At 34.6% G+C, this 57,671-nt stretch carries 50 protein-coding genes and 1 pseudogene (1 of these 51 running past the window's edge); 8 read left to right on the forward strand and 43 right to left on the reverse strand.

The window, feature by feature from the left end:
• Positions 1-894 precede the first annotated feature (894 nt).
• The 21 genes from HNP25_RS14770 to HNP25_RS14870 form a co-directional block, all read right to left on the reverse strand.
• Positions 895-1,422, reverse strand: coding sequence for a MepB family protein (locus tag HNP25_RS14770; protein ID WP_184135321.1), 528 nt, complete (start codon positions 1,420-1,422; stop codon positions 895-897).
• A 173-nt stretch (positions 1,423-1,595) separates the two neighbouring features.
• A complete protein-coding gene (locus HNP25_RS14775) occupies positions 1,596-3,785 on the reverse strand; it encodes a PepSY domain-containing protein (protein ID WP_184135322.1) in 2,190 nt (729 codons plus the stop codon).
• A 14-nt stretch (positions 3,786-3,799) separates the two neighbouring features.
• Positions 3,800-4,285 (reverse strand): DUF2271 domain-containing protein, encoded by a 486-nt coding sequence (locus tag HNP25_RS14780; protein ID WP_184135324.1) that lies wholly within the window; start codon positions 4,283-4,285, stop codon positions 3,800-3,802.
• 144 nt (positions 4,286-4,429) lie between these two features.
• Positions 4,430-5,929 carry an ankyrin repeat domain-containing protein gene (locus HNP25_RS14785; protein WP_184135326.1) on the reverse strand — a complete coding sequence of 500 codons (1,500 nt, stop codon included), beginning with the start codon at positions 5,927-5,929 and terminating at the stop codon, positions 4,430-4,432.
• Between the two features lie 259 nt (positions 5,930-6,188).
• A complete protein-coding gene (locus tag HNP25_RS14790; RefSeq protein WP_184135327.1) occupies positions 6,189-7,481 on the reverse strand; it encodes a DUF4861 family protein in 1,293 nt (430 codons plus the stop codon).
• Positions 7,482-7,902: 421 nt separating this feature from the next.
• Positions 7,903-8,625: an imm11 family protein gene (locus HNP25_RS14795; protein WP_184135329.1), complete on the reverse strand. Its 723-nt coding sequence runs from the start codon at positions 8,623-8,625 to the stop codon at positions 7,903-7,905.
• 253 nt (positions 8,626-8,878) lie between these two features.
• Positions 8,879-11,389 (reverse strand): cation-translocating P-type ATPase, encoded by a 2,511-nt coding sequence (locus HNP25_RS14800; RefSeq protein WP_184135331.1) that lies wholly within the window; start codon positions 11,387-11,389, stop codon positions 8,879-8,881.
• A 17-nt stretch (positions 11,390-11,406) separates the two neighbouring features.
• Positions 11,407-12,498 (reverse strand): AI-2E family transporter, encoded by a 1,092-nt coding sequence (locus HNP25_RS14805; RefSeq protein WP_184135333.1) that lies wholly within the window; start codon positions 12,496-12,498, stop codon positions 11,407-11,409.
• Positions 12,499-12,750: 252 nt separating this feature from the next.
• Positions 12,751-13,392, reverse strand: a complete 642-nt coding sequence (locus HNP25_RS14810) for a porin family protein (protein ID WP_184135334.1) — start codon at positions 13,390-13,392, stop codon at positions 12,751-12,753.
• 31 nt (positions 13,393-13,423) lie between these two features.
• On the reverse strand, positions 13,424-13,864 hold the full coding sequence (locus tag HNP25_RS14815) for a sll1863 family stress response protein (RefSeq protein ID WP_184135336.1): 441 nt from the start codon (positions 13,862-13,864) through the stop codon (positions 13,424-13,426).
• Between the two features lie 67 nt (positions 13,865-13,931).
• Positions 13,932-14,405: a Dps family protein gene (locus HNP25_RS14820; RefSeq protein WP_184135337.1), complete on the reverse strand. Its 474-nt coding sequence runs from the start codon at positions 14,403-14,405 to the stop codon at positions 13,932-13,934.
• 76 nt (positions 14,406-14,481) lie between these two features.
• Positions 14,482-14,760 carry a YtxH domain-containing protein gene (locus HNP25_RS14825; protein WP_184135339.1) on the reverse strand — a complete coding sequence of 93 codons (279 nt, stop codon included), beginning with the start codon at positions 14,758-14,760 and terminating at the stop codon, positions 14,482-14,484.
• A 27-nt stretch (positions 14,761-14,787) separates the two neighbouring features.
• Positions 14,788-14,946, reverse strand: coding sequence for a lmo0937 family membrane protein (locus tag HNP25_RS14830; RefSeq protein WP_184135341.1), 159 nt, complete (start codon positions 14,944-14,946; stop codon positions 14,788-14,790).
• A 16-nt stretch (positions 14,947-14,962) separates the two neighbouring features.
• Entirely contained in the window at positions 14,963-15,406 is a 444-nt protein-coding gene (locus HNP25_RS14835) for a hypothetical protein (protein WP_184135342.1), read from the reverse strand.
• An 82-nt stretch (positions 15,407-15,488) separates the two neighbouring features.
• Positions 15,489-17,855, reverse strand: coding sequence for a glycosyltransferase (locus HNP25_RS14840; RefSeq protein ID WP_184135343.1), 2,367 nt, complete (start codon positions 17,853-17,855; stop codon positions 15,489-15,491).
• A complete protein-coding gene (locus HNP25_RS14845; protein ID WP_184135345.1) occupies positions 17,824-18,891 on the reverse strand; it encodes a glycoside hydrolase family 130 protein in 1,068 nt (355 codons plus the stop codon). Before HNP25_RS14845 ends, HNP25_RS14840 begins: the two co-directional genes overlap by 32 nt.
• Positions 18,892-19,090: 199 nt before the next feature.
• Entirely contained in the window at positions 19,091-19,474 is a 384-nt protein-coding gene (locus HNP25_RS14850) for a hypothetical protein (protein WP_184135346.1), read from the reverse strand.
• Between the two features lie 56 nt (positions 19,475-19,530).
• Positions 19,531-19,752: a hypothetical protein gene (locus HNP25_RS14855; protein WP_184135348.1), complete on the reverse strand. Its 222-nt coding sequence runs from the start codon at positions 19,750-19,752 to the stop codon at positions 19,531-19,533.
• Positions 19,753-19,757: 5 nt separating this feature from the next.
• A complete protein-coding gene (locus HNP25_RS14860; RefSeq protein WP_184135349.1) occupies positions 19,758-20,246 on the reverse strand; it encodes a response regulator in 489 nt (162 codons plus the stop codon).
• A gap of 14 nt (positions 20,247-20,260) precedes the next feature.
• Entirely contained in the window at positions 20,261-20,602 is a 342-nt protein-coding gene (locus HNP25_RS14865; protein ID WP_184135351.1) for a cupin domain-containing protein, read from the reverse strand.
• Between the two features lie 193 nt (positions 20,603-20,795).
• A complete protein-coding gene (locus tag HNP25_RS14870; RefSeq protein WP_229202877.1) occupies positions 20,796-21,701 on the reverse strand; it encodes a diacylglycerol/lipid kinase family protein in 906 nt (301 codons plus the stop codon).
• Positions 21,702-21,748: 47 nt separating this feature from the next.
• Between HNP25_RS14870 and HNP25_RS14875 the strand changes: the two genes are divergently transcribed.
• A complete protein-coding gene (locus HNP25_RS14875; protein ID WP_184135352.1) occupies positions 21,749-22,729 on the forward strand; it encodes an App1 family protein in 981 nt (326 codons plus the stop codon).
• A 16-nt stretch (positions 22,730-22,745) separates the two neighbouring features.
• On the opposite strand, the gene HNP25_RS14880 is transcribed toward HNP25_RS14875, so the two are convergent.
• From HNP25_RS14880 to HNP25_RS14890, 3 genes are read right to left on the reverse strand one after another with little or no spacing between them, the layout of a single operon-like run.
• Entirely contained in the window at positions 22,746-23,738 is a 993-nt protein-coding gene (locus HNP25_RS14880) for an MlaD family protein (RefSeq protein ID WP_184135354.1), read from the reverse strand.
• Positions 23,735-24,529, reverse strand: coding sequence for an ABC transporter ATP-binding protein (locus HNP25_RS14885; protein WP_184135355.1), 795 nt, complete (start codon positions 24,527-24,529; stop codon positions 23,735-23,737). The genes HNP25_RS14880 and HNP25_RS14885 overlap by 4 nt, the downstream gene beginning before the upstream one ends.
• Positions 24,516-25,325, reverse strand: a complete 810-nt coding sequence (locus HNP25_RS14890) for an MlaE family ABC transporter permease (protein WP_184135357.1) — start codon at positions 25,323-25,325, stop codon at positions 24,516-24,518. The genes HNP25_RS14885 and HNP25_RS14890 overlap by 14 nt, the downstream gene beginning before the upstream one ends.
• 214 nt (positions 25,326-25,539) lie before the next feature.
• Between HNP25_RS14890 and HNP25_RS14895 the strand changes: the two genes are divergently transcribed.
• Positions 25,540-26,145 (forward strand): 2,3-bisphosphoglycerate-dependent phosphoglycerate mutase, encoded by a 606-nt coding sequence (locus tag HNP25_RS14895; RefSeq protein WP_184135358.1) that lies wholly within the window; start codon positions 25,540-25,542, stop codon positions 26,143-26,145.
• Here HNP25_RS14895 and pfkA read toward each other — a convergent pair.
• The 10 genes and pseudogenes from pfkA to HNP25_RS22085 all read right to left on the reverse strand — a co-directional run bounded on the left by pfkA (position 26,142) and on the right by HNP25_RS22085 (position 34,310).
• A complete protein-coding gene (pfkA, locus tag HNP25_RS14900; protein WP_184135429.1) occupies positions 26,142-27,116 on the reverse strand; it encodes a 6-phosphofructokinase in 975 nt (324 codons plus the stop codon). The two genes, HNP25_RS14895 and pfkA, sit on opposite strands and share 4 nt — an antisense overlap.
• Positions 27,117-27,150: 34 nt before the next feature.
• The gene (locus HNP25_RS14905; protein WP_184135360.1) at positions 27,151-27,378 is read right to left on the reverse strand and encodes an SHOCT domain-containing protein; all 228 of its coding nucleotides are present in this window, start codon (positions 27,376-27,378) and stop codon (positions 27,151-27,153) included.
• A gap of 102 nt (positions 27,379-27,480) precedes the next feature.
• Complete coding sequence (locus HNP25_RS14910; protein ID WP_184135362.1) at positions 27,481-28,152, reverse strand: BON domain-containing protein; 672 nt, start codon at positions 28,150-28,152, stop codon at positions 27,481-27,483.
• 157 nt (positions 28,153-28,309) lie between these two features.
• Positions 28,310-31,006, reverse strand: a pseudogene (locus tag HNP25_RS14915) (cation-translocating P-type ATPase).
• A gap of 409 nt (positions 31,007-31,415) precedes the next feature.
• Entirely contained in the window at positions 31,416-31,643 is a 228-nt protein-coding gene (locus HNP25_RS14920) for a DUF2383 domain-containing protein (protein WP_184135364.1), read from the reverse strand.
• Between the two features lie 22 nt (positions 31,644-31,665).
• A complete protein-coding gene (locus HNP25_RS14925; protein ID WP_184135365.1) occupies positions 31,666-32,337 on the reverse strand; it encodes a ferredoxin reductase domain-containing protein in 672 nt (223 codons plus the stop codon).
• A gap of 47 nt (positions 32,338-32,384) precedes the next feature.
• Positions 32,385-32,696 (reverse strand): hypothetical protein, encoded by a 312-nt coding sequence (locus HNP25_RS14930; protein ID WP_184135367.1) that lies wholly within the window; start codon positions 32,694-32,696, stop codon positions 32,385-32,387.
• Between the two features lie 94 nt (positions 32,697-32,790).
• Positions 32,791-33,351 (reverse strand): helix-turn-helix domain-containing protein, encoded by a 561-nt coding sequence (locus tag HNP25_RS14935; RefSeq protein ID WP_184135368.1) that lies wholly within the window; start codon positions 33,349-33,351, stop codon positions 32,791-32,793.
• A gap of 147 nt (positions 33,352-33,498) precedes the next feature.
• On the reverse strand, positions 33,499-33,840 hold the full coding sequence (locus tag HNP25_RS14940; RefSeq protein WP_184135370.1) for a cupin domain-containing protein: 342 nt from the start codon (positions 33,838-33,840) through the stop codon (positions 33,499-33,501).
• A gap of 146 nt (positions 33,841-33,986) precedes the next feature.
• Positions 33,987-34,310, reverse strand: a complete 324-nt coding sequence (locus HNP25_RS22085; RefSeq protein WP_409012519.1) for an MFS transporter — start codon at positions 34,308-34,310, stop codon at positions 33,987-33,989.
• A 149-nt stretch (positions 34,311-34,459) separates the two neighbouring features.
• On the opposite strand from HNP25_RS22085, the gene HNP25_RS22090 reads away from it, so the two are divergent.
• The 6 genes from HNP25_RS22090 (at position 34,460) to HNP25_RS14970 (ending at position 39,775) form a co-directional block, all read left to right on the forward strand.
• Positions 34,460-34,690 (forward strand): hypothetical protein, encoded by a 231-nt coding sequence (locus tag HNP25_RS22090; RefSeq protein WP_409012520.1) that lies wholly within the window; start codon positions 34,460-34,462, stop codon positions 34,688-34,690.
• A gap of 105 nt (positions 34,691-34,795) precedes the next feature.
• A complete protein-coding gene (locus HNP25_RS14950; RefSeq protein WP_184135371.1) occupies positions 34,796-36,217 on the forward strand; it encodes an MBL fold metallo-hydrolase in 1,422 nt (473 codons plus the stop codon).
• A gap of 141 nt (positions 36,218-36,358) precedes the next feature.
• A complete protein-coding gene (locus HNP25_RS14955; protein WP_184135373.1) occupies positions 36,359-36,769 on the forward strand; it encodes a rhodanese-like domain-containing protein in 411 nt (136 codons plus the stop codon).
• 8 nt (positions 36,770-36,777) lie between these two features.
• Entirely contained in the window at positions 36,778-37,872 is a 1,095-nt protein-coding gene (locus tag HNP25_RS14960; RefSeq protein ID WP_184135375.1) for a c-type cytochrome, read from the forward strand.
• The gene (locus HNP25_RS14965) at positions 37,869-38,297 is read left to right on the forward strand and encodes a DsrE family protein (protein ID WP_229202880.1); all 429 of its coding nucleotides are present in this window, start codon (positions 37,869-37,871) and stop codon (positions 38,295-38,297) included. Before HNP25_RS14960 ends, HNP25_RS14965 begins: the two co-directional genes overlap by 4 nt.
• An 80-nt stretch (positions 38,298-38,377) precedes the next feature.
• On the forward strand, positions 38,378-39,775 hold the full coding sequence (locus HNP25_RS14970) for a hypothetical protein (RefSeq protein ID WP_184135376.1): 1,398 nt from the start codon (positions 38,378-38,380) through the stop codon (positions 39,773-39,775).
• Between the two features lie 40 nt (positions 39,776-39,815).
• On the opposite strand, the gene HNP25_RS14975 is transcribed toward HNP25_RS14970, so the two are convergent.
• From HNP25_RS14975 to HNP25_RS15015, 9 genes are all read right to left on the reverse strand, one after another.
• Complete coding sequence (locus HNP25_RS14975; RefSeq protein ID WP_184135378.1) at positions 39,816-41,381, reverse strand: M61 family metallopeptidase; 1,566 nt, start codon at positions 41,379-41,381, stop codon at positions 39,816-39,818.
• 127 nt (positions 41,382-41,508) lie between these two features.
• Positions 41,509-41,769: a hypothetical protein gene (locus HNP25_RS14980; RefSeq protein WP_221432478.1), complete on the reverse strand. Its 261-nt coding sequence runs from the start codon at positions 41,767-41,769 to the stop codon at positions 41,509-41,511.
• A 256-nt stretch (positions 41,770-42,025) separates the two neighbouring features.
• Positions 42,026-43,732, reverse strand: a complete 1,707-nt coding sequence (locus HNP25_RS14985; protein ID WP_184135381.1) for a RagB/SusD family nutrient uptake outer membrane protein — start codon at positions 43,730-43,732, stop codon at positions 42,026-42,028.
• A gap of 134 nt (positions 43,733-43,866) precedes the next feature.
• A complete protein-coding gene (locus HNP25_RS14990) occupies positions 43,867-47,007 on the reverse strand; it encodes a SusC/RagA family TonB-linked outer membrane protein (RefSeq protein ID WP_184135383.1) in 3,141 nt (1,046 codons plus the stop codon).
• Positions 47,008-47,031: 24 nt separating this feature from the next.
• Positions 47,032-47,943, reverse strand: coding sequence for a carbohydrate kinase family protein (locus HNP25_RS14995; protein WP_229202881.1), 912 nt, complete (start codon positions 47,941-47,943; stop codon positions 47,032-47,034).
• Between the two features lie 31 nt (positions 47,944-47,974).
• Entirely contained in the window at positions 47,975-49,303 is a 1,329-nt protein-coding gene (locus tag HNP25_RS15000) for a sugar porter family MFS transporter (protein ID WP_184135384.1), read from the reverse strand.
• A 184-nt stretch (positions 49,304-49,487) separates the two neighbouring features.
• Positions 49,488-52,184 (reverse strand): substrate-binding domain-containing protein, encoded by a 2,697-nt coding sequence (locus HNP25_RS15005; protein WP_184135386.1) that lies wholly within the window; start codon positions 52,182-52,184, stop codon positions 49,488-49,490.
• Between the two features lie 245 nt (positions 52,185-52,429).
• On the reverse strand, positions 52,430-54,013 hold the full coding sequence (locus tag HNP25_RS15010) for a glycoside hydrolase family 32 protein (protein ID WP_184135388.1): 1,584 nt from the start codon (positions 54,011-54,013) through the stop codon (positions 52,430-52,432).
• A gap of 266 nt (positions 54,014-54,279) precedes the next feature.
• A protein-coding gene (locus tag HNP25_RS15015; protein ID WP_184135389.1) for a sensor histidine kinase crosses the window boundary here: on the reverse strand, positions 54,280-57,671 show its 3' portion. It continues 445 nt past the right edge of the window; only the last 3,392 of its 3,837 coding nucleotides appear in the window; its start codon lies off the right edge, out of view — the gene reads right to left on this strand; it ends in the stop codon at positions 54,280-54,282.

Here is a 57,671-nt window from a genome sequence, read left to right on the forward strand (position 1 = left end):
AAAATCGGGAATGTCTTGAAAGAAAGTTTGCCAGTTCATCTGACAAAGTTCCTAATTTTATAAATAACTCGCATTTTTAAATGCGTTCAACCTGATCATTGTCCTAAGTGTAGAGTTAACTGTAAATAAGTCGAAAGCTCTCATTTTCACCTTTTCGTTAGATTTTTTCAGTTCTATAATACCTTTCGATAAGTGAAAGAAGGATGAAGAGTGAATAGCAAATTTATCAATTAGTAAGTTTGAGAATTCCTTTACGACATTAGTCTCATTTTTTCTCTTAGCCGAGTAAACTGCTGTTAAAGGTCCTAGTAATAAATATTCGTAAAAATCATTTAGATTATTTTCAAAAGGATGTTTCATTTTTTGTAGTTGAATCGTTAAGTTGAGGCGGTCGGTAATTGTAATACTTTTATACTGTCAAAATTGATAATCTTTCAAACCCTAAAGTATCAAATTAAAAACTAAAATTAACCTTTCACCCCAAGCTTTCTCCCAAAAATTTATCAAACGATATTTTTTACTCCTCTTGAAGATGCAACTCATGGCATGACTAGCAAAGAGTTGTTTATTTTCCAAATGAAGTGAAGTCATGCCATGAGTGATTAGGAGAGGCAAATCTATCTAAAAGAACCATCAATCCATCTCCGAGATGGAAGAACCTATCTTTTTGATAGGACGAGCTATCTAAAAGATAGGTTGCCGAGTCTTTCTTGCGGTTTTTTGCGTGAAAAAGATAGGATGTCCTATCTCGGAGATAGGTTTGTCTATCTTTTTCACGCAATTTTCCGTATATATACGAAGAAAACCGCAAATCGAAAATAGGAGGATCTCGTTACATGGGGCGATAATGGTAAGGGGAGTAACTCTTGTTAGTGTAAACATTCTTCCCAACTACTAAATATTAAAAATGTCTTTGAGTACTGAGTATTGGTTGTTTTCATTGATAGGCAAAAAATATTTTAATTGCCAACTTTGTGTTTTTACTGCTTGTTTATTCGTCGCAAGGTCCCAAGGGGGATAGACTCTAATGCCACGTTTTCCCTCTTTACCATCATTTGTTAGTATTCCATGCTCGGCTAAAACTGATTTTGGGAAAATAAATTGTCCAAAGTTGTCTCCGCTTTTTGAGGTAATTATGATAAAGTCAAGGTCGTCAGTAGTGTTATATGGTGCTGTTATACCGTCTTTGTTTCTTTTCCAAATAGCAACAAACTGCCCTGTTTTTGTCGGAGTAATTTTAGATACACGAAATTGTATTTCCTTGCCATTTAGTTTGAATGAACAAGCTCCGTATGCTGCACTTTCCGAATGCTGCTTCAAGTTGGTCAAATCCAAACCACATTTATCATACACTAATTCTTTCACAACTTTTAGCTCGCTATAAAATAGAGTAGGTAGTGTCAAAGTATTATCTGTTTCCATCTTGTTCAATCAGTTTCTTCAAAGACTAATTCAGTAGGTTACTCTTTTTACTCATGGCATGACTAACTGCATTTTGTTTATGCTCAAAACAACCCAATAGTCATGCCATGATTATTTATGAAGGATTTATGAAATCACTAATCCACAACTCACTAATTCACTCATTCACTCAATCAATAACAGTCCATCAAAATCTGTCCATGCGATTGGAAGTAACTTATACTTTTCCCCATTTTTTCCTGACAAATAGTATCCAGTACTTCAACCACATCTTTTTGCATGGCAAGCGAGCCACAAATCATAATTACGCCTTTGTTTTGTAAAACCTCTGCAAATTGTTCAGCATCTCGTTTTACTAAATCACCTACATATTGTTTCGTTCCTTCTCTTGATAAAGCAATATGCAGTTGTTGTAATTGCTGATTTTCTTGAAATGCTTTAAGCGATGCTTGGTAAATTTCTAAAGAAGTATTGTTACGGAAACCGCAATAAAGCTGTGAAGGAATCTGCTTTTTATTTTGGCTAATCATGCCTAGAAAAGGAGCAATACCTGTTCCGTTACAAATCATCATCACGAAACTCGCTTTTTTAGGAAAATGGAAAGCTTTATTTCTTACGATTTTGGCAGAAATCGTTTCTTCTACATTCAAATTATACAAGTAATTTGAGCCTAAACCATTGAGATGAAGTTTAACACTCAACTGAATTTCTTTATCAATCAATCCAATCGAATACAATCTTTCTCGGTGGTCCTTGGCTGGATAAATCGCCAATAAATCTCCAGAAGTAACTTTTACTTTTTCTTGCGGAACAAGACGAAGCATAAAAGTATCTTCCGAAAAAGCATCTTTTGTATGGTGAAGTACTTTTAAAGTACTCATTTCTTCTACTTTAGGACTTTCAATTTTCAAAGAAATCGCCAAGTTTGTTTGCTGTGACCAAGCCTCTGCCCATAAACCAAAGTCGGCTGGCGATTTATCGGCAACGGTATGAATGCCCACCAAAGGTTTTGCCCAATTTTGCTGATGCAATAATTGGTTTACTTCAAAAGCAAACTGACAAAAATCTGGATAAGCGTGCGAACCAAAGCCTAAAACTGAAAAATGAATTGGATTAGTTTGTGGATATTTTGTGAGTAATGAAGCAAATTTTTGGGCATTGGTCGGAGCGTCGCCCAAACCATAAGTGGCTGTCATTACCAATAAATGTTCGGCTTTGGGAAATACTCGGTACTGATTCATTTCAGCCAAAAATGATTTTTCACCGCTTTGAATCAATTGCTCATGAACCGACGAAGCGAACTGTAAAGTACTTCCGTTTTCAGAACCTACCAAAATGATAAATTTACTTTCTTCGGCACTGTACTTGTTTTTGATACCTTTTGCTTTTCGTTTAAAAGTAATCGCAAAGCCAGAATAAATAAAAAACAAAATGTTGCATGAAGCAATTGCCAGAATAATCGCCCACAGAAAACCCGTTCTGCCCGTATGCAAATCAAGACTAAGATTGGTCAATAACTGAGCCGTTGGATACTGTTTTTCTGCCAGAATTTCACCCGTAATTTGGTTGACTGCCAATTCTCTATCTTTTAATTTGAAAGTATAATAATCCTCTACATCTTCCGAAAAAGGAAATTCAATACTTTCTACTTCCGAAAGTTTGGTATTTTTAAAAATGGCAAAATCTTCGGGCTTTTGTGCTGGCGAAGATTTGATGGCATCAAAATCTACTTGTAAGGATACTTTTTCACTTTTGATAAGTTCAAATCTTACCAAAGAAAGATACGTTCCCGTCAGAGCAATCACTAATATCGGAATCAGCGACAAGCGTCCTAACACTACATGGTAATATTGAGCAAAATTCTCTTTGACGATTTTGGTGAAAAATCTTTTTACACCTCTCTGTCTTTGAATGATAAGTATCGTTCCCGAAATGCTAATCAGGAGTAATAAAAAAGCCGTTAAGCCAATCAAAAAACGACCCGTTTCGTGGATAAAAAGCGAACGGTGTAAATCAGTTGTCCACTGAAAAAACTCATTTTTGGGCGAAGGAATACCCAGTACTTTGCCATCGAGCGGATTTACATAAACTGCCTTATTGTTGCCGTCGATGTTACTGCCTTTAATGATGACCGATTGATGAGTATCCACACTTAACTCGCTAATATCAGGATATTTCTTTCTTAATTGTGGAAGCGTCTGTGATAAAGTAATGCTTTTAAAATCAGCTACTTGATGTGTATTTGCTGTATCGACGATAGGTTCAAAAGCAAGAATTACACCCGTTATTGAAGCCAAAGTAAGGAATAAAAAAGAAGATACAGCCAGTATTAAGTGGCTGTATCTCCAGATTGAAATTGTCATAGATTGATACCTGATTAGTTAGCACTAAAACGCACATAGCGGATATACCCTGTGCCTTCGCTTTTAGCAGAAAGTCCTGCTGTTGTCAATGGAATTTCAAGGTCTTTGACATAATACGGTTTGTCTTCCACCGCACTTTCAAAGCGTAATTTATAGTTTGAATTAAGTTTTGAATTTTCAATGTCAAGTTCTACCACACTTCTATCGCCACCAGCCGCCGAAGCTCCTGTGATAGCACTAATATTACTTGGTTTTTTAGCATAAGCTTTATGCCATTCTTTTAAACTTTTATACCATTTTTTATCAGCACCCAACACGAACAAAGTTTTGTCGTAGCCACCTTTTGCATCTACGATAGATACAACGATGTATGCACCTTCGCCCATATAATTGGTCATCTGAATCATACATTTGTACTTAGTAGTTTGAGCTGATGAAGTAAAAGATTGAACAAGGCTTAATAAGATAACAAATAAGCCAATTTTACAGAAATTACGCATGTTTTATTGAGTGATTGAGTTAGTTGTGAATTAGTGAGTTAGTGAATAACGAGTAAGTGATTAGTATTTTAAATATTTAATCGATAAATAATTACGATAAATCACTCATTCACAATTCACTAACTCACTCAATACCTCACTAACTTATTTTAAAAAGTTGATAGATATTTTATTTTTAGCTAAAGTTTCGTTTTCGCTGGCTAAGTCAAAAGCTGTTTCTTTAAAATTGGAAACAGACTCCTTCTGCGCACCAATTGATAAAAGGTATTTTAAAATAGCATCGTCTTTGGCAATCATTGCAGCTCTGTGCAAAGCGGTAAGTCCTTCGCTATTTTTAGCATTTATATCCACACCCATTGCCTGAATACGCTTTAACAAAGATAAATCACTTTTAGCAATCGCTAAATGAAACAAAGTATTGCCGTTTTTTTGTGGAGTCTTCACATTAAAACCTTTTTCTTGGAGCACTTTCAATTTTGTATCGAAGTCTTCTGATTTAGGTCCATTAAATGCTTGACGACCTTCGCCGCTACTGTACGACAGAACAAGATAAGCGGCAAGGTTATCGCCATTATTATCAGTTACATTTACCGAAGCACCTTTGTTTAGTAAATATTGTACAATTTCTGGTGAATTACTACGAACAGCCATCGCCAAAGCCGTTACCCCTTTTGAATTACCTTGATTGATATTTTTTACATGAGGAAGCAACAAGCTCAAAGTACTTGTATCACGACTTGACGAAGCAGCATTCATGAAAACGTTATTACCATCATTGTCAGCTTTGTTAACATCAACACCTTTTGCTAAAAAATAAGCGATAATATCATTTTGTTTAGGTTTACGCACGATAAAATGAAGTGCATTTTCTCCACTTTTGCTAATAGCCGTTGGTTTTAATTTTAAACTTTCAAGAAATTGATATACTTCTATGGTATTTGCACCTCTACGACTACCTTGTGCCGCCATAATAAACGCTTGGTCAGTAGCATTAACTCCTTTTTCTAATAAGGTTTTCATTGCAGCGATATTTCCACTTCTGGCTACATAAGCAAAAGCGTTGTTTCCTTCAGCATCAATACTTTTTAAATCAAGTCCTTTTGATACAAAATAGTTGGTCAACACAAGGTCTTTGTCATTTGCCACAGCCAATAAAAGTGCATTTGCTCCGTCATGGTTTAGGTCTTTTTTCAAATTAGCACCACTACGTAAGCAAATATCATAAACTTGAGTATTCGTTTGTCCGCCTGTAGCTGCAAAGTTTAAAGGCGTAAAACCGTGGCTATCTTCCACATTCGCTTTTGCACCTTTTGCTACTAAAAACTCCATAATTTCTACATTGCCTTTACTAGCAGCCCAGTGCAAGTAAGTACGACCATCGTGAGTTAATTTATCGGTTGTATTTCCAGCCTGAGATAATAAATATTTGATAGACTCATTAGGTGCTTGAGCGTTAATTGCCATCACTACTGGGTCAAAAGACATAGCATTTAGTTGCGACGGATTATTACCTTTCTCTACTTCAGCCTTAATCGCACTTACGCTAGGTTGGTTTTTCCAGAATGACTGATCTAACAGCACATTTTGTTGCGATTTTGCCGTGAATGAAACAACTGTAAATAATGCAATGATTAGTTTTTTCATGATAATATTTTGAAATACTTGTTTAATGATAATTAAAACGACTTAGACTACTCAACAATTAAATAGTAAAATCAAGGTCATTTATTTAGACTGATTATAAATTATCGTAAAAGTAGTGAGTTTCTTTTTATTAAAAAATTGAAATAGAAAAAGAATCGCATTAAAATGATTTAAGCCAAAGAAATGATAGCTATTTTAATCAAAGTCCGTACTCAAAAGAAAGAATAAATAACTTTTGTAATTTAGCTCAAACGATTATTTACTTAACCTTAATAGAAACTTCAGCATTCAATTGAGTCATTAGTTTTTTGAGATAATCTTCAAAACATTTTTCAGTTTTGAAACACTCATGGGCTAATTCCCAAGCACCTACGGCATAATAACGCAAACTACTATTATTTTTTAAGGCTAATTTCGCATAATAACTCAATGCAAAAGAGCCAGTTTTAGGTGATTCTCCATAGCCTTGATACGCTTCCGCAGGTACAATAATGGCTAATCCAATAATAAACTCTTTGTTATAACTTTGTGCATCATGCGTGTAAAGTGCTATAAATTTTCCTTGCTTAATTTCCGTTACGGGATGATTCGTCGCTACTTTCGACAGACCAATTACCAGCGTTTCATCTCCTTTCAATCCTGAAAATTTTACAGTATTCTGATACGCATACATGCCTGGCCAAATAGTTGGTTTTTCAGATAATTGGTAAGTTCTTTCAGTAGTAGGTTTCCAGTTATGATAATCCAAACGAATCTGTGACTTTACAGCACCTTCACTAATAATCTTAAAATCAGTTGCTTCTACATTGTGAACAGTATCGTTTGCTGTTACTCCAACTCTATAAAGTTGATTGTTGATTAATAAACCCACACCACCAAGACCAACCGAAAGTCCTTCGGTATTACCTGCTGGTAAAATATCACGCCCCCAATCTTTCAAAACATGATAATTATCCTGAACGGCACCCGTTTCAGAAATTCCAACATTTTCTGGAGAAATGGCAGAAATTCTTTTCCCGAATAAATCCTTCGCATTTCTACCATCAAAGTAATGACGGAAAGCTACTTTATCGTTTTCCCATGATGGCCCGTCGGTTTGATAAGGCTGATAACCGATAATTTTAGGTAATTGATTGGCATAAAAAGTATCGCTAGTTTTGGGTTCTACAGGTGTATTTTTCGAACTTCTTTTTCCAAAACGCACGCTTGTTTTGATAGGATAACTAGGCTGAATACTTGTCCATTTAAGCGTTAGTTGTATGCTAGATTTTTGAGGAATATCTGCTACAAAAAATAGCTCATCAAACTGTCCATTGCCATCTAAATCATTTAATTGTGAAGGTATTTCTTTTCCTTTTGTATCAAAAATCTGTGGAAAAAGATGCTTGTCAATTTTAGATTGAAATTTTTTTACTGATATACTTACAGGTTTTTCTACTAAATCTATTTTAGTTTGATTAGTTAAAGTAATGCTGTTTCCAGATTGACTTTTCTGAGCCAAAACATTCAAGCTAACGATAGAGGCAAGTGTTAGTGCAACAAATTTGTTCATATTGAATAATTTAATTTTAAGAGTTGAATTCGTAAAAATAAATCCATTCCTTCCATTTTCAATATAATTGCAGGAATAGTCTTTCAATTTGTTGCTGTGATGCAAACGGTGTTTTAAATTGTAATATATTACTTAACATAACTATAATTATAAAGCAAAAAATATCCTAAATTAAATTTGATTACTCCACTAAACATTTAGATGGATATATTAGTAACTATTTAATTTTCTGTTAATGACAGTAGGAACGCTTCGATTAATCAACGACCAGGGAGAGCTTTATAAAATGCTGTTGCATTTTGCCAATCTGAGATTGGCGAACACTACTATGTTGTAGAGCTTTTGTTCATTTAAAACTGAATCTATTTTAGGTACAAAGGACGTTTCGCTTACCACTTAAACCAACAGGGAATGAGGGAATCTATTCCGAAAACTCTATCTCAAATACAGGATATGATATATCAAACCCATTTAAATTATTTAATATTAATCTATCCCATAATCTTTTTGATATATAAATTTCATTAGTCAAGAACTGTGTTGCCCATAAATCTAATTCAGTATTAAAGTTTTTATTAAAAACTAATTTTGTAGTTTTTAGAGCCGCACCTGTTGAATAAAATATATCCATATATTCAGAATACGTCTTTATATTGGTATTTGAACTCAATTTATCCATTCTATGATGATATGTAAAATCATATTCACACTTAGAAAAATCTATAGTATGTTCTCCAGTTTCCATATCATAGCAAAACCACCAGTAATTGTTAATTTCTTTACCAGATTGATTAAAAGTAACTTCAAAAAATTGATGATTGGGCAAATTACATGATTCTAATACCTCTCTGAATGCTTGACTTACAAAAAAACCACGTCGTAGACCAGATGACAGATAATCTGTATGTTTAGATGTCTTTTCCATTTTAACATCTTTTAAGACCATACCATACTTATTCCAAGTAGTCCAATTCTCCCACCAATAATTATTCCAAGAGTCATTTTTATAGAAAATCATTTTATAGGTTTTATGATTTTTTAAAAATGTATCATCAAACCATGTTTGGTCGTTATCATTTCTAATTCCCGTAATTTTTGAATCAGAACTGCTAGTCAAGACTCTATAATCTAGTGTGTTTTTCATTTTACCTAAAAGCTTCGTTTAGTTTTGGACTTCCTAAGTTTTTCCAATCATTATAAGCATCTCAGTCTGTTCGTAGGTTAAGCGAAGCATTCCTACGACCCTAAAGAAATAGATCTTCACACTCAGCTTGGTACAAAAAGTCCATTTTGATAACAGGTATCGAATTTTACCTATCCAACGCTTTATAAAATGCTATTGCACTTTGCCAAGCATGAGAGAAAATTCGGGATGACTCATGTTTATTTTAATAATATTACACTGCTAATGTTTTCCTGCGTTTGTACCATTTTACGCCTTCAAACCAAATCACACTCGTAAAACCAATAAGGATGCTTATTATAAGTTGATTGAAACTAAGTGGTTCAAAATCAAAGAATTTTGTCAGAAATGGAATGAAAAGTAAAGCAGCCATTATCGTAATTGTGATGCTGATAATAATGAGTACTAAATTGTTTTTATAGCCTGAAGTTGTAATAATAGAGTAATAAAAAGAACGATTGATAAGGGTTAAAAAAATATTTGCTGTAATTAAAACCGTAAAAATCATGGTGCGAGTAACAGCTTCATCATAACCATTTTGAACTGCGTATTGATAAGTAAAAAGTGTTCCGACGGTAATAAAAAGTCCTTGAATAATACTTGTTGCTAGTTCTTTCCAGCTAAAAAAAGAAGTAGTCATCGGGCGAGGTTTTTGATTCATCAAATTTTTCTCTAAAGGCTCATTTTCATAAATGATTGAGCAGGTTGGCCCCATAATCAACTCCAAGAAAATAATATGTACTGGTGAAAAAATATTTGGATAAACCCAAGCCAAAGCCAAGGGAATGAAAACCGTCAGGATGATTGGAATATGAATAGAGATTATGTACTGAATCGCTTTTTTAAGGTTAGTATAAATTCGTCTGCCCATCGCCACCGCATCAACCATTTTTGATAAATCATCTTCTAATAGAATCAGCGAAGCAGCTTCTTTGGCAATTTCAGTTCCTTTTTTACCCATCGCAATACCAATATGGGCAGCTTTTAAGGCTGGCCCATCGTTTACTCCGTCGCCTGTCATCGCCACAATTTCATTTTGTGCTTTCAAAGCATTGATAATTTTCAGTTTTGCTTCTGGGAACATCCTACTAAATACTTGGTTCTCTATGACACTCTTTTCCAATTCTTCTTCGGATAACTGCATCAATTCATCTCCCGTAATACTCTTTTCATAACCTTTAAAACCGATTTGCTTCGCAATTGCGGCGGTGGTTGCGGCATTATCGCCTGTCACAATTTTTACGGCGATTCCTGCATCATAAAATTTCTCAAGTACTTGTTGGATATTCTTTTTGGGTGGGTCATAAAAGGCTACAATACCTTTTAATTCAAAATTAAAATCTTCTTGATGTTGAGGGTAATCCTCTCCTTCAAAGTTCGCTATGGCAACTGCCAATACTCTATAACCATCTTGAGTCATCGTTTTGATGGCTTCTTCAATGGCTATTTTTTGTTGAGGATTAACATCAGAAGCTCGCATAATGGCTTCGGCTGCACCTTTTGTGGCGATGATTCGTTTGCCTTCTTTGTTTTCGAAAACATGCGTCATCATTGGTGGTTTTCCAGCCAAAGGATACTCATGCACCAATTTAAAATTTACTCTTTCATCATGAGTAGTAAAGTTTTCATAGGCTTTGTGCAAAGCAATTTCCATAGGGTCGAATGGAATGGGTTCACTTGCCCACATGGCTTGTTGTATCAATTCTTTTTCTTCTTCCGAAAGTACTTCTTCTTTTAAATCAATTATTTTTTGTGTTGATAAAACAAAAAGTTTGGCGAGCGTCATTTTGTTTTCAGTAATCGTTCCAGTTTTATCGGTACAAATCACGGTTGCACTACCAAGTGTTTCTACCGTTTTCATTTGCTTTACAACGATGCCCATTTTCATCAAACGCCAAGCACCCAAAGCCATGAAGGTTGTAAAAGCAACAGGAATTTCTTCTGGAATGATACTCATTGCTAAAGTCAGTGCTTTGAGTAAACTATCTAAAATAGCTTTAGAATTCAAATAGTTAATCAACCAAACAATCAAGAAAACGATGGTGCCAATAATTACCATTTTCTTGACAAAATTGTTAATCTGTAATTCTAACGGTGTTTTTTCTTCTTGAATACTCTCAATACTTTTTCCGATTTTTCCTAATTTACTGGCATTGCCAATATGAGTAATCGTAGCTAATGCCAATCCACTTGCTACATGAGTACCTTTAAAAATCTGGTTATTCTCAGGGGCTACATCTTTTATCACTGCCAAAGATTCACCAGTAAGAATAGATTCATTTACCGAAAAATCATTTGAATGTACAATAAATCCATCAGCAGGAATGGCAGTGCCTTCTTCCACAATCAGGCTGTCGCCTACTACCAAATCTTCACTTTTGATTTCTATTTGTTCACCATCCCGAATTACTTTACAATTAGGCTCGCTGAATTCCTTGAGCTTTTCTAGGGCATTTCTACTTCTTGAATCTTGATATAGAGAAATTGCGGCTTCAAAAACAATGGCGAACGATAAGAAAAGTCCATCGCCAATACTTCCACTTATAAAATAAATGCTGGCTGCTACAGACAGTAAAATTATCATGGGTTCTTGCACTAAACTTTTTAACGCAAACCAAAAACCACTTTCTTTTTTATAGTCTAATAGATTTTTACCGAATTTTTCTCTGGCTTTTTCGACTTCAGTCGATGTTAAACCTTTTATTTCAAAATCATCTATTATCATGTTGAACGCTTCGTTTATTATTTCTTACGGAGTTTTAATATACTTTGATTTAGTTTTTTTAACAAAGTATTCTCTTTGTTTTCATATTCAATTTCGCCAATCAAAAAGCCATAAGGTTTCAACGTTTCGATATGGTCGCAAACAATTTTTAGAATGGCTGTTAACGGTATCGCCAAAATAATTCCTGGAATGCCCCAAATCAGTTCGCCAACGACTAAAGCAATGATGGTAAACAACGGATTGATTTTTACTTGTGGCCCTAAAATAAGTGGTTCTAACACCCAGCCTTGTATAAATTGAACAGTACCATAAACGGCTACAATACCGCCAAGCACCGAAATAGGTGCACCGTGCAAAGCCGTTACCAAAACCGTAAGCGTTGTACCCGTGATATTTCCGACGAAGGGTACAATTTCTAACAAACCACAAAGAATGGCGAAAAAGATGGCATTTTTTACGCCTAAAATACTAAAACCGATGCCGTACATTATCCATAAACAGACAATCATTTTTGATAAACCGAATAAGTATTGTTGTGAAACATGAGTGGCTTTACCAAGAATTTGGCTCATTTCTTCTTGTTGAGCAGGTTTTGCTAATTTTAGAAAAAAATGTTTGATATGATTTCGATAATATAAAAGGAAAAAAACGTAGGCAAGTAATAAAATGAGATTGGTAATTAATGAAGTAATCGAAGAAAATGTCACTTGCATAATACTGCTGAGTGAAGGTTGTTCTTGCTTCAATATTTTAGATTGTTGTTCAACCGAAATGCCAAGATGATTAAAGATGTACTCTTGGGCAATGATGCCAGAAGTAATCGCTTTTTGTTTAATCAGTTCAACGTCGTTGACTAATTCTGCTATTTTCCAAGCAAGTAAAGCCACTAATCCCGACATGATAAATATCAAAGTTAGCAAGCAAATAAAAGCGGCTAGTACTTTTGGGATACCATATTTTTCAAGAAAATTACTAAAAGGAATAAAAAGTGTAGCCAAAATACTGCCGATAAACAAAGGTATCAAAAAGGCTTTAGCAAAAATTAAACCTGCAATAACGAGGAAGATAAGTGCAATTTTTTTGATAATAGAAGTATTGGTAATGGTCATATTAAATTTTTGGTTAACAAATAGTCAGATGAATTACTTGGGTTTCATAAGAAAATTTCAGTAGCAGTAATTGCTTTGCAATTTTCAAAATATTTAGGGCTTATCATATTTATAATGGTCATTTTAAGATGTTTTTTGGATGATTTATCAGGAAAAAAATACTGAAAAAAGCAGATTGCGTTTTAATGCAAAAATAAAAGCCCTAAAAGTGAGGTTTGTGACCAACATCTTCTAGGGTTTTACTTGATTAAATCATAAGAATTGAAAGCCTACTGTAGCTTGAAACCACACATTTTTGTATTGTGGTGTGGATGTAGTGCCATCTCCATTATTGTTCAACACATCCCAGCCAACTCTGGCACTCAATACAAAACGATCATACTTTAAATCGGCACCGCCCGAATAGCATAAGGTGAATTTTCGAATGTTATCGTTGGTAAATTCTTTTTCTTGTTGAGCACTCGTTAACGTATTCGTGAATACATTTTTCTCTTTCAACAAATAAGAAAATTGCGGCCCTAAAAGAATGCTCAAATGGTTAAAAGGCTTAAAAGCAAAAAACAAAGGAATGTCTAAATAAGTAGTGGTACGAGTGAGGTCGTAAGAACTACCCAAAATTAAGCCTGTTGCTTGAAAACCTTTTTGGGAAAGTATAAACTCTGGCTGAATTCCTAAAAATGTTCCGAATGGAACAGCCACAAAAGCTCCCGAGGTAAAACCAAATTTAGCATTTGCCTTGAAATTCTCTCCTTGAATATCATACACGTTTGAATAATTTACTCCGGCTTTTAACCCAAATTGTAAGGATGCTCGCAAATCTGTATCGCCATTTTGTGCAAAGCTCTGTTGTGAGATAATAGCCAAAACTATCAAGCCAAAGAGTCTTTTTTTCATGATTTTTGATACGGAGAAATAAAAAGACTGTTTACTTCTTCACATTATTAACGGTTAAATCTTTGAAAGCTTCACCTAGTTCATCCATATCATGATTAAATTCTGCTTTGAATTTATCCCAATTTTCTTTGCCATCATCTTTGTAATCGTCCATTTTCTTTTTTAAGTCAGTATTTTTTTGCTCCAACTTTGTCAGTTTTTCCAAGTAATCTGCTTTGGCTTCTTTTTTCTCTTTATCAATTCTAACTTTGAATTCTGCGATACTTTTATCGTTTGCTGCAATTCTTTCAGCTGTTGTTACTTTATAGCTTTCTACGTCATCAAGATATGCTTGATTGGCATCTATTAAATCTTTGTTTGCTTCAACTACTTCTGTTTGAGCATTTTCTACTTTTTTTTCAGGACTGTTACAGCTTGTGAAAAATGCCGTCGTTAAAGTGAAAGCCGTTATTAATAAGATTGTTTTTTTCATTTGAATGAATTTTTGAATTGTTTATTTAATGTAAATTTTAATTTTTGATTAAGTGTTTCTTTATGGCTTATTTGAGGTATCGCCTCAAAACCCAAGCGGTTGTTTCATGTTGTTGAATCAATCCAGTGAGGAAATCAATCGTTCCAATATCGTTGTTTTCAGTCCCAAAAAGAGCAACATCTTTTCTTAATTCAATGATGATACTTTCGTGGTCGCTCAATAGATTTTTAAGCATCTCATTTTGCGAAGGAGAATCGCCCGTCGATTCTTTCAAGCGAGTAATAGCCAGAAACTCTTTCATGCTTCCTATCGTATTTCCGCCCAATTTACCGATGCGTTCTGCTACCAAATCAACGGTTTCTTCAAGTTCTGAATATTGGCTTTGAAACAGTTTATGAAGTTCCATAAAACTCTCTCCAGCCACATTCCAATGGAATTTTCTAGTTTTGATATACAGTGTCATTTCGTCTGATAAAATGACAGATAATATCTCAATACTTTTACTAAGATTGTCGGCTAAAACACCTATTTGCGGTTTCATATATTTTTTGATTTGTTTATTGGATACGTTTGAGATGCAGAGAAACACTTTATTAGTCACCCAAATCAATAATTTGTTAGGTAGTAACTTTTTTGATTTCCTTTACCACGTTATCGTATTTTCCTTTTCCATTTTCTACCAAAGCGTCAGCTTTATCCAAGGTAATATCGTAGCCCTCAGCAATGGATTCTGAAATACTATTCAATTTTTGTTTGAAAGCATCTGTTAACGCTTCTCCGCCTTGTAAAATCATTTTGCGAGTTTTTGCACCTTTTTTCGGAGCAAATAGCATCCCGATGATTACTCCCGAAGCAACACTTGCTAGGATTGTCAATAATATTTTTTTCGATTTCATCAAGATGTTTTTTAATTGTGTGAAGTATTATTTGGTTTCCTTATCTACTTGCATAATTCGTAAGATTATAAGAATAACTGCTACAACTGGCAAAATATGAATAATAATCCCTAGACTAAACAGCATAAAACCCAGTAACCAAAAAACGATTAGTATAGCAGCGATGAAATAGAGAATATTATTCATGGTTTTGATTTTTAAATTAATACTTAGTTGTCAATACAATTTGTGAACTTGGAAACTGTATATCGGCATTATCCTCAGAAGTAATAAAAACCTTTTCTGGTTTGAAGGAAGTAACGCTTTCAAAACTAGCCTTTAAATTTTTCGAGAAAAGTCCTTCCATTGAACTTTTTATTTGTCCGATATTTTTAATCAGTCCTTCATTAGTTTCTATCCAAACAACATAAGTATGATTAGGTGCTGGTAGGCGTTCTACCTCTGCCAAATCATAGATGTCGATTTTTATTACATAGTTTTTATTATGGTCTTTCGTAATATTTACAGTGCCTCTGGCTGCCGGTACTACCGACGAATTCAAGAAATTGATTTTGTTACTACAAGCCGTAAACATTGAAATTATAATGATACCAAAAAGCCCTAAGAGTATGTTTCTTGAAGGGAAATGAATGTTTGTTAATTTCATGATATTAATTTTTAAGAATAAAATGTTTTATAAAGTGAAAAGAAAAAGGCGTATAAATAATTAAAAACTTATCAAACAATTGCTAAGCAAGTGTCAATATTAATTGCCACTCTTTTGGTTGTTTAGTAGGCTTATTTTTTTGAAGTGCTTTTTCAATCGTTAGCCTAGCCATTAAATAACTCACTGTTGATTCTGCCCCTTGATTTAGGTTTACATAATTTTCTTCTAAGCCATCATAACATCCGCCTGTACAAGGATTATAAATAATTTGATGCAAATGATTATTGCCCAAAAACCAGTTGAAAGCAATTTTCATTTTATCCAAATATTCTTCTTCTTTGAAGACTTCATAGAATTTATTCAGGGCTAAAATAGTATAAGCAACATCAATTGGTTGTTCGCCCCCAATTACATTTTGTAAATGGTCATCTACTTTATTCAGCCAACATTTGTTAGAAATCACCTTAATACGGTATTGACTAAACGTTTTAGATAAAAGGAAATCAAAAGAAGCTTTAGCTACTTGCATATACACAGCTTCAGCAGTAGCTAAATAGGCACAAAGCATGGCTTCGGGCAAAATACTATTGCCATAAGTAAGGTAGCTTTCAAACCACTTCCACTGATGGTCGGCTTCATGTCTATACATTTGAAGTAATCTATCTGCTAGTTCTTTTATAAGCAAAACATTCTTCTTTGATTTATGATGGGTATTACGATAGTACAATCCTTTGATAACAAATGCCATTGCACGAGTAGAAAATATTTTTTGAACATTCTCTAATGCTTCTTGCAGGGTTTCATCAGCATCTTTTGCCAATTCTGCTGGAAGGATTGAACTTTTGGAAATCAAGAAACCCAAAGCCCAAATAGCCCTTCCATTAGAATCAGCTAGGTTTGTAGCGTAATTTTGTTCTGTAAATTTTTTATCTTCGTTGACATAATTTAAAAAAAAGCCTTCAGTTCGTAAACAGAATTTAATAAAATCGAAGTAGCGTTGGATGTACTCCAAATCGGCTCTATCATTTGTCAATTCATAATGTTGGCACATCGCTACCATCGCTCTAGCATTATCGTCTAAGGTATAACCCGAATCAATATCTGGCTGATTGATGATAGAAAACTGTATCATTCCAAAGTCAGTTGTTAGCTTTTTGATATGGTCGAGGTTAAGAACGGGCAAATTATATTGTAAAGTAATTTGTGCCAAACCGATTTCTTCAAACAAAATGGCATGAGCAATGGCTGCATTTTCCCAAGCGGTTGATGCCATTTTGTGCAAACCGTTTGAGCTTATTTTTTTTCTAAGGGCTTCATTGGCTAATAAACTTTTAACCGCATGAGCTAATTGATGAGAGTTTTCAAAATCAATAATTACGCCTGCATCATTTTTTAATACTTCACGAGCATGAGGAATGGGCGTTGAGATAATCGGACAACCGCAACTGATGGCATAAGAAAAAGTGCCACTTACTGCTTGGTTGGGGTCTTTTGAAGTAAAAAGATAAATATCTGTTAATTGTAAATATTCTAGTAATTCGGGCAAGGGTAAAAACTGATTGATAAATCTTACGTTTTCTTGCAAAGAAAGGGCATCAACTTTTGCTTCTAAATATTCTCTGTAACGTTCGCCCTCTCGTTTTAGCACCGATGGATGCGTTTTGCCAATGATTAGAAAAAGTACCTCTGGATTATCTTTCACGATGGCTGGCATGGCATCCAAAGTTGTTTCGATATTCTTTCCTGAACTTAACAAACCGAAAGTTGAAAGTACTTTTCTGCCTGTCAGGTTGTATTTATTTTTAAGCACTCCTTTATCTAAATGAGGCACCAAATGTGTGCCATGGGGAATCACTGTGATTTTCTCTTCCGTAACATCATAATCGCTCATCAGAATTTTTGCCGAAGTATTCGTCATCACGATAATTGAAGTAGCGATGGCTGAAATCTGTTGTACGTTTTCCTTTAAACTTGAATTCGGCGTTGGTAAAACTGTATGGAAAACAATCACAACAGGTTTAGTCAATGCTTTTAGAAAAGTATTGAAATTGATTTCGTTTTTTTCAAAAAATCCAAATTCATGCTGAATCATCACCATCTGGATGTCATCATTTTTATTAATCCTAAATGCTAATTTGGTAAAAGAGTTTTCACTTTCGGTTTCAAGAATATACTTGTGTTCTTCTGAATATGTATGCTTTTCGTTTTCAGATTCTAACGGACAAATACTGATGTTGAAAGAATGATTAAACTTATTATTTAGGGCTTTGATTAAGTCTTGCGAATATGTAGCAATACCGCATTCACGAGGGGGGAAAGAAGTAATAAAAAGTATTTCTGGCAAGGCTTTACCTTTGCTTTCTGGATGAAAAATTCCATCCTCCAGAAGATTATTAAATCCTAGCGGAGATTGAAATTTATGGTGATTGGAGCTTGGTTGGTTTGTCATTTTCTTGTGTGTTAATCATTAACTCTTTTAACAAGGCGGTTAAACTCACTGATGCACAGGCTATTTGTTCGTCGGCAGCACCGTAATAAATATAGAGGGTATCACCAAACAAGGCTGTGCCTGTCGGGAAACAAACATTATTTACTTCTCCGTTAAGCTCCCAAGCTTGGTCTGGCTTGAATAATGGATAAGGTAAACGAGCTATTTCTTTTTGTGGGTTTTGTAAGTCGAGCAATGCCACACAAGCCGAATATACATAACCCTTTATAGAATCTTGAACTCCGTGATATATCAATACCCAACCATGTTCTGTTTCTATTGGCGGACAGCCCGTTCCGATATAACTTACCTCATGGTCGAATTTTGGGGTAAGCACAATGTTTTCGTCCAGATGCAAAAAGTACTGTTGCCAAAATTCATCAGTAAGGTCTTCCAAATGATTGATAGCGACTACAATTTGAATATCTGGTTTGATACGATGTAAAAAACAAAGTTTATCCTCTATTCTTCTAGGAAAAAATATTAGGTTTTTATCCCATAGTAGCATTTCCTTACCATCTTTTTCAACAATTCCAAGGTGTTGATTATATCTTGGATATTTTTCGTCTAATGCGTTTTTTGCTTCTGAAAGTTGCCTAAATTCATCATAAGTGATTTGTGGAACAACGATTCCCTTTTTTTCAAAATGTATTAAATCTGTAGAAGTAGCCAAAGCCCCTAAAGCATTTACGCCATCGTAAGCTGTGTAAGTCAGATAATATAAATCATCTATTTTTACAATCCGTGGGTCTTCAACACCGTGCGACTCATACTCGAATTGTGGGAAAAGTATTGGTGATTCTGAACGAGACTCCACAACCAAAGGCCCTTTTAATTTGCAATATCCAATACTTGAAAAATTACCTTTACTAACGGCTCTGTAAAAAAGATGTACATAGTCACCATCTTTGTATATTGCTGGATTGAGGACTCCTTCGTTTTCAAAGCCTAATGTGGTTTTCTCTAAAAGAATACCCGTTTTTATTACTTCTATCATAAATACTGGGAGCTTACATATAAATACATAAGGCTGTAAGATGTCAGTAAAACTTATCGTTAAGCTTCATTCACTTTTTCTTTGCGTTTGGCAGCTTTATCCTCTCTTTTTTCTTTTAGGTTTTTTACAGGAGATTTTTTTCCTGTTTTTTCTTTACCCTCTTTTTCTTTCGACATATCCTTGCTGATTATTTATTAAATCAAAGTCTGGTGAAGTAATTTCTTACAAAAGCCACTTGTTGATTATCGGTCAGTTTATCACTTGGACGAACCTCAATTTTAATATTTTTAAAACGTTGGTCTTCATTCAAAATATTAAATAGTTCAACCTTTGCATTGGTTGGGCCAAAAAGTAGTACTTCATCATATTTGATGATTTCTGCTGATAGTCTTTTATAATAATCCATTTCAAGGTGTTGTTCCTTGTTGTGCATTATATTTTCACTTTTGTTTAAAGTCTCCTCTTTTTCTTGATGTGTAAAATCAGACTTTATCGTTGTCGTTTCAATGAAAATAGTACTGTATTCCATTAAATTGGCTGTGGAATGATCCATCCAAATGCCTAATTTTTTCTTTGTAGTCATTATTGATTATACGTTGAGATTGTTAAAAAAAGGTTTAGAGCTTAAACAGTCTTTTTTTACTCAATATTCCCACGATTGTGATTGGTATTATATTTTTTCATTAATGCTAATAGTGATTCATAATATTCTTGGAGGTTTTTTTGATTTACCTCAGGATTTTCAACATCCGGAATACTTACAGGCATTTCAGTTACATATTTTGATAACTCTGGGAACTTCTCTTGTATCAACATCGTAATCTTGAGTATTTCGTCATTTAATTCATGAACCGTTTTCATTATGTTTAAATATTAACATTCAAAGGTTTTGGAATTTGTACATTTTGTGCTAAACCCAATCCCTTAAAAGAACTTTGTAAATAATTATTGGTAGCAAATGGGTTAATGTAAAATTCTTGTCGAATAACCTGTTGGATTTTTAGCCGAAGTGTTTTTTCATCGGAAGGCTTATTGATAAATGCACAGGCACCAAGTTGAAGTACCTTTTCAATGTTAGACATATCGTTTGTCAGAAAAACCACTGGAATATTTTTAGTTTCAGGATTTTTCAAAATATTCATATAACATTCTACTCCTCCCATAATGGGCATATTGACGTCTGAAAAAATGATGTCAGGGAGTAAATCAGCTTCCTTTAATTGTTTTAAAGCCTCATTTCCATTTTGGGCTAATCCCCAAAAACACACTTTGTTTATCTTACTCAGGGCATCTTTAAAAAACCACTGGTCATCTTGATCATCTTCAATCAGAAATACTTTTTTGGTCGTTTTCATACATAAGTAGCCAATTAATCTTCATAACCGCTTTTAATAATGGTTGAAATCATTTTGAACTGTACGTTGGCATTAAAACAGTGCTTTGCATGGGCGGGAATAATAATACCTTCTCCAAGCTTTAGCTTAAAGACTTTATCATTAATCTCAACTTCCGCTGAACCATCAATAATCTGGATATAAGTATCGTAAGGAAGTGTTTTGGGAGATAATTCTTCTCCTGCATCCAAGGATGAAACCGTTACATTACCAGTAGTTTTGTTGACAATTGTTTTACTTACTACCGCATTGGGTATGTATTCTACGATTTCAACGATGATGTGAGCCTTTGCTTTTTGTAATTCAGAGTTTTCCATTTTCTTGCCGTTTTTAACTGTTTGAACTATCTAATACAAAGGTGGCAAAAACTTAGATATGAAGTGTTACACAACTTTTTAAATAACTTGCATCATTCACAGGTTTTGTTTTTTGAAACGACAAAAGTATTGAGTATTATTAACTAGTTTATTATCAATTATTTACGAATTGATAAGATGTAGAGTGTTCTTTTCAGTCCATATCAGTATCAGGAACAATAATTTCAAGAGCATCCGTAATAATATTGGCATGTACTTCTTTTACCTTGCCCAAATATTCACCGTCTATTTGAAAATGCACTTTTTTGACTGAACGCATTTTGAGTGATTTTGTCTGAAAAATTGCTGTTTTTTCAGTATCGTACTCACCTTTCAAATAAGTCATTTTAAAGATTTCTAAAGCAGATATTTTTTTCAACACTACCACTTCAAACAGCCCATCATCTAGTTTCCCGATTGGGTTAATCACAGCTCCACTTCCGTACTGTGTGGCGTTGGCAATCACAATCATTTCTGCTTTTAGTTGATGTATTTCGCCATTGGTTTCTATGGCTATTTGCATCAATGGATTTTGCCAGAGTACTTTTAATGATGCTATTAAATAGCCCCACATTCCTCTAACGCCTTGATGCTTAAATTTTTTCATGGCGTAAGCATTCAGTCCAATATCGCTTAAATGAATACATAACTGCTCGTTGATATTGATTAAATGTACTTTTTTTGTTGTGCCAGTCAGTAAAGTTTCTAAAGCTTTTTCAGGATTATTACTGATGCCCAATTCCTTCGCCAAGCCATTTGCCGAACCTGCTGGAAGTATTCCCAATGGAATATGGCTATGAATCAAAGATTCTGCTACTAATTTTATTGTTCCATCACCGCCAACCGCTACTACTTGGCTAGGGACAAACTGAGCAATTTTTTCTTTGATGCCTTCTGTGGTACAATTCTTTTGTAAATCATATATTTCAATGATTGTCTTTTTTAAGACAAAGTATTCTGTGATTAATAAAGACCAATCTCTGGAGCTACTCCCGGCACCAGTATTGACGATAAAGAGTATTTTAAGGGTATCTTTCTCAAGCATAAACCATTTATTCATAATTGCATGATGCAATCTATTTTAGTACCTTTCAATTTTGTATTACTATGACTAAAAAATCATACCAAGCCACTGTAAAAGTATATCATGGATATGGACATCAAGATAACCTTGTTGTTTATGGCCATGTTTTAGCAGGAAAACAGCCAAAGGCATCCACAAGTAACGGTGTTCTATCGAATATAAAACATTTAATCAAAATATTTTCTGTAAAACCAGTTGCTGGTGTGCTGGTTCGTTTACGATGGGGAACACAGTTTTTTTATACCACCACAGCCAAAGATGGTTTTTTTAAGTTTGAGTGGAAATCTACCAACAAAATTTCTGCAGGTTGGCATGAGATAATGGTAGATTTAATAAATGCTGAAGATACAATATTGACAACAGGCTTTGGGAAAATTTTTGTGCCAGAGGCTACTCAATATGGATTTATTTCTGACATCGACGATACCGTACTGGTTTCGCATTCTGCTTCTACTGGTAAAAAGTTAAGAGTAATGTTTACTAAAAACCCATTGAGTCGAAAAACTTTTGCTGATGTCGTAAAGTTCTACAAATTACTTTCGTTGGCTCATACCGAACCAAGTTTATTGAATCCTTTCTTTTATGTTTCCAGTAGCGAATGGAATTTGTATGATGATTTGAATGTATTTTTCAAACATAACCAATTACCCAAAGGTGTATTTTTATTGAATGAGATAAAGCGTTGGTATCAATTATTAAAAACAGGAAAAACCAAACACCAAGGAAAATTGATTAGAGTAGTAAGAATATTTGAAGCTTTTCCTAAACAAAGATTTGTGTTACTGGGTGATAATTCGCAAAAAGACCCCGCTATTTATGCCATAATTGCTAATAAATATCCAGAAAGAGTATTGGCGATTTATATTAGAAATGTTAGTCCTAAAAAAGTAGGAGTGACTTCATCTTTAATGAAGTCGATTGAGAATAAAGCCATTTATACTTGTCAATTTGACCATACTGACGAAGCTATTCTTCATGCGAAATCAATTGGACTAATTGTTTAAATTTCAAAGCGTTAATTTATTCTTCTTTATTTTTCTCTTTTTTCTTGAAAAAACCTCTTAATAAAAAATTATGCTGGATTGCCTCAAGGTCTTCATCTAATTTTTTACTACTGGTTTCTAGGTTTTTGATGGTCATTTTTATCGAAGTTGCCGATGCAGAATCGTTGAGTAACACGCCTACGGCATTGTTTTTTCTGTTCAGTTTTTCGCTCACCATTTTTAAATTAGCCGTAAATCTACTTACTGAAGTAGCGGCATTTTGCAATTGCGAAACTGTGCCAACAATCCTATTATAGACAATGGTATCGCTTGCAAAATCATTGATTGAATTACCTGGACGGTTAATTTTTCCAGAGAATTCCTGAAAATTAGCCATCGTACTTTTACTATTTTCTGAAACAGTTTTGAGATTAGTAGCCGTTGTTTGAAGATTTTCTACTGTTTTGTTCAGTTTTATCGCAAAACTTGGGTCGTTCAGTAAAGCTCCTAAACTACCTTCACCACTGTTTATTTTATGACTGATACTCTTAAAATCGCTGGTAATAGCAACCAAATTTTTGTTATTTACTTGTAAAGTCGCCAACATATCGTCAGTGCTTTGGGCATCTTCTACTTTTAAAAAATCATTTTTTTCTACTTGTGGTAATGTAATACTACCGCCATAAATAATGATTATTTTATTACCGATTAAGCCATCTGAGCCAATTTTGGCTTTCGCATCTTTCCGAATATGGGCTTCTGCATCTTTCTCAACATTCATCGTAACCTGTACTTGCGAATTGCCATGAAAACCAATTTTCTTTACTGTTCCTACTTTTACGCCTGAAAACCAGATATTTGCACCAACCGACAAGCCTCCAACATCATTAAAAATAGCATTTAGGGTAAACGATTTTACAAAAGTTTCCTTCTGTCCGCCAATGGTAAACAAAGTGAGTAATAAAATTACAATACCCAACAGGATAAATATTCCTACTACAACAGGGCGGTTATTTTTCAATATTTTCATTTGTCGTTGATAAAGTTATAGTCATAAAAACTTCTTAGACTGGCATCTTGCGTATTAAATACTTCCTTGAAACTCCCCATGGTTAGAAATTTACCTTCTTGAATCATCGTTATTTTGTTGGCTGTTGTTTTAGCACAAGTAAGGTCATGTGTGATTATAATGGAACTGGTTTTGTATTCTTGCTGCACTTTTAAAATTAAATTATTGATTTCGATAGAAGTAATCGGGTCTAATCCAGCAGTAGGTTCGTCGTACAACATGATTTCTGGTTTCAGGATTAATGTACGTGCAATGCCGATGCGTTTTCTTTGTCCGCCAGAAAGTTCAGAAGGCATTTGATTAATCGCTTGAGATAATCCTACTTCATGAAGTACTTCCTCAATGGCATTATTAACTTGCGTTTTGCTTAAATCTCGCTTATTTCTTACCAAAGGAAATTCAAGATTTCCTCTTACACTCATGCTATCGTATAATGCACTATTTTGAAAAGAAAAACCAATTTTCATCCTTAATGCTTGTAATTCAACCAAACTCAGTTGATCAACTTCTTGTCCAAGTACTTTTACAACACCAGCATCAGGTTTCAATAATCCTGAAATTATTTTAATTAATACAGATTTACCACTTCCCGAACGCCCAAGTACAGCAATGTTTTCGCCCTTGAAAAGGCTGAAATCAATACCATCAAGTACTTTCAGCGTATCAAATGATTTCTTCAAACCTTTGATTACAATTACGGCTTCGTTATCTAAAATCTTTTCGTTCATTAATTCATTTTTACCTAATTGCATTTACAAACTGAACAATAATCATCTCTTCCACAAAAATCAAAAACATAGATAATACTACCGTAGAATTGGCGGCTCTACCCACACCTTGCGTACCATTTTGAGCATAATAACCTTGAAAACATCCAGCTACACCAATGGTAAAACCATAGCAAAAAGCTTTAAAAATTGAAGCATAAATATCCAAAAATGTAATACTTGCAAAAGCACTTTTAAAAAATGCCGTAAAACTGGTGAGTTCTGTTTGGTGAATATTTAGGTACGAACCCATCATTCCCACAAAACCAGTGTATAAAACCAAAATGGGAATCATGAGTGTAACGGCTGTGATTCGGGTTACAACCAAGTATTTGAAGGGATTGGTTGCCGATACCTCCATGGCATCAATTTGTTCTGTTACTTTCATAGAACCCAACTCTGCACCCATGTTAGAGCCTACTTTTCCCGCAGCAATCAAGGCAGTAACGAGTGGGGCTAGGGCTTTGACGATAGCAATAGAAATGAGCGATGGTAACCAAGATGTTGCTCCGAAATTTGACAGCGATGGACGGGACTGTTTGGTAAAAACAATACCCGTAATAAAACCTGTTAGTGAAATTAAAGCAAGCGATTTATAACCAACTAAATAGCATTGATTTATAATTTCTTTGAATTCAAAAGGAGGGGAAAAAGCCTCTTTGAAAAAACGAAGAATAAACATATAAACATTGTATATATCTGTAAAAAAGGCATCTACCTTTTTTGAGATAACATATTTTTGTTCATCCAAAATTTTTGACTTTACGGTATTTGTTTTCATAGGACTCAAAGGGCAACATCACTCCTAACAGTAAATTTGTTAGCAAAACGCTATGTTTTTCAGAGTATTCATCCTAATTACAAAGATGTATTGCTTTTACATTGCAGATGTTACATAATTCTGGAATAAAGTTTCATGATTCACTGGTTTTCTGAATAAGTGCATGTTTGTGTCGTTATGTTATTTAAGGTTTTAATCAATAAAAATCAATAAAATGGCAATACTAACATTGATACGGCACGGGCAGTCAACCTATAATTTAGAGAATCGTTTTACAGGAAATGTTGACGTTGAGCTTACTGTTTTAGGAGAAAAAGAGGCATTATTATCAGGAGAAAAAATCAAAGCAATTCACTATGACTTTGCATATACCTCTACACTAAAACGTGCTAAGAAATCTTTAACTATAATTTTAGCAGCAATCCATCAAACAAACATACCCATCATAAGTAATGCTGCTTTAGATGAACGCATGTATGGTGATTTGCAAGGGCTTAATAAAGCTGAAACAGCAGCAAAATATGGTGAAGCACAAGTACTTATCTGGAGGAGAAGCTTTGCTGTTCGTCCACCCAATGGTGAAAGCTTAGAAGATACATTTAATAGAACGATTCCATATTATCAAACCGAAATAGAGCCGAAGCTAAAAAATGGAGACAATATTCTGATAGTAGCACATGGAAACAGTCTGAGAGCCTTGATGATGTATTTAGAAAAAATTGATAGCGAGGAGATTTCAAAAGTAAATATTCCTACAGGTTTGCCCAGAAATTATACTTTTGATAAGCAACTTAACATCAAAACAGTTGAATACCTTTAGCTTGTTAAGGCATTCAACATGTTTAAAGTACTTTGGTTGATTTGAAGATGCTGTTTCTTTACTTCTTCAAAGGGCGTAAAACAAAGTTCATTTTTCTGTATTCCAACCATTATATTCTTTTTGCCTTCTAATAAAGCAATTACAGAAGTGTAACCAAATCTTGAAGCAAGGATTCTGTCAGCAGCCGATGGACTGCCCCCTCTTTGAATATGCCCCAAAATGCAAATACCCACATAATGTGTGGGCATGTATTTCTTAACCATTTCAGCCGTTTTGTAAGCTCCACCATTTTCATCTCCTTCAGCCACGACGATGATTAATGAGGCTTTTTTCCGATTCCACCCTTTTTTTAGAATGTTTTCTAGGTTTTCAATATCTGCTTTTGTTTCTGGAATCAAGATAGATTCTGCCCCAGAGGCAAGTCCAGCACCATAAGCAATATAACCAGAATCTCTTCCCATTACTTCTACCAAAAATATTCGCTCATGCGACTCAGCCGTATCTCTGATTTTATCAATGGCTTCCATCGCAGTATTCAAGGCAGTATCATAACCTATGCAAACATCCGTTCCAGCAATATCGTTATCAATCGTTTTTGGAATTCCGATAAAAGGAATATCAGCATATTCCTGAATAAAAGCATTTACACCAGCAAAAGAACCATCGCCACCGATAAGAACAATGGCATCAATATTTTCTTTCTTGATTTTCTCGTAAGCCAATAATCTACCTTCTTTTGTTCTGAAAAGTTCGCTTCTGGATGATTTAAGCATCGTTCCCCCTAACTGTATTATATTACTTACACTTTGTGCATGAAGAGGTACGAAATCTCCAGCGATTAATCCTTCAAAACCATGTTGAATACCAACGATTTTTAATTGATTAAAAATTGCAGTTCTCACAACGGCTCTGATACAGGCGTTGAGCCCAGGGACATCCCCGCCTGATGTCATTACCGCAATCTTTTGTATTTTTTGTGTTTCTGATTTACTCATGGTAATATCATTAATAAATTTTTGGAGCATCATTATCAAGTACTTTTTTCATTTCCTTGTACTCCTCTAGCGTAATTTCACCAGTGGCATAACGTTTTTGTAAAATATGAAGAGCCGAATTCCTTTTGGTTCTTTGTCCGGGGACTTCATAGGGCGTTACGAATAACCAAAAGAGTAAACTAACCCAGATAAACCACCATAAAAAGTGCATTCCCCAATATGTGTCGTTGTAAAACATAAGATGTTTGATTAATAAAAATGAGAAAAAGTATTACTAAGAACCTGAATTGATATGTAATAAAAAGAAATAGGAGAAAAAAGATTTCCTCCTATCTAGGTATTATCCCACTAAGGAATAGTTATATTCCACCACCAAATTATTGTCTAAATGCCAGATGCCTGGTGCATTCCAAGCAATTCTAGCAGCTTCATCTTTCTGAAAAAGAGACTCTACTGTTCCATCTAACGTTACTGTATGTCCATTCACTTTTACATGAATATCTGAATTATCAATCGACCAAGTACGTGCTATTGCTTCTTCAATATCTTTTTTCTCTATTTGGTCTGCCGTTTCAGCTTTAATGATAATATCATTAATCACTCCTTTAATGTGAAGAAGACTACTTACGGCTTTTTTAGCGGCTTCTTTTTGATAATTCCATCTTACTTCGCCCGTAAGTGTGACCATTCCGTCTTCAATTTTTACCTTAATTGTTTCGTGTGGTACTTGCCAATCCCATTGCAAGGCATTGAGGGCATCTTGGGCATTTTGATTATCATCTATTTTAAGTGAGCCTTTAAATTTTATCTCTATTTTTTCAACAATGGCATTTACGCCTGATACTTTTTTAGTCGCTGTTTCAGCTTCTTGCTTTTTTATAAAATTATCAACAGTACCCGTCAGCGTTACGATACCATCTTTAACAGTAACACCAATTTCAGCGGCGTGTAAAAGAGGCTCCCATTTGATTGCTTCTTGCACATCTTTTTGCAATTCTTCGTTACTTTTCATCTGATATTATTTTTAACAATGGAATTGTTCCCACCATGTAAAGGTGCTTCCTTTAATAAGAGAAAGTATTACACAATACTTTAAATGTATTACAACATTCACACATTTCTGAAAAAAACATACAAGTATATATGAGGTAAATGCCTAGTAATAAGAATTATAGCCTAAATAATTTATAAAGCTGAATAGTTACTAAAGGCAGTAAACTTGCCACAATGGCTACTGTCCATATTTTGGTTGGCATCCAAGCTAAGTCTAATACCAAACGCATTTGTGGTATTACATATACCATTGCGATAAGTGCCGTACAAATCAATAAAGCGTACCAAATGAATTTGTTTTTGGTAATGTCATTGACCAAAAATCTGGAATGAACAGAAGACATATTAAATACATGAAATAACTGTGCAAAAGCCAAAGTAAGAAATGCTACATTGTTCAATACTTGGCTGTCGGTTGTGATATATGCTCTGCAATAAAGTACTGCAATAATCACGGCTAAAGTCATTGTGAATGAATAAATGGCAATGGCAAACCAATTTTTGTTAGAGATAATATCCTTTTGTGGGTCTCATGGGCTTTTTTCCATTACTGTATTATCGCCATTGCCAACGCCCAATGCTAAAGCAGGAAATACATCCGTTACCATGTTTAAGAACAAAATTTGTAAAGGCAGTAAAGTAGAAGCTGGAGCCATGAACCCTAAAACGGTTACAATAAAAATCTCACTCAAATTGCAGGAAACTAAATAAATCACAAATTTTTGAATGTTCTGAAAAATGGTTCTACCATGAGCAACTGCTTCGGCAATTGAAGTAAAAGAATCATCTTTTAGAATAATACTGGCGGCTTCTTTGGCTACTTGTGTGCCTCTTAATCCCATGGCAATACCAACATCCGCTTTTTTCAGGGCAGGAGCGTCATTTACGCCATCGCCTGTCATGGCTACGATATTACCTGCTTTTTGAAAAATATCTGCAATTTCTAATTTTTGTTTGGGTGTCGTTCTGGCAAAAACAGCCGTTTCAAGGATTTTCTTTTTCCAAGCGGCTGTCAAGGAATCTAAGGCTGGTAAATCTTTTCCTGTAATAACTGCTTGTTCATTTTCATCAACCAAACCGATTTTTTTAGCAATATTCAATGCCGTTTGTGGATGGTCGCCCGTAATCATCACAATTTTAATTCCTGCATTTCTGCATGAAACGATGGCGGCTTTAATATCCAATCTGGGTGGGTCTAAAAAACCAATCATGCCCACATAAATCAAATCGTTTAAGAAATTATCGTGGGCAAACTCGTCTCCAACTTTATAGGCAAAGGCTAATACTCTCAATCCATCTTTTGCCATTTCCTCTGAAGCCAATAATATCGCTTTCTTTTCTGTGGGATTTAAAGTTTGGATAGATGAACCATACTGAATACCCTTGCATTTTTCTATCAAATCTTCTACCGAACCTTTTGCGGCTACCAATTGTCCCACCGTACTTTTGTGAAGCGTTCCCATGATTTTAGTTTCAGAACTAAATGGAATTTCTGCCAAACGTGAAAATTGCTTTTTTACTTCCAGAGCATTCGGTTCAGCAGTATTCGCTAATTTTAGCAAGGCAATTTCTATGGGGTCGCCAATCTCTTTTTTCTTTTCTTCGGTATTTTTTAAATGAGCATTATTACAGAGCGTACCGACTAATCTCAGCTTTTCAAAATTTTCTTTACTCTTTTCAATCTGTGCATTTTCAAACACTAAAGTATTGTTATCAATGCTTACTTTTAGTTGTTCTTCTGGAAAATGCAGGGTTTCTACATAAATTTTATTCTCTGTTAGTGTACCCGTTTTATCGGTTAGAATGACGCTGGTACTTCCAAGTGTTTCTACCGAAGAGAGTTTTTTAACAATGGCATTGCGTTTTGCCATTAAAAGCATTCCATAAGCCAACGCCACCGTTGCCACAATGGGTAAACCTTCTGGAAAAGCCGCTACTGCCAAAGCAATAGACGTTTCGATGATTAATACTGCTTTTTTCCCTTGAATAATTCCCGTAATGGCAAAAATGGCAGTCATGAATAAAGTAATCCAAATCAACTTTTTGCTTAATGCAGTGATTTTTTTATCAAGTGGCGTAGCGGTCTCTTCGGCATTTTCTACCAAAGTATTAATTGTTCCCAATTGTGTATTTTGAGCAATGCCTGTAATGATGGCTTTTCCATTGCCATTCATCACAGAAGTTCCTTTAAATACCATGTTGAGTCTATCGCCTAATTGTGTGTCTTTGGGAAGTGCTTCTGTATTTTTTGGGGTAGGAAGAGACTCGCCAGTTAGCGAAGATTCATCGCATTGCAACTGATTAGAATTTACTAAACGACCATCGCCAGGAATAACATCACCAGCTTCTAAAAACACCAAATCGCCAATGGCTATTTTCTCGGAAGCAATTTCAAGGGTTTTCCCATTTCTGATGACTTTTGAATGAATTATATCCATTTTTTTCAGTGCATTCATAGAACTACGAGCTTGTAATTCCATCCAAAAACCAATGAGTGCATTCACCAGAATCACCACTAAAATAGAAAGAGCTTCTAAATAATCTTTAAAGTACAAAGAAACAACAGCCCCAAAAATCAGTAAGTAAACGATAGGACTTTTGAACTGTAAAAGGAATATTAGCCAAATACTTTTTTGCTTTTTACTTTGGTAAACATTCAAGCCAAATTCAGTATTTCGTTTCTCGGATTCGGCATGATTGATGCCCAATTTAGCATCGGTTTGTAAAGAGGTTAAAATTTCTTCTACTGAAAAAGTATGGGCATCGTCAATAGGATATTTAATATTCATTGCTTGATTTTTCTGATTAGTCATCAAATAAGGATTTATTCGGTGTAAATTTAAAGGTGAAGAATAAAGATAACCATGAGGAAACTCAGCGACACAAATGCTTATAATCACCTGATTAACAAGTACTTTAATTTTATAGCAGATAAATCAGTAAATACCTGAATAATATACTGCAACGGAAAAAGAATAATTTCATAACTTTTACATAAATCACATCATTCCCGAATTCTATTTTTTACTTGACTGTTATCCTTTTTGACATTCGCTAACTGCCTTGTAATCATTGAATTTTGTTTTGAACTGATGTTTTCTATGTGTTTTTGTAATACTTTTTTGTAAATAAAGATGGCTATTTTTTCACCAAAAATACAAGATTTCAATACCGTATTTTCATGATGATTTGTTAAAAATGCTTTTAGATTCATCCAAATTCTTAGCAAATAAAGGCGGTTTTAGTACCAAAAATAGGTTTGCCGTCTAGTTTTTCTACTTCAAAAATCAATGCTTTGTTATTAAACTTACTTGTATTGATACAATTGGAAAATAACGCTTTTAAAGAAATATCAGTGGTTTCACTGAAAGCCGTTTTATAACCTGCAATTCTATCATTATTGACCTGAATAAGTTTATTGAGGGTTTTTACCGTTTTATTTTTATCCAATCCATGACAGTTTTATGCTTTTTCAGAACGATTCTTTAACAATATTTTCGTTTTTTACCCCTAAATTTTTCAACTGTATCGTTATTATTTCCATCATTGACGGTGGTCCACATACGTAGAATATTTTATTGGTTACATCGCAATGTGCCACAATAAATTCTTCTGTAATAAAACCATGTGCATAGCCTTCTTCGTCTTCGTCTGATAAGATATTAATAAAGTTTTTTCCTAGCATTTCTTCAAACTCTTCATGAAGAATAATATCAGCTTTTGTTTTATTAGCAAAGAAAAGTTTATTGCCAGCCAATTGATTTTTAGCGACAAGGTCTCTGAATATTGCAATAAATGGTGTTACACCTGCCCCACCAGCAATGAATACTCCTTCTTTTTGATAAGCGATGTCACCAAATACTTCATGCAATATCAATTCATCACCTTTCTGAATATCCAAAAGCTGATTCGTCACGCCATTGTGTGTAGGATAAATCTTGATAAAAAATTCCAAGTATTTATCTTCTGGAAGAGAGGTAAAAGTAAAGGGATTTCTTTTTTCTCGCCAACCATTTTTATTGATTGATACTTCTGTAGCTTGTCCAGCCAAAAAAGGGTAAAAAAAAGGTTTAGAAGTTCTAATCTTTAAAACATCATGAGTCGCTGTTTCAAGCGTTTGTATTTTTACAATGTGCTGTTCCATTTTTTTGTGTATATAAACTATTTGGTTTCAACTTAACCATATTAACCTTAAAGTAATAATATCAATAATAGCACAATGATGATGATGGCTCCTACCGAAAGATATACACCACCGCCTACTTCTTTTAAGGATTGTTTGATAGAACGAACTTCTTTACGCAAAGCCTTCTTCTCAATCGAACTCATATTCGATTTATCCATTGCTTTGATTTCCTCAAGCCTGTTAATTAATACCGTTGCTTCTACTGAAACTATTTTTTTATCGCTTAGCTTATCAGCTTCTGTAGGATTGGTATGTGCTGAAAGAGGGAATGTTAAAAATAACAAAACAATTAAGCCTAAAGATTTTATGTGTTTCATATATATCTGTTTTTAAGTAATTGACTTACAGCTATAAAGGTGAGAATTTAATCGATAAAATGTGTTACATCATTCTTAGTGAAACTTACATGATTCACAGATTTTCTAGCGTACTCCTTTTTTTGAGTTTCAACATTTTGAAAAAGGAAGGTGTTAATCCTGTAATTTTTTTGAATTGATTAGAAAGATGTGCAACACTGCTATAATGTAGTTTAGCAGCAATTTCAGTAAGATTAAGTTCATCGTAAATGATGAGTTCTTTTACTCTTTCTATTTTATGCAATAGAATAAAATGTTCGACTGTTGTTCCTTCAGTTTCTGAGAAAAGATTAGATAGATAAGTATAATCATAATTCAACTTTTCGCTTAAATAAACTGAAAAGTTGATTTTAGGAACTTCATCTGAATAGTGAATCATTTCGATAATCACATTTTTAATTTTTTCAATTAACATTGATTTCTTATCATCCATGAGTTCTAATCCAGCATTTAAAAGTGCGATTCTAATTTGATCATGTTGTAACTTAGTGAGGTCGTCGTTTACTTCCACTTCTCCCAAACTGACAGTAGTATATTGAATATCTAAGTTATTCAATACTTCCTTTACTAGCATCTTGCATCGCAAGCTGACCATGTATTTGATATATAGCTTCATGATTTTTCTTGTGATTTAATTGCGATACTCTTTTTCTATGAGTATCGCAAAAAGTATAGAAATATGCTATTCTCGTGAGGTTAAAATGTTTTGAATAATTATGTAGCTTAATTTTCGGATGACGTAATTAACAGAAAATCAGCATAATTATTCTTCATATCCACTTTTGATGACAGTTGAAATCATTTTGAATTGTTCGGGTGCATTAAAAAAATGGGAGGCATGGGCAGGAATGATAATGCCATCTCCTAACTTTAGTTTGTGTTTTTTCCCATTCACTGTAAGCTCTGCATTCCCATCAATAATTTGAATATAATTATCAAAAGGAGAGGTTTTTTCTGCCAATTCTTCTCCTGCATCAAAAGACGAAGCGGTAATATTTCCTGTTAATTTTTTGATGATGGTTTTACTTACCACGGCATTGGGAATGTACTCAATAATTTCAATAATAATGTGTGCCTTTGATTTTTCTATTTCACCTGTCTCCATACTCTTATATATTTACTTAAAAAAAATTAAACTAAAAATAATGTAAAGTTGAGCATCTTATTCGATAATAACGTTACATTATTTAAGAATAAACTTACACAATTCACAGGTATTAATTCCTTCATTCACAGGAATTTGGAAACACATTAATTTTCGGGCATTCTAACTTGAATAATAATCGACGAAAGAATGGTAATTACTCCAATAAAAACAATGGCATAACTTAAACCCATCCAATCGGCAATAATACCCGAAATAATAGCACCAAAAGCATAGCCTAAATCTCTCCAAAGCCTAAAGACACCAATACTTTCTGCTCTTTGGCTTGGGTTTGTTGCTTGCCCAATACTGCTTAGAAATGTAGGATATACCAAAGCCGTGCCAATACCCAATGAAGCAGAAAGAATAGCCAATAAATAGAAATTGTGTGTATAAATCAGCAAAATAATGGCGATTCCTTGCAGAAACATTCCCCAAAAGTACGTTTGCCATAATTACCCATTGCCAATTGTTAGCATAAATCAAGATAAATGGAATTTGCAAAGCCATTAGCCAACCGATTGTCAATAGGTTTTTTCTTCCTATTTTATCGGCAAAGCGTCCTGCAAAATAATTGGCAGTGGCTTTGCTAAAACCAAAAGCCGTGATGAAAGAGAGTATCGCTACTTTTGACACAATCCCGAATTCATGTTCAGCCAATTGGGGAATGATTGAACGCTCTAAACCCACCATGCCACCTACAAAGGCATTGACGATAACCAAAAGTGTGAATTGCTGCCAGTTTTCTTTAAGACCTAATTTTGCTTCCATTATGCTAATTTTTTTGCAAAGGTATGGCATGGTATTTTAATAGAACTGATAATAATCATAATGTTTATGTGAGAAATGTTACAGAAATTGACTGTCTATTCGACATAAATTTGTTTAACAATTTTTACTAGAAACAAATATTAAAATGAAAGTAGAGCAAATTTATACGGGTTGTTTAGCTGAGGCAGCATATTATATTGAGTCGGAGGGAGAAGTTGCCATTATTGACCCGCTGCGTGAAACAAAACCTTATATCGACCGTGCAGAGCGTAATCAAGCACAAATTAAATATGTTTTTGAAACACACTTTCATGCAGATTTTGTTTCTGGACATTTAGATTTAGCAGCAAAAACGGGTGCAAAAATTGTTTTTGGTCCCAATGCCAAGCCAGCTTATGAAGCCATTATTGCAGAAGATGGACAAGTATTCAAACTAGGAAAAATCAGCATCAAAGTATTGCACACGCCAGGGCATACGATGGAATCGTCTTGTTATTTATTGATAGATGAAAACGGGAAAGAAGTAGCTATTTTCACAGGAGATACGTTGTTTATTGGAGATGTTGGTCGCCCAGATTTGGCACAACATGTGATAGCGGACTTAACGCAAGAAAAATTGGCAAGCTATTTGTATGACTCTTTACGCAATAAAATCATGCCTTTATCGGATGATTTAATCGTCTATCCAAACCACGGAGCAGGCAGTGCCTGCGGGAAAAATATGAGTAAAGAAACCACTGATACATTGGGGAATCAAAAGAAAGTAAATTATGCTTTGAACCCTGCATTGATGAAAGAACAATTTATGAAGGAAATTTTAACTGGTTTAACTCCGCCTCCAGCCTATTTCCCTAAAAATGTGTTGATGAATATCAAAGGCTATGAGAGTTTGGATACGGTAATCAATAGAAGTACTCAAGCTTTATCACCAAAAGCTTTTGAAACTGTAGCGCAAGAATTAGATGCACTCATTTTAGATGTCCGTGATGCGGCGGTTTTTGCCAAAGGTTTTATCCCAAAAGCTATTAATATTGGTTTAGAAGGACAATTTGCCACTTGGGTAGGCACATTAGTTCCGGATTTGAAACATTCAATTTTGTTGGTGACCGAAAAAGGAAAAGAAGAAGAAGCCATCATTCGTTTGGCTCGTGTAGGATATGATAATTGTATCGGCTTTTTGGAAGGCGGTTTTGAAGCTTGGGAAAAAACAGGAAAGCCAATTGACCAAGTACAAAGCATATCAGCAGAGGAATTCAGTGATTTATTCAAACAAAATCCTGAATTGGCTTATTTTGATGTGCGAAGAAGAAATGAGTATTTGTCGGAACACGTGGTGGGCATTGAAAATTTACCTTTAGAAACACTCAGTGCGAATATGGCACTACTCAAGAAAGAGGGACTTAATTATATCCATTGTGCAGGAGGTTATCGTTCGATGATTGCCATTTCAATTTTGAAAGCTCGTGGTTTTGATAATGTGGTGGACATAAGTGGCGGTTTTTCAGCCATTAAAAAAGTAGAAAAACTACCTTTGACAGCTTACGTTTGTCCGACTTCGTTATTGTAAATTAATTAGTGAATATAAGGGTAAAAAAGGGTTTAGTATCTTCTGTATATTAGACCCTTTTTTATTTTTGTAACATTTATCACTGACAAGCTAGAGAAAGTTTTTGCTATTTTACTTTCTCATATTTTAAAATTATCCATCATGAAAAAAAGATTGTTCTCAAAAATTGATTATTGGATTGTAGCCATATTCTTCGTTTTAGCAAGTTGCTCAAATCCCCAATCCGTTAAAAATATCAATAGTGACGAATTCAAGAAATTAATCGAAACTAGCAATGCTCCGCTTGTTTTGGATGTCAGAACAGATACAGAAGTAGCAACAGGAGTTATTCCAGATGCTATACAAATAGATTATACCGCCGATAATTTTGAGCAAAAAATAGCACAATTAGATAAAAATAAAACGGTATTTGTATATTGTGCATCTGGCGGACGAAGTGCTGCGGCTGCCAATGTTTTAGCAGGAAATGGTTTCAAGCATGTTTACAACCTTGAAGGTGGTATTGATGCTTGGAAGGAAAAGGGTTTTTCGGTGGTTAAAAATAATAATTGATTGTTGTGATGAAATCTTCAGAAATACAAAAAACACTTAGTTCTTTGTCATCATCTTTTCGGTGGTTATCAGTAACGATTATCGTTTTGGCATTACTCTTCGTTATTTTCCTATTTCAAATGGCTTTTAATAAAGTGATTCCCAATCAAACAAGTATAGAAGATAAACCGAAGTATGTCATGCCAGATACTAATTTCACGCATCTTTGGCAAGCACCAGCCGACTGGAGATTGATGCAAGTTGACAAAGAAACAAAGAAAAAAATACAATATGGCGAACAATTGATTGCTCATACCGCTGAGTATTTAGGACCAAATGGAAGTGTAAAAGCAATATCTAACGGAATGAATTGTCAGAATTGTCATTTGGATGCAGGCAAAAAAGCTTGGGGCAATAATTATGGTGCAGTTGAAGCTACTTATCCTAAATTTAGAGCTCGTTCAGGCAAGATTGAAAATCAAATTAAAAGAGTTAATGATTGCTTTGAAAGGAGTTTGAACGGAAAAGCTTTAGATTCAAACAGTCGAGAAATGCAGAGTATTTTAGCGTATATTAAATGGATTGGTTCGGATGTTCCTAAAAAGAAAATACCTCGTGGAGCAGGTATTTTTAAAATTCCAATGTTGAGCCGTGCCAGCGACCCCGCCAAAGGAAAATTGGTTTATGAAGCCAAATGCCAAACTTGCCATCAAGCCAATGGAGCAGGAGTACTAGCCGAAAATGCTAAAGCTTACACTTATCCACCTTTATGGGGAAAACATAGCTACAATAAGGGTGCAGGTTTGTTTAGAATCAGTAATTTAGCGGGTTATGTAAAATATAATATGCCTTTGGGCGTAAATTATGATAGTCCGCAATTAAGCAACGAAGAAGCTTGGGATGTGGCGGCTTTTATCAATTCGATGCCAAGACCTGAAAAGGATTTAAGTAAAGATTGGCCAGACATTGCCAGCAAACCATTTGATTACCCTTTTGGCCCTTACAGTGATTCTTTCACAGAAGAACAACATAAATTTGGGCCTTATAAAGCCATCAAAGATTGGCATAAAATTCATGATAAAAAGAAAAATCAACTTAGTAAAACCCCAATAGCATCCTTATGAAAAATGTATTTATGGGCATTTTTGCCTTATTATTAATGGCTTCAAGTTCATTGATGGCACAAAAACAAACAAGTATGAAAGAACACAAAATTGTATTTCATTTATCTACCGCAGATACTTCTGCTTATCGTTCTTTAACGAAACAATTAAATAATGTTTTGGCAGTTTGGACAGACGCTAAATTAGAAGTAGTGATTCATAACAAAGGCATTGATTTTATGCGGAAAGATAAAAGTGTTTTAGTCCCAGAAATACAGGCATTGAAAGATAAAGGTGTAGTATTTGCCGTTTGCGAAAATACGATGAAAGCTCAGAAATTATCAAAAGACCAAATTTTACCACAAGCCATTTATGTTCCTGTTGGTTTGATTGAATTAGCACTGAAACAAGAAGAAGGTTGGTCTTATATTAAAGCAGGGTATTAATTTTAATCAGTGTAACATTTGTCACAAAACTTGGTTGGCGGTTTTTATAATTTTGAATTAATAACAATTCAAAACCATTAATGAACAAACGATTGAGTGTCTTTTTGCCCATTATCTTGATGATTTCGATTCAAGGTTTTGGGCAAAATTCTTTGGTTTCCACCGTGAATTCTAAAGATTCTATCAGTATTAAAGATATTTTTATCAAAGGAAAGTGGAGTGGACAAAGCAGATTAATGACAATGGCTACCGATAATGAAGCAAATCTTTCCGATTACGCTGCCACAGCCATTGGTTTTGGCTTGGCTTATCGTACTTTGGCATACAAAGGTTTTCAGTTCGGAATAAGTGCTTTTGTAAACCAAAATATTAATTCCCCAGATTTCACCCAAACAGATTCTTCAACGAAAGCAGTCAACCGTTATGAAATAGGTTTGTATGATGTTGCGGATGCTAATCGAAAAGATTTTTTGTTTCGTTTACAAGATTTTCACTTAAAATATCAATTCAAAAAAGGTACAATCATCTTAGGAAATTATTTACCTAGAAATTTATTTATCAATGCGCAAGATGGCAGAATGTCGTCAACTTATGTGCAAGGTGTAGGAATAGACTGGAAAGTAAATAAACAATGGAAAATCAAGTCCGATTGGATTTGGCGAATCTCTCCACGTTCTACAACTCATTGGTATTCAATTGAAAACTCCGTTGGAATTTATCCGACAGGCGTGAATCTGGATGGGAGTAAATCACAATATGCTAATCAAATACAAAGTGCTGGATTGGGAATATTAGAAATATATTATCAACCCAAACCTCAAATTACGATAATTTTAGGCGACATTTTGGTTGAAAATGTTTTCAATACGGCTTATTTGAAAACAGAATACAGCTTGCAAAAAGTAAAGCATCGTTGGTTTTTTGGCACTTTATTCGTTCGACAAAATGCTACAGGAAATGGCGGAAATGCTGATATTGCCAAAGCTTATTTTCCTGTAAATAATCGTTCATTGATTATCAATACTCGTTTGGGATATACTTTTGATACTTGGGAAAGCTCTTTGAATATGGGAAGAATTACGGGCGAAGGACGTTTTTTAATGCCTAGAGAATGGGGTGTTGAGCAGTTTTATACTTTTTTAGCCAGAGAAAGAAATGAAGGAGCAGGCGATGTTTGGGCTTACTCAGCAAAATTAGGAAAATCATATTTTAAGAAAACGTTGAAAGTAGAATTGGGCTATGGATATTATCGTTATCCAGATGTGAAAAATACTCGTCTGAACAAATACGGTTTTGCAGATTATACACAGTTTGTTGGCAATATCAATTATCAGTTTTCTGGCTTTTTGAAAGGACTTTCTGCACAAGTGTTATTTGTTAGAAAAGACGACAGAGGAGAAACGTACAGCAATAAACGTTATGTGATTAACAAAGTAAATATGTCGCAATGGAATGTGATTTTCAACTATCAGTTTTAAAATTAGAGGCTGTTTTCAATTAAAACAGCCTCTAAAATCATTATTCTCCTAACCAAGATTTCAAAATTTGTTCTTGTAATGGCGTTGGTTTTTCTAATCTTGCAATACTTATTTTTCTTTTTCCATTTAATTCAATTTCTTCTTTGATTCCTAGTCCAGCGAAGGCTAAATATTTTCGATAATCCAACTCTTTGGTTGTATTAATGTATTCAAAAACATTTGCTAAGGACAATCCAGCAGCTTGTTCACAAGCAGTTTGGAATTCTGCATCAGTAAAGCCACGATTTAGTTTTTTGTAATATTGCCAGTAAAGCAAACGCATTACATCATCCAATGATTTCGTATTTTGACTAGCATTTCTGATAGCGAAATCTAATAATAAACCAACAATTGGCCCTTTATCGTAATACGAAATTGTTTTGCCTACTTCTTCGCCTTGCGTGCCAAAAGGCCCATCTTTCCAAGTATTATAACTCGCCTGACTCAACGATTGGTAAAAACGTCCATTATTATTTTCTACAGCATTAATATTATGTTCTAAATTATTAAAAAGCATTTTTTCATCCATCAAACCTGCTCTTTTTACAACCAAATATTCGTAGTAAACCGTCAAGCCTTCACTTATCCAAAGTAAATTACTTCTACTTCCTTTATCATAATCAAAAGGACCTAATTCAAAAGGACGAATGCGTTTTACATTATAATGATGGAAGTACTCGTGTGCCAAAAAATTCATTACTTGTCCCATCGAAGCCGTGGTTGTCAGTCCTGTTCCGTCAAAACTCACCGTTGTATTATTCAAATGTTCAATTCCTCCCCTTCCTGGTCCAATTCCAATAAAAGTATATTCATTATAGGGAATATCGCCCATGATTTTTACGGCTGAACTAACAATTTTTTCAAGGTTTTCATTGAATAAATCACGGTTGAAAGTACCCATTTTATAAGCAATAAATTGATGATTAATACCTTTTACTTTAAAGCTAGGCAAGGATTCTAGTTCGCCAATTAGTAAGGGGCAATCATACAAAATATCAAAATCTGGGGCTGTAAATTCATTACTTTTTCCCGCCACTTTATCTAAACCAGTAGCAATAACATGTTTTGGTTGATTGGTTAAAACCTTTACACTAACGGGAGTATTCAAAAAACCATCTACATACAAAAAGGTGTTCGGACAAATTACGTAAGCATGTTCACTATCTAAATAACTATTTGCAACGAATTGTCTTTTCGTTTTGATGTCATAGCTCACCGTAAAAGTTTTGTTTTTAGCACCAGTAAGTTTCCACGTATTTTCATTGCTTTGTACAATGCTAAGTTTTTTACCTTGTTGGTCATTTGCCGAAATATTTTCTAGCGATTTGGCATAATCCATTATTTGATAATAGCCCGGCATCCATTTTGGCATTTTTAGCGATAAAGTATCTTGCGACCAGCCACTTGCTTTTAATTCTACATGAAAAGTATGATTTTCAGGCTGAGACATTGATAATGTATAAGCTAACGTTCTTTTGTTTTGAGCCTCAACAGTAAGAGAAATTGTTGAAGAGAAGATTAACAATATGAGTGAAATAAATTTTGGGAATGTGTTAGTTTTTTTCATTTCGATAAAAAGCCTTGTTGAAGAAGATGAATTTTAGTTGGTTTAATCATCAAATATTCATCATTATTCTTGAAAGACAAAGGATTACTCAAAATTCAGGTAATTATACTTAATGATGGGTTGAGGGCTATTTAATCAAAAGGCAATTCTTCATTAAATCCATTGCATATTTAATGTAGCCTGTTTCGATGGATTTTTTACCGTTGATGATAGCGTAAAAAGTATTCACTTGAGATTCCTGTAAGGATAAATGTTTCATCATGGAATCTCTGAATCTGCCCGACCTAAATTTTGCATTTCGCCCTCTTTGAAGGGTTTTCCATTGTGCTGTTAAGATGGCTGGGACAAATGCTTTTTCTTCCATAATGATGATTAAATTCTGGTGCAATTTACGATTTAAGTAGTGATTTATAAATAGTGATACAAATTTGTATTTTAAGTCTTTAATTATCAATTATTTACGATAAATAAAACTGTACTGATTACTTCTTTATTTTTTCCTAGAACAAGAAAAAAGATAGCCCTCACGAGACTATCTTTTTTGCAGTAATAACCCAATTTATTCAAATATTAATGACTCTTCATCAGCATTTTAGAGTGCAGCATCGGGCTACTCATAATTCACAACTCACAATTCATCACGCTTAATACCCTGGATTTTGTTTATACAAACCGTTAGTGAAAGTAATTTCAGCTTGTGGAATCGGTAAATACTCATCTCTTCCTGCGGTAAATTTCGCTGTTGCCAAGTAAGTTCTTTTTGCTTTTTCTACATTGATGTAGGCATTCAAGGTTGGTTCTGCAATGCCCCAACGTACTAAATCAAAGAAACGTGAACCTTCTGTAGCAAACTCTAAACGACGCTCCCATTGCAAAGCTTTACGAGCAAAATCTTGTGTCCAACCTGTTGTTGAATATTGTTTTACATTGTATTTTGATGCAAAAGTGCCATCAACTTTTTTCAATCTACCAGTACTTTCTGAGGCTCTTTTTCTTACTTGATTGATTAATGCCAAAGCTCTGTCTTGCTGTCCTAATTCTATATACGCTTCTGCTTGAATCAATAAAATATCATCATAACGAAGAATATCGTAGTTTTTGGCAGTTCCCATAAATGGTCCTAGCTTGAAGTATGAACCGCTTGTTGCTAATTGTTGAAACCGCATCGAGTGGAAATTTCCATAAACACCCGCATCACGCACCCAGCTATTACTAAAAGGTTTTGTGTTATCATACTTGTATGGATGTCCGTCAATACCAACGGTATGGTCAAGGCGTGGGTCAACTGTTGCCGTTGACAAATCTACATTCCCCGTATTAAAAGTATCAAATTTTGGCAAACCATTTTCATCCGTTGTGTGTGCATTTACCAAGTTTTGGCTTGGTGCATGGAAACCGCAACAGCCATATTGTGGTGCACCGTGTGGGTAATTCAAGCCATCTTCAAAACTCAAACGACCAGCAGTTGTTCCATCATTGATTGTAAACTGAATCGCAAAGATTGATTCTGGGCCATTTTCAGTTTCAGGCACAAAATTTTCTGCAATATCATTACTCAAACTGTACTTTCCTGATGAAATCACAGCTTGTGTTAAATTCACTACTTCTTGCAATCTCGTTTTATTGATAGTCGTTACTTTATGATTACCGTCTTGCTCATAAGCTTGATACAATTTTAATTTTGCCAAATACGCTTGTGCCGCTACTTTGTTTGCTCTTCCAATTTCAGCTTGATTTACTGGTAAATTATCGACTGCAAATTGAAAGTCAGCCGCAATTTTATTCCAAGATTCATCATTGCTTAACGTATTTGATACTTTCAGAATATCTGCTTCAGTCGCTGTCTCGTCAAAAATTGGAATATTTTTGTACAAAAGCTTCATCGTAAAATAACTGTGTGCTCTCAAGAAACGTAATTCTGCCAGACGAATCTTTTTATTCGGAAAACTTGTTTCAGAAAGCGTATTTACAGCACGCAAAGCCACATTACATCTTGAAATTGACTTAAAAAGGTTTTGCCAAGTACGTGTTACAAACGAACCCATTGTTGGCGTAACCAAATTATAATGCTCTAAAGCATCAATTTCACCAACGTCGCCAGTACCGCCACCGCCTTTATAGGCATCGTCTGAACGAACACTTCCATAAACCCAATTGCTATAGATTGGACCAATCATGTCGCCATTACCTATTGCCGCATAAGCTGAAGTAACCAAGCCATCAATGGCTGTTGGAGACGTTAAATCTGAGGATGATAACACACCCGTTGGCGTGTATTCAAGGGTATCTTTACAAGCATTTAAAGTAAGTAAGCCTGTCACTAATATGAGGGAAAATATCTTCTTTTTCATTTTTTGAATCTGTTTTAAAAGCTGTCGGACTTCGGAAGCCAGCTTTCAGCTTTAAAATTTATACAACAACTACTTTTGAATAGTATTAATGCTAATCATTTATCAAGAAAAGCTGACATCCGATAGCTGAATGCCTAGAATGACGCATTAACACCAAATGTGAACGTTTGCGGAATTGGTACTGGACCAAGGTCTATGCGTTCTGGGTCTGGACTTTGGTAGCTACTGCTTTTAATCCAGAATAAGTTTTCAGCCATTACAAAGAAGCGAAGTCTTGAGAAAACCGTCTTTGTTGGAAGCGTATAACCCAATTGGACATTACGTAATTTGAAGTAAGAAGTATTTACCATGAAGTAATCAGAAGTACGTCCTTCGTTGTTGTTATCTTTCAAAGTCAAAGCTGGAACAGTTGTATTAGTGTTTTGAGGTGTCCAACCATTGAATACTCCTGGTCCAACATTTTCTCTACCTTTCATCAAGTTATTGAACAAAGTATAAACATCAAAACCTGTTCTACCTGCTACTCCTGAACCAAAAATGGCGATGTCAAAATTTTTGTAAGAAGCATCAATTCTTAAACCATATTCAAGTGCTGGAAGTGTTGTGCCAATCCAAGTTCTATCTAAATCGTCAATTCTTCCATCGCTATTAATATCTACGTAACGAATTCTACCCGGCCCAGCTCCTACTTGTGCAGGTGCAGCATCAACTTCTGCTTGCGATTGAAAAAGTCCGTTTGTTTTATATCCAAAAATATCAAATTGTGAATGTCCGATAATGGTATTAACCAAGTTTCCTGCATAAGCTGGACGAACATTTTCTGGTAAATCCGTGATTTTATCTCTGAAATGTGCAAAGTTTGCCGTTACGTTATACTTCAATCCATTTTCAATTTCTCCGTGATAACCCAATACAAATTCCCAACCTTTGTTAGATTTTGATGCACCGTTTACAGCTTTCGATTGTCCTTCGCCTAAAGCCGAAGCGACTGGAGGAGTAATTAAAATACCAGATGTTTTACGAGAAAAATAATCGAATGAACCAGAGATTTTATTGTTCAAGAAAGCAAAGTCAATCCCTGCGTTGATTTCTTCTGTACTTTCCCATTTCAAGGCAGAATTCGCTGCTTGTGTTTGTACAAAACCAGAAGGTAAAGTTCCAGTATTAGCACCCGACAAAGAGTATGCTGTACCAATATTCATATATTGCTCCCAGAAACCGCCTACTAATTGTGCTTGCGTAGTTCCATATCTTGTATCAAATAATCCAAAACGAGCTAAATCTCCGATTTGTTGGTTACCAACACGTCCTACTCCTACTCTTGCTTTTAATTCTGTGAACAATTTACTGTTTTTCATGAAATTCTCTTGGTCGAGTCTCCAACCAAAAGATGCCGCAGGGAAAATACCATATCGGTTATCTGTACCAAAACGAGAAGACCCATCACGGCGAATCGTCAATGCTAACAAATATTTATCTTCTAAATTATAATCCACACGACCAAACTGAGAGAACAAACGATGACCCGTTGAACCACCAGAAACCGTTGTATTTCCAGTACCAGCATTCAACGTAAAGTAATCTTCTGTTTGCAAAGCATAGCCTTCTTTTTTGGTAGTTTGGAAATCTAAATCTGTTTTGATGTATTCTGTTCCTACCAAAAATTTAAAGTGATGGTCTGTATTCAAATCCCAGTTATAACGTAAAGTATTCGACCAAGTAGTACTGATGAAATGGTTTTGGTCGAAAAGTAAGCTGTTTGTAGTACGGTTGAAAGCTCCTTCCGAGAACGTTGGCGTAATTACTTTGTTCAAATATCTTGAATCGTCTGCACCAATATTACTTTTGAAAAACAAGTTTTTAATTGGTTGAACTTCGATAAAAATATTTCCGAAAGTGCTCAAACGATTCGCATTGTTCCATTTTGCAATGTCTTGCATGTGCAATGGGTTATTTCTATCTGAATATCCACCACCAGAAGCACCCGCATAAGTAACACCATCTTTTTGATACACTGGAATAGTTGGTACAAGCGTAACCGCTAAACCTGTTGTACTAGCACCACCCAAATCGGTAGAAGTTAAAGTTTCATTTGAATTGGCAATACGCAAACTAAAACCAATTTTTAATTTATCATCAAAAGCACGAGTAATAGCATTGATACTTCCATTAATACGGTCATAATTGGTAAATTTCAACATCCCCGTGTTTTTCAATTGACCAAAGTTTACTTCAATGGAAGAAGTTTTATTTCCCGTTGAAATCGTAAAGTCATTTCTTGTTACAATACCTGTTTTGTACATTACATCTTGCCAATCTGTATCGCCAGCAGGAGTATTTGGGTCGCCACCAACGAATGGTTTTACCGAAACACCATTCAAAATTGGGTTAGTAAAGCTCTTATTCCAATCGAAACTATAGATTTCTCCATAACCAGCAGCAGGGTCTTGTCCGTCGTTTACTGAAGCTTGCCAAAGTGCTCTTCCTCTGTCAACAGCATTCAACATTTTAAAACGCATTGCTTTTTCTGACTGAACAGAAACGCTACTATTGAATTGGAATTCAACTTTTCCATTGGTATTTCCGCCATTTTTTGTCGTAACGATAATTACACCGTTAGAAGCTCTAGCACCATAAATTGATTCCGCAGAAGCATCTTTCAATACTTGTACTGATTCAATATTGGTAGGACTGATGTTTTGGAATACTTCTGGACGAGTAGTAGGAATTCCGTCGATGATATAAAGTGGGTCGTTATTTCCCAAAGTATTTGCTCCACGGATTAAGATTCGGCTATTTGAACCATTCGGAGAACCATCTTTTTCAATATACAAACCAGCCACACGACCTTGCAAAGATTGCATCGGGTTACCTGAACTGATATTTTTTAACGGTTTCATATCTACGACGGCAACTGCTCCTGTTAAATCTTGCTTTTTAGAAGAAGTATAACCTACTACTACAACTTCACTCAATTCCTTACCAGCAGTAAGTGAAATCACGATGTTGCTGAGTCCTTTAATTGAAACTTCTTTGCTGTTGTAACCTACGTAAGAAACTGATAATGAAGTAGCATTTTCTGGTACTGTTAAAGTAAAAGTACCATCGGCATTACTTGTAACGCCCTTTGAAGTGCCTGTGATGAGTACGTTTGCCCCAATAAGGACTTCGTTCGATTCCGCTGCGATTACCTTACCCGTTATCGTTCTTTGCTGAGCAAAGGCAAAATGAGTCGTAATAAACAGCATGATGATGCTGAGTAAAAAGTTTTTCATGTTGAAATTGTTTAATTAAAAAGGTTAATAAATATTTGAGAATGTGTTTAGTCGTGTTTCAATCATTGTTTTTACTTCTTCTTCCGTGATATGAGGTGTAGCTCCCTGATAAGTAGCCACCAACGAACCCATTGCACAGGCAAATTGTAAGCTTTCTGTAGGAGTATTATTGGCTAATAAATTCTTGAGCAAACCTGCTAAAAAGGCATCTCCACTACCAATGGTATCTTTTACGGTTACTGGAAAACCTTCGTTTTGGTAAAAAATATCGTCTTTCAGCAAAATTGCTCCATTTGCCCCAAGCGTTACGCAAAGTGTTTGAATATCAAATCGTTTGGCGATTGATTTCATTGCAGTTTCTAATGTTGTAGATTCTTCACACCAAGTAGCAATTTGAATGAGTTCTTGCTCATTCATTTTTACCATATTAGCAATTTTCAAATAGGAAAGAACAAGTTCAGGCGTGTAAAATGGTGTTCTGAGATTCACGTCAAATACTTTGAATTTGGCTTTTTCCAAAAGTGTATTCAAGGTTTGAGCCGTTTGCTCACTGCGTGCCGACAAACTCCCAAAAATGAATACATCTGAATTTTCAACAGCTTCAATCAAAGTATCATCAACTTGGATATAATCCCAAGCAACGGGATGCACAATTTTATACGTTACTTCGTTTTCATCACTTACATTGGCTTTTACAACGCCTGTTAAATGCGTTTTTCCATGTTGAATAAGCTCGGTTGACAAACCTTTTTCGATGATAAATTGTATCAATTCTTCCCCTAATTCATCATCACCAACACGGCTGATTACGCTTGGATTAAGTCCTAAATTTTTTAGTTGAACGGCTACATTCATGGGTGCTCCACCCGCTTGTTTACCTGTAGGAAGTATATCCCAGAGCATTTCACCAAAACAAATTATGGTTGGATTTATCATTTTTAATTGGTTTTAATGTTAAGGTTTTCTTTTAATGAAGTACTACTGCTCTTTCCATTCCTTCCAAAGAAGTACCTTTGGTTTCTGGCATTACTTTCCAGACGAATAATAATTGTAAAACCATCATCGAAGCGAAGAAAGTAAAAGTGATTCCGCCTCCAAAAGTTTCGGCGATGTATGGAAAAGTAAAGGTGATGATTGCCGCTAAAATCCAGTGCGTGAAACTGCCTAATGCTTGTCCGTAGGCACGTACTTCGTTCGGGAAAATTTCGGAGATAAATACCCAAATAACAGCACCTTGCGAGAAACCAAAGAAGGCAATAAAAATGAATAAATAGAAAGAAACATTGATGCCGATATTACCGCTAAAAAATGCCTGAGCAACCAAAACAAGCGAACCTATTAACCCTATTGAACCCCAAAACATTAATACCTTTCTACCAAATTTATCAATCAATGAAATTCCAACAAGTGTTGAAACAAGGTTAATTAAACCGATACCAGCCGATGATAAAAGGGCTGAATCTTTTCCTAAACCAGCCATTTCAAAAATGCGTGGTGCAAAGTAAATGATGGCGTTGATGCCTGACACTTGGTTAAAAAATGCGAATAAAACTGCCAACATAACGGGTTTGCTATACGCTGGCTTGAATAAATTGGTAAAGCTATTTGAAGAGTGATCTTTTGCTTGATTTTGAATCGCTTCAATTATGTCTTCAGCAGTGTTGGCATCAATGATCGCTAAGATTTTTCTGGCGGTATCTACAGCTCCTTTTTTCAAAATCAACCATCTCGGACTTTCAGGAATTATTAAAACCGTTACTAAAAATAATACTGATGGAAATGCTTGTACACCCAACATCCAACGCCAAGCGTTTTCTCCAATATCAACCAACAAGTAATTTGAAAGATATGCAATCAAAATTCCGAATACTACATTGAATTGGAACATCGCAACCAAACGACCTCTTTTGTGTGCAGGTGCAATTTCAGAAATATACATGGGTGCTACTACCGAAGAAACCCCAACGCCTAATCCGCCAAGAAATCTGAAAACCAAAAAGATACTCCAATTGGGTGCGTAAGCCGTTCCTAATGAAGAAAGTAAATAAAGAATAGCTACTAATAATAAGGTTGTTCTTCTTCCGTATTTTTCGGCTGGAATTCCACCAATTAAAGAGCCTAATACTGTTCCGATTAAAGCGATTGAAACCGTTACGCCGTGTTCAACTACACTTAAATTCCATAATTTTTGAAGTGTTTGTTCTACGCCTGAAATTACTGCGGTGTCGAATCCGAAGAGAAATCCTCCTAAAGCTGCGGATAATGCCCACAAGAATATTTTAATATTTTGATTCATGTTAACTTTTGGATAAGTTTTTGATAAACCAAAATTAACACTTCAATTAACAATTAGCTGTAAGTATTCTTTCAAAGAGTATTTAATTTGATACATTGTTTTAAAATACTGTAAATCAATCTATTGTTTATCTTTTCAATAATTGAATCATTGAATTTGATACAGCATTTTAAAAAATGTTACATCAAGAATTTCGCCATTCTGAGGGTGTTTGATTGGTCTTTTGTTTAAAGAAAGTAGTGAAATAACTTGGGTTGTTAAAGCCTGTTTCATAAGCAACTTCGGCAATGGTTTTATCGGTTTCTTTTAATAATGCTTTGGCTTTTAGTAATTTAAAATCAGCGATATAATCGGTTACATTTTTATTCGTCAGAGCAGAAATCTTACGGAATAATTGTACTCTCGACATTCCCAATTCTTTACTTAGTTTCTCGACCGACAGTGAGCTATCGTTCAGATTTTTTTCAATCAGCAATTCAAATTCTACTAAAAATTTACGTTCTGTTTTTTGAATCTGACTTGGATTAGTGATTTCGCTCGAAAAACGGCGACGCATTCTGTCACGGTTTTCTAAAAGTCCTTTTATTTTCTCTTCTAATAATTGCTGATTAAACGGTTTTGAAATATAAGCATCTGCACCAGCTTTTGCTCCTTCAATTTGGCTTTCTAATTGTCCTTTGGCAGTCAGTAAAATCACCGGAATGTGTGAAGTACGGAAATCATTTTTGATTTTTTGCGTCAACGAAAAACCATCCATTGCTGGTAGCATTACATCACTGATGATTAAATCTGGAATATTATTCAGAATTTCTTCCCAACCTTTTTCAGCACTTTCAACAGGAACAGTATTGTAAGCTATTCTCAATTTTTGGGTCAAGAATTGGTTTAAATCTTGATTATCCTCAATCAATACAATCGTATTTTCATGAACGACTGAATTATTTACGAGTATTGGCGTGATGGCTTCAACGCTTTCACGCAAGTATGGATTTTCTTTAATAGGCTCTTTTTCATACATTTGACCTTCAACATAGGGTAAAATAATTTTAAAAGTTGTTCCTTTCCCTTTTTCAGATTCTACTTCTATATCACCTTGATGAAGCGAAACAAATTCACGAGAAAGTGCCAAGCCCAAACCTGTTCCCAAAGAAATATTTTGGTTGCCACGATAAAATAAATCGAAAGCTCGCTCTTTTTCTTCTTTACTCATCCCGATGCCATTATCCGAAATCAAAATCTCTATTTTTTCAATATTTTTTAAGAGTGAAACATGGATTAAACCGCCTACAGGCGTGTATTTGAAGGCATTTGAAATAATATTGAAGAGTACTTTATCCAATTTTTCAGCATCAAAACCGAATGGCATTTGTGCAAATGGACAAATAAATTGTAAGTCGATATGCTGTGTTTTGGCTTTTACATTAAAATCTGAAACGATGTCTTTCACAAAAGCTACCAAATCTTGCTGAGTAACTTCCAATTCCATTTTACCAGCATCAACTTTTCTTAATTCCAGCAGTTGGTCAACCAAACGGAGTAATCTATTGGCATTTTTATAAATTAATTGAAGTGCATTTTTGGTTTCTTTTGCATCAACCGATTTACGATGTAAAATATCTTCCGTAGGCGTTAAAATCAAACTCAAAGGCGTGCGAAATTCGTGTGAAATATAAGAGTAAAATCGTAATTTATCTTCTGTGGCTTGTCGGGCAAGTTGTGAAATTCGCTCTATTTCATCTTTTTGCTCTAAAATCGCACGATTCTGATTTCCCAAAATTTGGTTAGATTTCTGTTTTTCTCGTAAAAGATAGAACAAAATTCCTCCAAGAGAAATCACAACTAACAAAAAAATTATCGTTAAGTAAAGCGTATTTTGTTGCGTTGAAAAGATACGAGTAAGCTCTTTTATTTTACTTGCTTGTCGTTTAATATCATCTTGTTGCTCTTTTATTTTTTGGTATTGAGCCAACATAATGCCTACATTTTCGGCATTGATGATGGTTGTAAATAATTGATTTTCCTTTTCAAAAGGTTGTTTATTCAAAATTTTAACCGCCGTTTTGATGGCTTCTTCTCCGCCCGTAGGATACAAAATAGTAGCCGAAATAATGCCTTTACTCACCAAATCAATCCCTTGGTTTGCTCCATACAAACCATCAACACCAATGATTTTTTTGTTCAAACCCAAACTTTTACAAACGTTTGCAATGGCATGAGCTAATCTATCATTGTGTGCATAAATCAAATCTACTTTAGGATGCTGACTCAGAAAAGAACGAATTTCTTCTTGTAAATACTGTGGTTGTCTCGCTGAGAAAAGCGATTTTAGCAATTTTAATTGAGGATTTTTATTAATTACTTTCAGAAAACCTTGATGTCTGTCTATCGTCGGAGAGGTTTTTGCTCCTTCGCCTACTTCAAAAATTGTTCCTTGTCCTTTCAGGATGATGTTTGCGTATATCCCAGCATTTTGTCCGATAAGTTGGTTATCAGCACCCACAAAAGCCGTATATTTTTCAGAAGTAGTTTTTCGGTCAACAATCACCACAGGAATGCCTGCATCGAATGCTTTTTCAATAATAGCCGTTAACGGTTTGGCCTCATTGGGTGTAACGATGATTAAATCTACTTTATCTTCTATAAATTGCTGAATTTGAGCAATTTGTTTAGTACTATTACTGTTTGCATTGGCGATAGTCATCCCAATATTATTATGAAAAGTCAATTCGCTTTCCATTCCTTCTACCATTGTTTTTCGCCAATTATCGTTCATGGTACATTGTGCAAAACCAATTTGAAAGGTCTTTTTCTCCGACTTATCGCAAGCGTACAACATCAAGATGAGCAATAGTGCTACAAATATTTGATAGATTTTTCTCATCTGTATTGAGTTATGAAAGGGTATTAATTTTGAGTTTTGTTTCAATAAAAGTGTAAAAATACGAAAGCTTTAAAAACAAGAAAAAGATAAACTGCTGGATTAAAACCCAACAGTTTACCTAATTAATCTTTATTAAATAAACAGATTTGTTTTATGAATTAAAGTGATGTATATGAGTATTTTATATTCATCACTCACAATTCACAACTCTTAATATATTAATTGTACTCAATATTGACGGTATATTACTTCCAGCTACTTTTCAAATTCCAGACATTTAGCGTATTTACTTTGAAATTTTTCTCTGAAGTATTGATTTTCATTTTTGTATAATCTTCATTCGGAAAGAAAATCTCTGTAACAACTGTTTCGCCATTATCCGCAAATAACTCGGCTGAAGATACGTCGAAATAAATATGTAACTTAACAATTTTGTCGGTAGATAATCTTGGTGCAAGATGGATTTTCTGAGCAAAAGTGTCAGAAAAGTCTATTTTCCCTGATTTCGTTCTATCGCTATAGAAAGTATTATTTTCACTATCGTAACCAATGATGTATTTTTCACCTTTGCTGTTTGATACTTCTACTTCAACTTTCCCTTTTTCTGGCTTTTCAAAAGATAATTCTAGTTCGGATAACGTTGGCTTAAAGTTTAGTTTGGGTGTAATGTCTAAAGAACCTGAAACGTTTAGGTTACTCAATTGTAAAGCTTTTTTAGCAGGATTTCTCAAAGCTTTAAGTTCCTTTACAGGATTAACGGATACTCTATATCCCTCATTAGTTGCTTTCAAGTTTAATACTCTTGGCAATGTAGCGGCACTTCTCCATACTCCAGTTGGAACAATGTTGGCATATTGCCAGTTGCTCATCCAACCGATTAAAATTCTTCTTCCATCGGCTTTTGGAATATCCGACCACGTTACACCAGCGTAATTATCTTTACCATAATCTAACCAAAGTCCGTTTCCGTTTTTTACATAAGGTTTAAGGGCTTCGTCGAGAATAAATGTTTTTCCATCAAAATCTCCGACAAAATATTGTGTTCCTGATCCACCATTTGGCCCGCCCGGATTAATATTTACGATTAAAACCCATTTGATGACATTACCATCTTTCAATGGAAACATATCTGCACATTCCCAAACACCACCGTGATTACCCCATTCTTTTCCAAAATTTCCTGTATTTTCCCAATCTTTCAAGTTTTTAGAAACCCAAAATTCATGATGATCTTGTACTGCAAGTGACATTACCCATTGCTTATGGGCTTCGTCCCAAATTACTTTTGGGTCTCTAAAATCACGTGTACCTGTATTTTTTACAACAGGATTTCCAGCATATTTTGTCCAAGTACGTCCTTTATCGTTACTGTAAGCAATCCCTTGATTTTCAAAATCACTTCTACCTGCCTTTTCACCTTCCATGTTGTGATAAGTAAATATTGCGATTAAAGGAGGCTGGTTATTTTTACCAAATCCGCTGGTATTCTTCCAGTCCACCACGGCACTTCCTGAAAAAATATAGCCTAAACTATCAGGATAAAGTGCAATGGGTAGATTTTTCCAATGTGTTAAATTTTTACTAACGGCATGTCCCCAGTGCATTGGCCCCCAAACGGTTTTGTCTGGATAATGTTGGTAGAATAAATGGTATTCTCCTTGATAAAAAAACATTCCATTGGGGTCATTCATCCAGCCTTTTGCAGGAGAAAAATGAAATTGTGGTCTATGAGGCTCTTGATACAATTTTGAAGTTTTATACTGCCCAAAGCTATCTGTTTTTAGAAGAAGTACTAAAGCAATGCAAAGCAGACTTATAAATTTCGTCATTTTGAGGTAAATCATTTTTTCATCATTTTAATAGTGAGTGAATGCCAAAGCTTGCCTTTGTGCTTTTCCATGGTTCAAAATTACTGGTAGATGATTTTTCAATGATGTACTAATCTTTCCAAAAACTTCAATTTTGATACAAGTGCTAAACATCTGTTTTATAGACAATTAAGCTTAAATTATAAAATTAAATTATTAATTATGTTACCTAAATTCAAATAATGATACATATAGGAAACTTTAGAAAATAAAAACGGAGCTTTTTGTTATGCAAGAGCTTTCGGTTGTACTTCATAAGGGAATTTCAAGGTAAATGATGTGCCTTTTCCTTCATGACTTTCAAAAGAAATATGTCCGCCTAAAATATTGGTAAACTCTTTAGTGATGGTCAGTCCTAGACCTGTTCCTTCAATATGCAATACATTATTTGCTCTAAAAAACAGTTCAAATAAATGTTCCTGATCTGCCCTCGGAATCCCAATGCCATAATCGGTAATGATGAGTTTAAAAGTATCAGGCTCAAACACTAATTCTAAACTAGGGTTTTTAGCATTTGGGGAATATTTGAAAGCATTGTTCACCAAATTACTGATGATATGATTCAGGAATGAAGTATTGGAAGTAATCAACCTATGTTTTTCTGGCAATATTAAATTTAAGCTTCTACCGTCTTTTCGGTCGATATAATATTGATTATTTACCTGATGAATTAGCTGAATAATATCTATACTTTCAATACTATATTCTTCACGATTAACACTATTTTTTTCCAATAAGAGAATATCTCTTAACATTTCTGTAAGACGATTCGACTGAAACATTATTTTGTCTAAATGTACTGTAGCTTTTTCTTTCAGCGTTTCATTTTCAATCATTTTCACATAAATATCCAAAATATCAATACTACTTACGATAGTAGCAATGGGAGTTCTGAATTCATGAGAAGCAAGTGCTGTGAAACGATTTTTTATGATGTTCATTTCTCGCTCTTTTTCCAAAGAAAGTTCTAGTGCTTTCAATTGTCTTTGAGCTTCTTCTGCCAACTTTTTTTCTGTAACGTCTCTTTCGATAGAAATCCAATGAGTGAACCAGCCTGTTTCATCTGCAACAGGAATTACTGTGAAATTTATCCAAAATTCCTCTCCATTTTTTTTATAATTGATGGTGGTGATTTCACAAATTTCCCAATTACGCAAGGCTCTGCCAAGTCGAGCTAATTCTGCTCTATCAGATTTAGGCCCTTGTAAAATTCTTGGTGTTTTTCCGATTATTTCTTCGGAAGTATAGCCAGTCATGCTGGTAAAAGCTTCGTTTACATATAAAATTCTTGGCCCGGGTTCATCAAAAGGTTCTGCTTCGGTAATCAATACCGCATCATTTGTATTAACCACCACAGATTCTAACAATTTCAATTGGCGTTCTCTCTCTTTTTGTAAAGTAATATCCTGAATCGCACCTACCATTCTAATGCCCTTTCCTTGCTCGTTTCTGATGAGGAAACCTTTATCAATTACATGAGCGTATTTTCCATCAGCTTTTTGGAAACGATATTCGTCATACCAATTATTACCTGTTCCCTCAATAGAAAGGTTGATACTTTTAATGACTCTCTCTTTATCATCAGGATGAAGGTAGCAAGCCCAAGATTCAAAAATAGTAGTAGGAGGTTCGTGTCTGTGTCCAAACATATTAAAATAACCTTCTCCCCAAAGAATCGTATTATTTTCTAAGTCCAAATCCCATATAGCATCTGAAGTTGCCTTAGAAGCAAATTGGTATCTTTCATTACTTGCAACCACAGATTTTTGAGCTTCCACTATGTCTGTAACATCTACTACTGTTGAAATCATCAAGTTTTGCTCGTAAATCGGAATATTCTTAGCATTTACAATGCGTTTTTTACCTGTTTTAGTAGTAATGGTTATTCCTTCCCAACTCATTCTACGTTCATCTCCACTTAAAATATCCGCCATAATGCGTTCGCTTATTTCTTTTCGATAAGCTTCATCAGGGTATATTTTATCAAAAAAAGTAGTGACGTCTAAAATATCTTCATTTGTCCAGCCATAAATTTCACTAAATTTTTTGTTCATCAAAGTGGCTGTTCCTTCGTTTATTTTATTCACTGAGATACCTATCGGTAAATTCTCTAGAGCAGTTTCAATAAAATCATTCCGTTCTTTTAGCACAATCTGACTGTTTTTTTGCTCAGTAACATCTTGAACGGTTCCTTCTAAAAAAAATGACTGCTCATTTTCATCATAAATTAGTTTTCCGATTTCATGAATCCATTTAAATGAACCATCTGGTAAAATAATGCGAAATTCTATATCAATGTCTTTTCCGCCTTCAAACGAAATGGCGTGTTGCATGATGTAATTTTCTCTGTCTTTCTCTTGTAAAGTAAGTAAGAATGATTCATAGTCAAGATTAAATGATTGTTTTGAAAGTCCCCAAATAACATATACTTCATCCGACCAATACAAGTTTTTTTCTTGAATATTTACTTGCCAATAACCTAATTTGGCAATATTGGTGGCTGTACGTAATTTTATTTCATTATCTCTTAATTCTTGTAAAACTTTTTCTTTTTCAGTAACGTCATTTATTTGGACTAACACTACTCGTCTTCCTTGATAGTCCATCAAGTGTCCAAGTCCTTCTATTTTAATGATTTCTCCATTTTTCTTTTGATGGATTCGTAATTTTTTATGTAGTTTCTCGTAATTTTCTTCACTATGAGCTAGTTCAAATACCTCAGGAATTTCTGATTTTGGTCTTAAATCTAAGATGGAAAGTCTCAAAAATTCTTCCCGAGTATAGCCATATTTATTGTGTGCTACTTCGTTACAATCTACAATTTCTAGGGTTTTAAAATCCCAAATAAACATCGGAGCGGGATTGTTCTCGAAAAGATATTTATATTGTTCTACTGATTTAGTTAAGGCTAATTCATTATTTTTTTTCTCGGTAGCGTCTTTAGCAACACAGTAATAGCGTTCGTCAACTTCATCCCAAGTACTCGACCAAGTGATTGGCACTTCCTTTCCTTCTTTATGAATATATCTATTCTGAAAATTGGTTGTTCCAATTCCACTTTTTATTTGGTTTTCTCTAGCAATGGTTATTCTACGATCATCTGGGAGTACATAATTGATAAACTTTTTACCAATTAATTCTTCTGGTTTGTAACCCAAAATTTTATACGAAGCTTCACTTACTTGTACGAATCGTCCTTCTATATCAATAGTACAAATCATATCCAAAGACGATTGCATGATTTTATGAAGCTCTTCTTTGGTTTTTTGTAATGAAATGTGTTGAAGTTTTTCGGCTGTAACGTCTTGAAAAACACCGAATATTTTTATGGGATTTCCCTCATCATCATTAATGGTAATTGCCCTAGAAATAATGTGTTTGATATGCTGATCTTTGGTGACAAACCTTTTCTCAATTTTATATTCCTTTCCTGTTTTCAGCGTATTTTCTAAGGCTTCAATAGCCATTGCTCTGTCGTCAGGATGAATAACGGAAAGTCCTTTTTCAAAATCTACTTCAAATGCGTTAGGCTCGTATCCACAAATTCTATAGACACCATCCGACCATTGAACTCGGTTTGTTTTTAAATCATATTCCCAAGTACCAAACTCAGAAATTA

Origin of the sequence: Arcicella rosea (assembly GCF_014204325.1) — a bacterium.
Classification (GTDB): domain Bacteria; phylum Bacteroidota; class Bacteroidia; order Cytophagales; family Spirosomataceae; genus Arcicella; species Arcicella rosea_A.

Bases quoted from the DNA above. Each gene is read 5' to 3' on its own strand.
- HNP25_RS14770 (WP_184135321.1), bottom strand. From the start codon at position 1,422: ATGGAAACAGATAATACTTTGACACTACCTACTCTATTTTATAGCGAG.
- HNP25_RS14775 (WP_184135322.1), bottom strand. From the start codon at position 3,785: ATGACAATTTCAATCTGGAGATACAGCCACTTAATACTGGCTGTATCT.
- HNP25_RS14780 (WP_184135324.1), bottom strand. From the start codon at position 4,285: ATGCGTAATTTCTGTAAAATTGGCTTATTTGTTATCTTATTAAGCCTT.
- HNP25_RS14785 (WP_184135326.1), bottom strand. From the start codon at position 5,929: ATGAAAAAACTAATCATTGCATTATTTACAGTTGTTTCATTCACGGCA.
- HNP25_RS14790 (WP_184135327.1), bottom strand. From the start codon at position 7,481: ATGAACAAATTTGTTGCACTAACACTTGCCTCTATCGTTAGCTTGAAT.
- HNP25_RS14795 (WP_184135329.1), bottom strand. From the start codon at position 8,625: ATGAAAAACACACTAGATTATAGAGTCTTGACTAGCAGTTCTGATTCA.
- HNP25_RS14800 (WP_184135331.1), bottom strand. From the start codon at position 11,389: ATGATAATAGATGATTTTGAAATAAAAGGTTTAACATCGACTGAAGTC.
- HNP25_RS14805 (WP_184135333.1), bottom strand. From the start codon at position 12,498: ATGACCATTACCAATACTTCTATTATCAAAAAAATTGCACTTATCTTC.
- HNP25_RS14810 (WP_184135334.1), bottom strand. From the start codon at position 13,392: ATGAAAAAAAGACTCTTTGGCTTGATAGTTTTGGCTATTATCTCACAA.
- HNP25_RS14815 (WP_184135336.1), bottom strand. From the start codon at position 13,864: ATGAAAAAAACAATCTTATTAATAACGGCTTTCACTTTAACGACGGCA.
- HNP25_RS14820 (WP_184135337.1), bottom strand. From the start codon at position 14,405: ATGAAACCGCAAATAGGTGTTTTAGCCGACAATCTTAGTAAAAGTATT.
- HNP25_RS14825 (WP_184135339.1), bottom strand. From the start codon at position 14,760: ATGAAATCGAAAAAAATATTATTGACAATCCTAGCAAGTGTTGCTTCG.
- HNP25_RS14830 (WP_184135341.1), bottom strand. From the start codon at position 14,946: ATGAATAATATTCTCTATTTCATCGCTGCTATACTAATCGTTTTTTGG.
- HNP25_RS14835 (WP_184135342.1), bottom strand. From the start codon at position 15,406: ATGAAATTAACAAACATTCATTTCCCTTCAAGAAACATACTCTTAGGG.
- HNP25_RS14840 (WP_184135343.1), bottom strand. From the start codon at position 17,855: ATGACAAACCAACCAAGCTCCAATCACCATAAATTTCAATCTCCGCTA.
- HNP25_RS14845 (WP_184135345.1), bottom strand. From the start codon at position 18,891: ATGATAGAAGTAATAAAAACGGGTATTCTTTTAGAGAAAACCACATTA.
- HNP25_RS14850 (WP_184135346.1), bottom strand. From the start codon at position 19,474: ATGACTACAAAGAAAAAATTAGGCATTTGGATGGATCATTCCACAGCC.
- HNP25_RS14855 (WP_184135348.1), bottom strand. From the start codon at position 19,752: ATGAAAACGGTTCATGAATTAAATGACGAAATACTCAAGATTACGATG.
- HNP25_RS14860 (WP_184135349.1), bottom strand. From the start codon at position 20,246: ATGAAAACGACCAAAAAAGTATTTCTGATTGAAGATGATCAAGATGAC.
- HNP25_RS14865 (WP_184135351.1), bottom strand. From the start codon at position 20,602: ATGGAAAACTCTGAATTACAAAAAGCAAAGGCTCACATCATCGTTGAA.
- HNP25_RS14870 (WP_229202877.1), bottom strand. From the start codon at position 21,701: ATGAATAAATGGTTTATGCTTGAGAAAGATACCCTTAAAATACTCTTT.
- HNP25_RS14875 (WP_184135352.1), top strand. From the start codon at position 21,749: ATGACTAAAAAATCATACCAAGCCACTGTAAAAGTATATCATGGATAT.
- HNP25_RS14880 (WP_184135354.1), bottom strand. From the start codon at position 23,738: ATGAAAATATTGAAAAATAACCGCCCTGTTGTAGTAGGAATATTTATC.
- HNP25_RS14885 (WP_184135355.1), bottom strand. From the start codon at position 24,529: ATGCAATTAGGTAAAAATGAATTAATGAACGAAAAGATTTTAGATAAC.
- HNP25_RS14890 (WP_184135357.1), bottom strand. From the start codon at position 25,325: ATGAAAACAAATACCGTAAAGTCAAAAATTTTGGATGAACAAAAATAT.
- HNP25_RS14895 (WP_184135358.1), top strand. From the start codon at position 25,540: ATGGCAATACTAACATTGATACGGCACGGGCAGTCAACCTATAATTTA.
- HNP25_RS14905 (WP_184135360.1), bottom strand. From the start codon at position 27,378: ATGTTTTACAACGACACATATTGGGGAATGCACTTTTTATGGTGGTTT.
- HNP25_RS14910 (WP_184135362.1), bottom strand. From the start codon at position 28,152: ATGAAAAGTAACGAAGAATTGCAAAAAGATGTGCAAGAAGCAATCAAA.
- HNP25_RS14925 (WP_184135365.1), bottom strand. From the start codon at position 32,337: ATGGAACAGCACATTGTAAAAATACAAACGCTTGAAACAGCGACTCAT.
- HNP25_RS14930 (WP_184135367.1), bottom strand. From the start codon at position 32,696: ATGAAACACATAAAATCTTTAGGCTTAATTGTTTTGTTATTTTTAACA.
- HNP25_RS14935 (WP_184135368.1), bottom strand. From the start codon at position 33,351: ATGAAGCTATATATCAAATACATGGTCAGCTTGCGATGCAAGATGCTA.
- HNP25_RS14940 (WP_184135370.1), bottom strand. From the start codon at position 33,840: ATGGAGACAGGTGAAATAGAAAAATCAAAGGCACACATTATTATTGAA.
- HNP25_RS22085 (WP_409012519.1), bottom strand. From the start codon at position 34,310: ATGTTTCTGCAAGGAATCGCCATTATTTTGCTGATTTATACACACAAT.
- HNP25_RS14950 (WP_184135371.1), top strand. From the start codon at position 34,796: ATGAAAGTAGAGCAAATTTATACGGGTTGTTTAGCTGAGGCAGCATAT.
- HNP25_RS14955 (WP_184135373.1), top strand. From the start codon at position 36,359: ATGAAAAAAAGATTGTTCTCAAAAATTGATTATTGGATTGTAGCCATA.
- HNP25_RS14960 (WP_184135375.1), top strand. From the start codon at position 36,778: ATGAAATCTTCAGAAATACAAAAAACACTTAGTTCTTTGTCATCATCT.
- HNP25_RS14965 (WP_229202880.1), top strand. From the start codon at position 37,869: ATGAAAAATGTATTTATGGGCATTTTTGCCTTATTATTAATGGCTTCA.
- HNP25_RS14970 (WP_184135376.1), top strand. From the start codon at position 38,378: ATGAACAAACGATTGAGTGTCTTTTTGCCCATTATCTTGATGATTTCG.
- HNP25_RS14975 (WP_184135378.1), bottom strand. From the start codon at position 41,381: ATGAAAAAAACTAACACATTCCCAAAATTTATTTCACTCATATTGTTA.
- HNP25_RS14985 (WP_184135381.1), bottom strand. From the start codon at position 43,732: ATGAAAAAGAAGATATTTTCCCTCATATTAGTGACAGGCTTACTTACT.
- HNP25_RS14990 (WP_184135383.1), bottom strand. From the start codon at position 47,007: ATGAAAAACTTTTTACTCAGCATCATCATGCTGTTTATTACGACTCAT.
- HNP25_RS14995 (WP_229202881.1), bottom strand. From the start codon at position 47,943: ATGATAAATCCAACCATAATTTGTTTTGGTGAAATGCTCTGGGATATA.
- HNP25_RS15000 (WP_184135384.1), bottom strand. From the start codon at position 49,303: ATGAATCAAAATATTAAAATATTCTTGTGGGCATTATCCGCAGCTTTA.
- HNP25_RS15005 (WP_184135386.1), bottom strand. From the start codon at position 52,184: ATGAGAAAAATCTATCAAATATTTGTAGCACTATTGCTCATCTTGATG.
- HNP25_RS15010 (WP_184135388.1), bottom strand. From the start codon at position 54,013: ATGACGAAATTTATAAGTCTGCTTTGCATTGCTTTAGTACTTCTTCTA.